Annotated in this window: 50 protein-coding genes (1 of these 50 only partly in view); 18 read left to right on the forward strand and 32 right to left on the reverse strand. The window is 66.5% G+C overall.

Annotated elements, in window-relative coordinates; all coding sequences use genetic code 11:
- The 3 genes from HNQ66_RS18875 to HNQ66_RS18885 all read left to right on the forward strand — a co-directional run.
- Nucleotides 1–927, forward strand: the 3' portion of a protein-coding gene (locus HNQ66_RS18875) for a DNA recombination protein RmuC (RefSeq protein WP_343059561.1). It extends 264 nt beyond the left edge of the window; only the last 927 of its 1,191 coding nucleotides appear in the window; the start codon falls outside the window, past its left edge; it ends in the stop codon at nucleotides 925–927.
- A gap of 42 nt (nucleotides 928–969) precedes the next feature.
- Nucleotides 970–1,869 (forward strand): ribokinase, encoded by a 900-nt coding sequence (locus HNQ66_RS18880; protein WP_184145728.1) that lies wholly within the window; start codon nucleotides 970–972, stop codon nucleotides 1,867–1,869.
- A 296-nt stretch (nucleotides 1,870–2,165) separates the two neighbouring features.
- Complete coding sequence (locus HNQ66_RS18885) at nucleotides 2,166–4,508, forward strand: methyl-accepting chemotaxis protein (protein ID WP_184145729.1); 2,343 nt, start codon at nucleotides 2,166–2,168, stop codon at nucleotides 4,506–4,508.
- A 135-nt stretch (nucleotides 4,509–4,643) separates the two neighbouring features.
- Here the strand turns inward: HNQ66_RS18885 and HNQ66_RS18890 are convergent, their stop codons facing one another.
- Together HNQ66_RS18890 and HNQ66_RS18895 are read right to left on the reverse strand one after the other, a co-directional pair.
- Nucleotides 4,644–5,003 carry a hypothetical protein gene (locus tag HNQ66_RS18890; RefSeq protein ID WP_184145730.1) on the reverse strand — a complete coding sequence of 120 codons (360 nt, stop codon included), beginning with the start codon at nucleotides 5,001–5,003 and terminating at the stop codon, nucleotides 4,644–4,646.
- Nucleotides 5,003–5,944, reverse strand: coding sequence for a nucleoside hydrolase (locus tag HNQ66_RS18895; RefSeq protein WP_184145731.1), 942 nt, complete (start codon nucleotides 5,942–5,944; stop codon nucleotides 5,003–5,005). Before HNQ66_RS18895 ends, HNQ66_RS18890 begins: the two co-directional genes overlap by 1 nt.
- Nucleotides 5,945–6,124: 180 nt before the next feature.
- Between HNQ66_RS18895 and HNQ66_RS18900 the strand changes: the two genes are divergently transcribed.
- Nucleotides 6,125–6,556 carry an Hsp20 family protein gene (locus tag HNQ66_RS18900; RefSeq protein ID WP_184145732.1) on the forward strand — a complete coding sequence of 144 codons (432 nt, stop codon included), beginning with the start codon at nucleotides 6,125–6,127 and terminating at the stop codon, nucleotides 6,554–6,556.
- Between the two features lie 131 nt (nucleotides 6,557–6,687).
- A complete protein-coding gene (locus tag HNQ66_RS18905; RefSeq protein WP_184145733.1) occupies nucleotides 6,688–6,945 on the forward strand; it encodes a BQ00720 family protein in 258 nt (85 codons plus the stop codon).
- Between the two features lie 18 nt (nucleotides 6,946–6,963).
- Here the strand turns inward: HNQ66_RS18905 and trmB are convergent, their stop codons facing one another.
- From trmB to trpS, 15 genes are all read right to left on the reverse strand, one after another.
- A complete protein-coding gene (gene trmB, locus HNQ66_RS18910) occupies nucleotides 6,964–7,665 on the reverse strand; it encodes a tRNA (guanosine(46)-N7)-methyltransferase TrmB (RefSeq protein ID WP_184145734.1) in 702 nt (233 codons plus the stop codon).
- Nucleotides 7,666–7,672: 7 nt separating this feature from the next.
- Nucleotides 7,673–8,911, reverse strand: coding sequence for a methionine adenosyltransferase (gene metK, locus HNQ66_RS18915; protein WP_184145735.1), 1,239 nt, complete (start codon nucleotides 8,909–8,911; stop codon nucleotides 7,673–7,675).
- A gap of 201 nt (nucleotides 8,912–9,112) precedes the next feature.
- Complete coding sequence (locus HNQ66_RS18920; RefSeq protein WP_184145736.1) at nucleotides 9,113–9,532, reverse strand: helix-turn-helix domain-containing protein; 420 nt, start codon at nucleotides 9,530–9,532, stop codon at nucleotides 9,113–9,115.
- A gap of 145 nt (nucleotides 9,533–9,677) precedes the next feature.
- Nucleotides 9,678–11,261 (reverse strand): apolipoprotein N-acyltransferase, encoded by a 1,584-nt coding sequence (lnt, locus tag HNQ66_RS18925; RefSeq protein WP_184145737.1) that lies wholly within the window; start codon nucleotides 11,259–11,261, stop codon nucleotides 9,678–9,680.
- Between the two features lie 491 nt (nucleotides 11,262–11,752).
- A complete protein-coding gene (locus HNQ66_RS18930; RefSeq protein ID WP_184145738.1) occupies nucleotides 11,753–12,901 on the reverse strand; it encodes a hemolysin family protein in 1,149 nt (382 codons plus the stop codon).
- A gap of 9 nt (nucleotides 12,902–12,910) precedes the next feature.
- On the reverse strand, nucleotides 12,911–13,420 hold the full coding sequence (gene ybeY / locus HNQ66_RS18935) for an rRNA maturation RNase YbeY (protein ID WP_184145739.1): 510 nt from the start codon (nucleotides 13,418–13,420) through the stop codon (nucleotides 12,911–12,913).
- 15 nt (nucleotides 13,421–13,435) lie between these two features.
- Nucleotides 13,436–14,488: a PhoH family protein gene (locus tag HNQ66_RS18940; RefSeq protein WP_184145740.1), complete on the reverse strand. Its 1,053-nt coding sequence runs from the start codon at nucleotides 14,486–14,488 to the stop codon at nucleotides 13,436–13,438.
- A gap of 27 nt (nucleotides 14,489–14,515) precedes the next feature.
- Entirely contained in the window at nucleotides 14,516–15,898 is a 1,383-nt protein-coding gene (gene miaB / locus HNQ66_RS18945; RefSeq protein ID WP_184145741.1) for a tRNA (N6-isopentenyl adenosine(37)-C2)-methylthiotransferase MiaB, read from the reverse strand.
- A gap of 27 nt (nucleotides 15,899–15,925) precedes the next feature.
- Nucleotides 15,926–16,714 (reverse strand): lyso-ornithine lipid O-acyltransferase, encoded by a 789-nt coding sequence (olsA, locus tag HNQ66_RS18950; RefSeq protein WP_184145742.1) that lies wholly within the window; start codon nucleotides 16,712–16,714, stop codon nucleotides 15,926–15,928.
- Between the two features lie 199 nt (nucleotides 16,715–16,913).
- Entirely contained in the window at nucleotides 16,914–17,339 is a 426-nt protein-coding gene (locus HNQ66_RS18955; protein WP_184145743.1) for a Fur family transcriptional regulator, read from the reverse strand.
- A gap of 36 nt (nucleotides 17,340–17,375) precedes the next feature.
- Nucleotides 17,376–17,870, reverse strand: a complete 495-nt coding sequence (locus HNQ66_RS18960; RefSeq protein ID WP_184145744.1) for a GNAT family N-acetyltransferase — start codon at nucleotides 17,868–17,870, stop codon at nucleotides 17,376–17,378.
- A complete protein-coding gene (tsaB, locus tag HNQ66_RS18965) occupies nucleotides 17,871–18,518 on the reverse strand; it encodes a tRNA (adenosine(37)-N6)-threonylcarbamoyltransferase complex dimerization subunit type 1 TsaB (protein ID WP_184145745.1) in 648 nt (215 codons plus the stop codon).
- A gap of 30 nt (nucleotides 18,519–18,548) precedes the next feature.
- Nucleotides 18,549–19,115 (reverse strand): NifU family protein, encoded by a 567-nt coding sequence (locus HNQ66_RS18970; protein ID WP_184145746.1) that lies wholly within the window; start codon nucleotides 19,113–19,115, stop codon nucleotides 18,549–18,551.
- Nucleotides 19,116–19,215: 100 nt separating this feature from the next.
- Nucleotides 19,216–19,707, reverse strand: a complete 492-nt coding sequence (locus tag HNQ66_RS18975) for a universal stress protein (protein ID WP_184145747.1) — start codon at nucleotides 19,705–19,707, stop codon at nucleotides 19,216–19,218.
- A 35-nt stretch (nucleotides 19,708–19,742) separates the two neighbouring features.
- Nucleotides 19,743–20,810 carry a tryptophan--tRNA ligase gene (trpS, locus tag HNQ66_RS18980; protein ID WP_184145748.1) on the reverse strand — a complete coding sequence of 356 codons (1,068 nt, stop codon included), beginning with the start codon at nucleotides 20,808–20,810 and terminating at the stop codon, nucleotides 19,743–19,745.
- A 278-nt stretch (nucleotides 20,811–21,088) separates the two neighbouring features.
- Here trpS and HNQ66_RS18985 point away from each other — a divergent pair, with 278 nt between their 5' ends.
- Nucleotides 21,089–21,559 (forward strand): peptidoglycan L,D-endopeptidase MepK, encoded by a 471-nt coding sequence (locus HNQ66_RS18985; RefSeq protein WP_184145749.1) that lies wholly within the window; start codon nucleotides 21,089–21,091, stop codon nucleotides 21,557–21,559.
- 9 nt (nucleotides 21,560–21,568) lie between these two features.
- On the opposite strand, the gene murJ is transcribed toward HNQ66_RS18985, so the two are convergent.
- The 3 genes from murJ to mutS all read right to left on the reverse strand — a co-directional run bounded on the left by murJ (nucleotide 21,569) and on the right by mutS (nucleotide 28,839).
- Nucleotides 21,569–23,167, reverse strand: a complete 1,599-nt coding sequence (murJ, locus tag HNQ66_RS18990) for a murein biosynthesis integral membrane protein MurJ (protein WP_184145750.1) — start codon at nucleotides 23,165–23,167, stop codon at nucleotides 21,569–21,571.
- Nucleotides 23,164–26,007, reverse strand: a complete 2,844-nt coding sequence (locus HNQ66_RS18995) for a [protein-PII] uridylyltransferase (RefSeq protein ID WP_246434357.1) — start codon at nucleotides 26,005–26,007, stop codon at nucleotides 23,164–23,166. The genes murJ and HNQ66_RS18995 overlap by 4 nt, the downstream gene beginning before the upstream one ends.
- Before the next feature lie 93 nt (nucleotides 26,008–26,100).
- Entirely contained in the window at nucleotides 26,101–28,839 is a 2,739-nt protein-coding gene (gene mutS / locus HNQ66_RS19000) for a DNA mismatch repair protein MutS (protein ID WP_343059556.1), read from the reverse strand.
- Between the two features lie 138 nt (nucleotides 28,840–28,977).
- On the opposite strand from mutS, the gene HNQ66_RS19005 reads away from it, so the two are divergent.
- On the forward strand, nucleotides 28,978–31,263 hold the full coding sequence (locus tag HNQ66_RS19005; RefSeq protein WP_184145752.1) for an NADP-dependent malic enzyme: 2,286 nt from the start codon (nucleotides 28,978–28,980) through the stop codon (nucleotides 31,261–31,263).
- 68 nt (nucleotides 31,264–31,331) lie between these two features.
- Here the strand turns inward: HNQ66_RS19005 and olsB are convergent, their stop codons facing one another.
- From olsB to HNQ66_RS19030, 5 genes are all read right to left on the reverse strand, one after another.
- A complete protein-coding gene (gene olsB, locus HNQ66_RS19010; protein ID WP_184145753.1) occupies nucleotides 31,332–32,210 on the reverse strand; it encodes a l-ornithine N(alpha)-acyltransferase in 879 nt (292 codons plus the stop codon).
- Nucleotides 32,211–32,304: 94 nt separating this feature from the next.
- A complete protein-coding gene (locus HNQ66_RS19015) occupies nucleotides 32,305–34,566 on the reverse strand; it encodes a hybrid sensor histidine kinase/response regulator (protein WP_184145754.1) in 2,262 nt (753 codons plus the stop codon).
- 56 nt (nucleotides 34,567–34,622) lie between these two features.
- Nucleotides 34,623–35,114 (reverse strand): signal peptidase II, encoded by a 492-nt coding sequence (gene lspA / locus HNQ66_RS19020; RefSeq protein WP_184145755.1) that lies wholly within the window; start codon nucleotides 35,112–35,114, stop codon nucleotides 34,623–34,625.
- Nucleotides 35,111–35,965 carry a TrmH family RNA methyltransferase gene (locus HNQ66_RS19025; RefSeq protein WP_184145756.1) on the reverse strand — a complete coding sequence of 285 codons (855 nt, stop codon included), beginning with the start codon at nucleotides 35,963–35,965 and terminating at the stop codon, nucleotides 35,111–35,113. The genes lspA and HNQ66_RS19025 overlap by 4 nt, the downstream gene beginning before the upstream one ends.
- The gene (locus HNQ66_RS19030) at nucleotides 35,962–37,038 is read right to left on the reverse strand and encodes a class I SAM-dependent methyltransferase (protein WP_343059557.1); all 1,077 of its coding nucleotides are present in this window, start codon (nucleotides 37,036–37,038) and stop codon (nucleotides 35,962–35,964) included. Before HNQ66_RS19030 ends, HNQ66_RS19025 begins: the two co-directional genes overlap by 4 nt.
- 131 nt (nucleotides 37,039–37,169) lie before the next feature.
- Between HNQ66_RS19030 and HNQ66_RS19035 the strand changes: the two genes are divergently transcribed.
- The gene (locus HNQ66_RS19035) at nucleotides 37,170–37,619 is read left to right on the forward strand and encodes an SRPBCC family protein (RefSeq protein ID WP_184145757.1); all 450 of its coding nucleotides are present in this window, start codon (nucleotides 37,170–37,172) and stop codon (nucleotides 37,617–37,619) included.
- Between the two features lies 1 nt (nucleotide 37,620).
- On the opposite strand, the gene HNQ66_RS19040 is transcribed toward HNQ66_RS19035, so the two are convergent.
- From HNQ66_RS19040 to sppA, 3 genes are read right to left on the reverse strand one after another with little or no spacing between them, the layout of a single operon-like run.
- Nucleotides 37,621–37,965 carry a LapA family protein gene (locus tag HNQ66_RS19040; RefSeq protein WP_184145758.1) on the reverse strand — a complete coding sequence of 115 codons (345 nt, stop codon included), beginning with the start codon at nucleotides 37,963–37,965 and terminating at the stop codon, nucleotides 37,621–37,623.
- A 26-nt stretch (nucleotides 37,966–37,991) separates the two neighbouring features.
- Nucleotides 37,992–38,291, reverse strand: a complete 300-nt coding sequence (locus HNQ66_RS19045; RefSeq protein WP_117367685.1) for an integration host factor subunit beta — start codon at nucleotides 38,289–38,291, stop codon at nucleotides 37,992–37,994.
- Nucleotides 38,292–38,317: 26 nt separating this feature from the next.
- Nucleotides 38,318–39,268, reverse strand: a complete 951-nt coding sequence (gene sppA / locus HNQ66_RS19050; protein WP_184145759.1) for a signal peptide peptidase SppA — start codon at nucleotides 39,266–39,268, stop codon at nucleotides 38,318–38,320.
- Nucleotides 39,269–39,482: 214 nt separating this feature from the next.
- On the opposite strand from sppA, the gene lptC reads away from it, so the two are divergent.
- The 6 genes from lptC (at nucleotide 39,483) to ptsN (ending at nucleotide 44,571) form a co-directional block, all read left to right on the forward strand.
- A complete protein-coding gene (gene lptC, locus HNQ66_RS19055; RefSeq protein ID WP_184145760.1) occupies nucleotides 39,483–40,151 on the forward strand; it encodes an LPS export ABC transporter periplasmic protein LptC in 669 nt (222 codons plus the stop codon).
- A gap of 7 nt (nucleotides 40,152–40,158) precedes the next feature.
- On the forward strand, nucleotides 40,159–40,716 hold the full coding sequence (locus HNQ66_RS19060; protein ID WP_184145761.1) for an LptA/OstA family protein: 558 nt from the start codon (nucleotides 40,159–40,161) through the stop codon (nucleotides 40,714–40,716).
- 38 nt (nucleotides 40,717–40,754) lie between these two features.
- Nucleotides 40,755–41,540 (forward strand): LPS export ABC transporter ATP-binding protein, encoded by a 786-nt coding sequence (lptB, locus tag HNQ66_RS19065; protein WP_210308830.1) that lies wholly within the window; start codon nucleotides 40,755–40,757, stop codon nucleotides 41,538–41,540.
- Between the two features lie 134 nt (nucleotides 41,541–41,674).
- The gene (gene rpoN / locus HNQ66_RS19070) at nucleotides 41,675–43,207 is read left to right on the forward strand and encodes an RNA polymerase factor sigma-54 (RefSeq protein ID WP_184145762.1); all 1,533 of its coding nucleotides are present in this window, start codon (nucleotides 41,675–41,677) and stop codon (nucleotides 43,205–43,207) included.
- Between the two features lie 251 nt (nucleotides 43,208–43,458).
- Nucleotides 43,459–44,034: a ribosome hibernation-promoting factor, HPF/YfiA family gene (gene hpf / locus HNQ66_RS19075; RefSeq protein WP_184145763.1), complete on the forward strand. Its 576-nt coding sequence runs from the start codon at nucleotides 43,459–43,461 to the stop codon at nucleotides 44,032–44,034.
- A 72-nt stretch (nucleotides 44,035–44,106) separates the two neighbouring features.
- Nucleotides 44,107–44,571 (forward strand): PTS IIA-like nitrogen regulatory protein PtsN, encoded by a 465-nt coding sequence (gene ptsN, locus HNQ66_RS19080; protein WP_184145764.1) that lies wholly within the window; start codon nucleotides 44,107–44,109, stop codon nucleotides 44,569–44,571.
- Nucleotides 44,572–44,645: 74 nt separating this feature from the next.
- Here ptsN and grpE read toward each other — a convergent pair whose 3' ends face one another.
- Nucleotides 44,646–45,266: a nucleotide exchange factor GrpE gene (grpE, locus tag HNQ66_RS19085; protein ID WP_184145765.1), complete on the reverse strand. Its 621-nt coding sequence runs from the start codon at nucleotides 45,264–45,266 to the stop codon at nucleotides 44,646–44,648.
- A gap of 90 nt (nucleotides 45,267–45,356) precedes the next feature.
- Nucleotides 45,357–46,433 (reverse strand): heat-inducible transcriptional repressor HrcA, encoded by a 1,077-nt coding sequence (gene hrcA / locus HNQ66_RS19090; RefSeq protein WP_246434352.1) that lies wholly within the window; start codon nucleotides 46,431–46,433, stop codon nucleotides 45,357–45,359.
- Nucleotides 46,434–46,591: 158 nt separating this feature from the next.
- On the opposite strand from hrcA, the gene rph reads away from it, so the two are divergent.
- Genes rph through hemW form a run of 4 tightly spaced genes read left to right on the forward strand, consistent with a single transcriptional unit; the run spans nucleotide 46,592 to nucleotide 49,592 of the window.
- Complete coding sequence (gene rph / locus HNQ66_RS19095) at nucleotides 46,592–47,308, forward strand: ribonuclease PH (protein ID WP_184145767.1); 717 nt, start codon at nucleotides 46,592–46,594, stop codon at nucleotides 47,306–47,308.
- A gap of 14 nt (nucleotides 47,309–47,322) precedes the next feature.
- Nucleotides 47,323–47,739, forward strand: a complete 417-nt coding sequence (locus HNQ66_RS19100) for a VOC family protein (RefSeq protein ID WP_184145768.1) — start codon at nucleotides 47,323–47,325, stop codon at nucleotides 47,737–47,739.
- An 8-nt stretch (nucleotides 47,740–47,747) separates the two neighbouring features.
- Nucleotides 47,748–48,392, forward strand: coding sequence for an RdgB/HAM1 family non-canonical purine NTP pyrophosphatase (gene rdgB / locus HNQ66_RS19105; RefSeq protein ID WP_184145769.1), 645 nt, complete (start codon nucleotides 47,748–47,750; stop codon nucleotides 48,390–48,392).
- A 6-nt stretch (nucleotides 48,393–48,398) separates the two neighbouring features.
- Nucleotides 48,399–49,592 (forward strand): radical SAM family heme chaperone HemW, encoded by a 1,194-nt coding sequence (gene hemW / locus HNQ66_RS19110; RefSeq protein ID WP_246434353.1) that lies wholly within the window; start codon nucleotides 48,399–48,401, stop codon nucleotides 49,590–49,592.
- A 217-nt stretch (nucleotides 49,593–49,809) separates the two neighbouring features.
- Here the strand turns inward: hemW and dnaA are convergent, their stop codons facing one another.
- Together dnaA and rpsT are read right to left on the reverse strand one after the other, a co-directional pair.
- A complete protein-coding gene (gene dnaA / locus HNQ66_RS19115; RefSeq protein ID WP_184145770.1) occupies nucleotides 49,810–51,255 on the reverse strand; it encodes a chromosomal replication initiator protein DnaA in 1,446 nt (481 codons plus the stop codon).
- A gap of 974 nt (nucleotides 51,256–52,229) precedes the next feature.
- On the reverse strand, nucleotides 52,230–52,496 hold the full coding sequence (gene rpsT, locus HNQ66_RS19120; RefSeq protein WP_184145771.1) for a 30S ribosomal protein S20: 267 nt from the start codon (nucleotides 52,494–52,496) through the stop codon (nucleotides 52,230–52,232).
- Nucleotides 52,497–52,810 lie beyond the last annotated feature (314 nt).

Genomic DNA, 52,810 nt, shown 5'->3' on the forward strand with positions numbered 1-52,810 from the left:
ATCAACGCCCGGCTCGACGGGCTGACGCAGCGGCTCGGCCAGTCGATGTCCGAGCAGACCCGCGCGACGCACGAGAACCTGCGCCGCCTGCAGGAGCGCCTCGCCGTGATCGACACGGCGCAGACCAACATCCAGTCGCTGGCAAAGGACGTGGTCGGCCTTCAGGCGATCCTCTCCAACAAGCAGACGCGCGGCGCCTTCGGCCAGTCGCGCATGGAGACGATCATCGCCGACGCGCTGCCGGCGGGCGCCTACCAGTTCCAGGCGCAGCTTTCCAACGGCGTCAGGCCCGACTGCACGATCCGCATGCCGAACGGCCAGCCGCCGCTCGTCGTCGACGCGAAGTTTCCGCTGGAGGCGTGGAACGCCCTTTCGGACGGCCGCCCGCCCGAGGCGGCGAAGGCCGCCGCCCAGCAGTTCCGCCGCGACATGGAGGTGCATATCCGCGATATCGCGGAAAAATACCTCATCGCCGGCGAGACGCAGGACACCGCCTTCCTCTTCGTGCCGTCGGAATCGATCTTCGCCAGCATCCACGAGAATTTCGAGGGCGTCGTGCAGCGGGCGCACCGCGCGCGCATCGTCATCGTCTCGCCCTCGCTGCTGATGCTCTCCGTGCAGGTGCTCCAGGCGCTCCTCAAGGACCAGCGCATGCGCGAGCAGGCTCATGTCATCCAGGGCGAGGTCGGGCGGCTGATGGACGACCTGACGCGGCTCGACGACCGGGTGCGCAAGCTCGCCGGCCACTTTTCCGCCGCGCAGAAGGACGTCGAGCAGATCCTCACCTCGACGGAGAAGCTGGCGCGGCGCGGCGCACGCATCGGCGACATGGAATTCGAGGCCGCCGCGCCCCTTTCGCAGCCGGCGGAGAAGGCCGTCGAGAGCCGGACGGGCCAGTTGCGGCTGAGGGTGGTTGACGAAGACTGACCGCCCGGGCATCGTCCGGCGGAAACGACAAGGGACGCTCTCATGATCACCGTCTTCGGCTCCATCAACATGGACCTCATCGCCACGCCCGAACGCCTGCCGAAGCCGGGCGAGACGGTGCTGGGCACCAGCTTCACCACCGCCGCCGGCGGCAAGGGGGCCAACCAGGCGCTCGCCGCCCGCCGCGCCGGAGCCATGGTACGCATGGCGGGGGCCGTCGGCGACGACCAGATGGGAAGCCAGGCGCTCGCCCTCCTCGCCGACGCCGCCGTCGACCTCAACGCCGTGCGCTCGGCCGCCGAGGCGACCGGCACCGCCCATATCCTCGTCGCCGCCGACGGCGAGAATGTCATCGTCGTGGTGCCCGGCGCCAACGGCACGGTCACGGACGAGGACGCCAGGCGCACGGTCGCGGCCATGTCGCGCGGCGACTACCTGATGCTGCAGTTCGAAATCCCCGATGCCGCCATCGAGGCCGCGCTTGCGAGCGCGAAGGCCAAGGGCGTCATCTCGATCATGAACATCGCCCCCTTCAAGGCCGAGGCCGAACGGATCGGTGCGATGGCGGACATCCTCGTGGCCAACGAGACGGAATTCGACCTCTTCGTCGGCAAGGGCGAGCTCTCGGCGGAAGCGCGCGAGGCGACCATGCGGGCGCTGCATTCCGAAAGCGGGCAGACGATCATCGTGACGCTCGGCGCGGACGGCGTCGTCGCCATCCACAAGAACGAAGTGCACCGTGCCGCGGGCCTTGCCATCGAGCCGGTCGACACGGTCGGGGCAGGCGATACGTTCTGCGGCTATCTCGCCGCCTCGCTCGATGCGGGCCTCACCTTCGGCAAGGCGCTGCGCCGGGCGGCCGTCGCCGGCTCGCTCGCCTGCCTCAAGCCGGGCGCGCAGCCCTCCATCCCCTTCGCCCGCGCCGTCGACGCCAGGATCTAGGATGCGCCAGGGGCCGTCCCTCGCGGCCCCTCGGCGTCGCATCCGGCAAACGGCCCGTCGCAGACAGCGCAAGGCCTGAAAATTCAGCCGCTTGGGTAACTTCCAATTCCCTAATTTGGCTATTTATTAATATTCTATCGGTTACTGAAGTCCTCAGACTTCCGCATTCCCTTCCGGGGCGCGGCCCGTCTCTGGCGCTGGTCGCGCGCCCCGCCCTCCATGATGGAGACCACCCCGCAAAAGAATGTGCCTCCTCGCGGCCGTCCGCCGCGAGTGTCTTTCATCGTGAGGATTTCATGTTCAAGTTCCAGGCCAAGTCGCTCGCGACGAAGCTCATCGCGGTCACCGGCGGCACGATCGCCCTGGTGATGCTCGCTTCCAACACCGTGCTGATCAGCCAGACCCAGGATCGCGTCGCCGAGCTCGTCTATGCGCAGGCCGATTCCGAGGCCAAGGCGATCGCATCCGACGTCGCGACGGATATCGGCCAGCTTGCGAGCGCGGCGCGCTCCATGGCGGGCGTCATCGAACAAGGCCAGGCCGGCGGCCATTTCGACCGCAAGGAAGTGGTCGACATCATCAAGGCCAATGCCGAGAAGAACAGCTTCGCGCTCGGAAGCTGGTTCGCCGAGGAGCCGAACGCCTTCGACGGCAAGTCCCGCGAGCTTTCCGAGAACACCGAGACCGGCACCTTCAAGGACGGCTCGTTCAACCCCTACTGGACGAAGCGCAAGGACGGCTCGATCGCGCTGTCGACCTTCGAGTCCGACTACAAGGCCGAATGGTATGCGCTGGCCGCCCAGAGCGGCAAGGGCGCGATGAGCCAGCCCTACCAGGAAAGCTCGACCGGCGAAGGCTTCACCATGGCCTCGATCGCCTATCCCGTCGTGGTTGGCGGCAAGCGCATCGGCGTCACCGGCGTCGACGTCTCGCTGAAGACGCTCTACGAGAAGCTCAGCCAGCTGCGGCCGTTCGGCGAGGGCCGCGTCCTCCTCCTGTCGCAGACCGGCAAGTGGATCGTCGCGCCGACCGCCGAACTCCTGATGAAGGAATATGACGGCGCCGGCCTCGACATCGTCAAGCAGGCGATCTCCAGCGGCAAGCCGGAGCGCATCGAGAACCTGAGCTTCGACGAGCTCGCCACCTTCGACCGCGTCGTCTATCCGTTCGCGCTGCCCGACATCAACACGACCTGGGTCGTGCTGGTCGACGTGCCGCATGCGGCGATCAACGCGCCGGTGCGCGACCAGACCTATATCATGATCGCCGGCGGCCTGATCGTCCTTGCCACGGTGCTGGCGGGCCTCTACTTCGCCGTCCGCTTCCTCGTCCAGAAGCCGCTCGCCGGCCTCGTCAGCGGCGTCGACACGCTCAGCAACGGCATCTATACTCAGCCCATCGCCGGCCAGGACCGCTCGGACGAGACAGGCGCGGTCGCCAAGGCGCTGGAAGGCTTCCGCCACCAGCTCGCCGACACCAAGCGTCTGGAGGCCGAGGCCAACAGCCAGCGCCAGATGACCGAGGCCGAGCGCAGCCGCTCGGAAGCCGAACGGGCCGAATCGGGCGCCCTCCAGCGCGACATCGTCGCCCGCCTTGCCGACGGCCTTGCCCAGCTTTCCTCCGGCAACCTGACCTTCCGTCTTTCCGGCGATTTCCCGGGCGAATACGGCAAGCTGAAGACCGACTTCAACTCGGCCATCGCCAGCCTCGAGGAGACGATCCAGACGGTCAACGCCTCGGTCGGCAATATCGGCGGCGGCACCGGGGAGATCTCCAAGGGCGCGGCCGACCTGTCGCACCGCACCGAGCAGCAGGCGGCAAGCCTCGAAGAGACCGCGGCGGCACTCGACCAGCTCACCTCGCAGGTCAATTCCAGCGCGGAGAACGCCCGCGTCGCCGCGAAATCCGTGGAGACGGCGAACGACGACGCCAGCAAGTCCGGCGAAGTGGTCCAGAAGGCGATCGACGCCATGCGCGGCATCGAGCAGTCCTCGCGGGAGATTTCCAACATCATCGGCGTCATCGACGACATCGCCTTCCAGACGAACCTCCTCGCCCTCAATGCCGGCGTGGAAGCGGCGCGTGCCGGTGAAGCAGGCAAGGGCTTTGCGGTCGTGGCGCAGGAAGTGCGCGAGCTCGCCCAGCGCTCGGCCAACGCCGCCAAGGAGATCAAGACGCTGATCAACACCTCCGAGGGGCAGGTGCGCGAAGGCGTCGACCTCGTCGGCAAGGCCGGCGGCGCGCTGGAGAACATCGCCGAGCAGGTCAACCAGATCAACGGCCTCATCCGCCAGATCTCCTCCTCGGCCTCCGAACAGGCCGTCGGCCTCAAGGAGATCAACGCCGCCGTCAACCAGATGGACCAGGTGACCCAGCAGAACGCCGCGATGGTGGAGGAAACCACCGCCGCCTCCATGGCGCTCAACGACGAGGCCCAGACGCTGAAATCGCTCGTCGCCCGCTTCCGCGCCGGCGTCGCCGCCATGGCCACCGCCCAGCCGGTGCAGCAGCAGGCTTCCGTCCGCCGCGACGTCCAGCCCCAGCGCACCGCCTACCAGCCCCCGCGCACGCCCGCCCGCGCCACACCCCAGGTCGCCGGCAACACGGCGCTTGCGCAGGACGACTGGGAAGAGTTCTGAGCCACGGCTCAGGTAAAAAAGGAAAGGCCGGCGGAAACGCCGGCCTTTTTTGTTGGCGGGCTGTCACTTCGCCAGCGCATAGGATGCGCCGTGTTGATGGGTGCTCGGGTCAAGCCAGAGGTCGACCCGCCGCCGCTACTTCCGTTCCGACGGCTGCGCCTGCAGGCGGCCGCGGGAGCGGGTGCGGGTGGCGTTTGCGAGGCGCTGGGCGGCTTCCTTCAGTTCCGCTTCGGAAAAGAGGGGCTGGTACTCGGGGCGCAGCATCAGGGCTTCCATGGAGAGCTCGGGCTTGCCGGCGTCGAGCAGGCGTTCGAGGCCGGTGGTGCCGGGCTTGAAGACGAGTTCTTTTGCCGCCGCCACGCCACCGTTGAGCAGGACGAAGCGGCGCAGCAGGACCGGGCGGAAGCCGAGGGCGGAGAAACGGTCGTAAAGGCCCATCATCTCCGCATGGAAGGCCGCTTCGGCGCCCTTTCCGGCGATGCGGGGCCCGCGCATCAAAGGCGCCCGACCCGCTCGGTCAGCAGCGCGAAGAAGCCGTCGGCGTCGACGTCCTTCATCACCAGCGCATTGTGGTTGCGGCCGGTGACCTGCCACCAGTCCACCACCGTCATGCCGACCGTAAGGGGCGAGGCCGTCTCGACCTCGACATTGCAGTTACGCCCGGCGAAGAGCTCGGGCTTCAGGAGATAGGCGATGACCGTCGGGTCATGCAGCGGGCCGCCGTCGGAGCCGTATTTTTCCACGTCGAAGCGCTCGAAGAAATCGAGCATTTCGACGAGGGCCTTGGCCGGACGGCTGCCGATGGCGCGCAGTTTCTCGACGCGGCTCTTCAGCGTCAGTACCTTGTGGGTGACGTCGAGCGGCATCATGACGATGGGAATGCCAGCCTTGAAGACGGCGGCGGCCGCCTCCGGGTCGACATAGACGTTGAATTCGGCGGCCGGCGTGATGTTGCCGCCCTCGAAGAAGCCGCCGCCCATCATGACGAGCTCGCGCACGCGCCCGGCGATCTCCGGGGCCTTTTTCAGGGCGAGCGCGATGTTGGTGAGCGGGCCGAGCGTGCAGAGCGTCACCGTGCCGGCCGGCTCGCGCTTCAGCGTCTCGACGATGAAATCGACGGCGTGCTGGGCCTGAAGCGGCATCTGCGGTTCGTGCAGCTCCGGGCCGTCGAGGCCGGTCTTGCCGTGCACATGCTCGGCGGTGATCAGCGGGCGGGCGATCGGCCTGTCGGCGCCGGCGAAGACCTTCACCTCCGGCCGGGAGCAGAATTCCAGGATGATGCGGGCATTGGTGGAGGTGCGTTCCAGCGGCACGTTGCCGGCGACCGTGGTGATGCCGAGGATATCGAGTTCGGGACTGCCGAGCGCCAGCATGATCGCGGCGGCGTCGTCCTGGCCGGGATCCGTGTCGATGATGATTTTCCGTGGCTCAGACATGCCGTCCCGTTCCTTCCTTGTCTCGTTCTTGGCCCGCGCGACGCAGGCGAAGCGGCGACTATATTTGCGAAATCGCGCTTCGCAAGCGTCTTGCGCGGCAGGCGCTCAATCCCCATATTGCGCCCGTCGGGATGCCGAACCGGGTCCCGCCAAAGTCGCTTGAAGCCAAGGACTGGACCGATGTCACGCATACCCACCTTCACGAGCCCGCTGCTGCTGGGTTTCGACGCCATGGAAAAGACCCTTGAGCGCATCGCCAAGGGCAATGACGGCTATCCCCCGTACAATATCGAGCGGCTGCGGCCGGACGGCGAGACGGGCGAGCCCGATCGCCTGCGCATCACGCTCGCCGTCGCCGGGTTCTCCGAGGAGGACCTTGACGTGACGACGGAGGAAAACCAGCTCGTCATCCGCGGGCGCCAGAGCGAAAGCGGCGAGCGCGACTATCTTTACCGCGGCATCGCCGCGCGCCAGTTCCAGCGCACCTTCGTGCTTGCCGACGGCATGCGCGTCTCGGGCGCCGAACTGAAGAACGGCCTCCTGTCGGTCGACCTCGTCCGGCCGGAGCCGGTGCGCATGGTAAAGAAAATTAACATTTCCGTACCAGACTAGAGCATGAGCCGTTCCTGCGGGAACACCCGCCGGACCGTTTCGCGCATAACCTGATTGCCGAGCGACCGATGGGCCATGGTGGCCGTTGGCGCCGGCGGCCGGCAGGTGCCGGCATTGCCATGGAGGCAAAAATGGGCCTGAAAACCGTAATCCCCGCCGTTTCGAAGGCGGATCTCGCGCATCTCGGCGCCGGCGAAGTCGGCTATATCCGCAAGATGAAGGCCGACGAAGTCTCGCGCGTCTTCCCGGAAGCCCCGGAGATCGATCCGAGCCTCGACCTGTGGGCGCTGTTCGGCGCGGACGGCACGCCGATCCTGCTGACCGACAACCGTTCGAGCACCTTCTACAAGGCGGCCGAGGACGACCTGCGCACCGTCAGCCTGCACTGATCCGATGTAAGCCTTCCGTCAGAGACGGCGGAAGGTGAGGTAAGCCGACTTGCGGCCCTCGCGCCTGGCTTTCGCCTCGTAGCGCGTGCCCGGCCAGCCGGCAAACGGCGTCAGCCAGTCGGCCGCGTTCTCGGCGGTCCACGCGAAGGCGGGATGCGCCCCGCAATGCACCAGCGTCCAGTTGACATAGGTGTCGATGTCGGATGCAAAGCAGAAGAGCCCGCCCGGCTTCAGCACCCGGGCAAAGCGGTCGAGATTGACCTTCGAGACGAACCGCCGCTTCCAGTGCTTCTTCTTCGGCCACGGGTCCGGGTAGAGAAGGTCGATCTGGTCGATCGAAGCCGCCGGCAGCCAATCCAGCAATTCCGTCGCATCGTCATCGTAGAGTCGGATGTTCCGCGCGCCCGTCTCCTCGACGCGGCCGATCAGCTTTGCCATGGAATTGACGAAGGGCTCGACGCCGATGAAGGCGGTGTCCGGCGTTTCCTGCGCGCGATGGATCAGGTGCTCGCCGCCGCCGAAGCCGATCTCGAGTCGGGTGCGGGCCGGCTTGAAATCGTAGAGCGCGGCGATGTCCGCCGGCGCCGGGGTCGACAGGTCGACCTTCAGCGCCGGCAGCAGGGTTTCCAGATGCTGCGCCTGCCGCTCGCGGAGGGGCTTTCCCTTGCGCCGGCCGAAGAAGGCTTCGCTCGCGCGGCTGGGGCGCTCTGCATCACTCATGTCGGTCTCAGTTCTTGATCGCGTCCTTGAGGGCCTTGACGAGGTCGAGGCGCTCCCAGGAGAAGGAACCGTCGCGGCCGGCCTTGCGGCCGAAATGGCCGTAGGCGGCCGTCTTGGCGTAGATCGGCTTGTTGAGGTCGAGGTGGCGGCGGATGCCGGACGGCGACAGGTCCATGACCTTGCGGATCGCCGCTTCCACCGCGTCCTCGCTCACCTTGCCCGTGCCGTGCAGGTCGACATAGACCGAGAGCGGCTGGGCGACGCCGATGGCGTAGGAAAGCTGGATCGTGCAGCGGTCGGCAAGGCCGGCGGCCACGACGTTCTTGGCGAGGTAGCGCGCGGCATAGGCGGCCGAGCGGTCGACCTTGGTCGTGTCCTTGCCGGAGAAGGCGCCGCCGCCGTGCGGGGCCGCGCCGCCATAGGTATCGACGATGATCTTGCGGCCGGTGAGGCCGGCATCGCCGTCCGGGCCGCCGATGACGAACTTGCCCGTCGGGTTGATGTACCAGGAGCAATCGTCGGCGATCTTGAGGTCGCCGAGGGCCTCGCGGATATAGGGCTCGACGACGTCGCGGACCTTTTTCGAATCCCAGCTCGCATCGAGGTGCTGGGTGGAGAGCACGATGGAGGCGACGTCGGCCGGCTTGCCGTCGACATAGCGCACGGTCACCTGGCTCTTGGCATCGGGGCCGAGCTTGCCGGCATCGCCCACGCCCTTCTTGCGGGCATCGGCGAGGAGCTGGAGGATGCGGTGCGAATAGTAGATCGGCGCCGGCATCAGCTCGGCGGTCTCGCGGCAGGCATAGCCGAACATGATGCCCTGGTCGCCGGCGCCCTCGTCGCCCTGCCTGTCGGCGGCATTGTCGACGCCCTGGGCGATATCGGCGGACTGGGAGTGCAGCAGCACGTCGATCTTGGCCGTCTTCCAGTGGAAGCCGTCCTGCTCGTAGCCGATGTCGCGGATCGCCTTGCGGGCGGCGGCCTTGAACTTGGCGGGATTGATGACGTCGTTACCGTCCTTGTCCTTCTTCATCAGGCTCGGCGGCAGGCGCACTTCACCGGCGATCACAACGCGGTTGGTCGTTGCCAGCGTCTCGCAGGCGATGCGGACCGACCACGGATCGACCTTCGCCTTCACGGCTTCGCGGTAGACCAGATCGACGATCTCGTCGGAGATGCGGTCGCAAACCTTGTCCGGATGGCCTTCGGCGACGGACTCGCTGGTGAAGAGATAACTGCTGCGCATGCGGGAATTCCCCTCAAAGAAAATGGACTTCGACGTTGTTATTCAGTTCCCTTGGCGATGACAAGCGCAGAAGGACATAAGAATATCTTTATGTCCCCGAACGTTGGCGATTTGCCGCGGCTGTCGCCGGGGCGCTACAGGCGGCCGACATGAAAAACGGCCCCGCAGGGCCGTTCTTTCATCCATTCACGGAGGATGCGGTCACTCCAGCTCGGCCTCGGCGGCAAGCGCCTTGACGAGATCGACGAGCTTGCGGCGGACCTTGGGGTCGCCGATCTTGACGAAGGCGCGGTTGAGCTGAAGGCCTTCGGAAGACGACAGGAAGTCGACCACGTAGTTGGAGCTGGAGGCTTCGGCAAAGCCGGTCTGGTTGTCCGCCGCCTCGCCCGGCGCGTCCTCGAAGAAGAACGAGACCGGCACGTTGAGAATGCTCGAAATGTTCTGCAGGCGGCTGGCGCCGACGCGGTTCGTGCCCTTCTCGTATTTCTGAATCTGCTGGAAGGTGATGCCGAGGCTCTCGCCCAGCTTCTCCTGGCTCATTCCGAGCATGGTCCTGCGAAGCCGGATCCGGCTGCCGACATGAATATCGATCGGATTCGGCTTCTTCTTGTTTTCCATCATCACTTTCGTCCTAACGCGGAAATGGCCTACCCGCCGCCATCCTTAACGGTACCCTAACGTCACGTTGTATGCGCAAGCCCTGAAGAACTCCACAATACAGGACAACGGTCGGCGGAGGGCACTATGCTATTTTAGGGGTTTTTGGTCAATTCACCCTATTTCTAAAACCCAGGCGAGAAATGACCGCCATGGCGAAGAGAACGGCGAGAACAATCGGAAACGCATGGCCCTGCCATTTCAGCCGCTCGGCGGAGGTCAATCTTCCCGGGAGGGTTGCATCGACGAAATCGGGGACGTCGTAGGCAAGGCCGGACACGACCCTGCCCCTGGCGTCCACCACGGCCGAGATTCCGTTGTTGGCGCCGCGAATCAGCGGCAGGCCGCGCTCGACGGCGGTGAGACGCGCCTGAAGGAAATGCTGGTAGGGGCCGGGCGAATTGCCGAACCAGGCGTCGTTGGTGACATTGAGCAGGCTTGATGCCCCGTCGACGGTGGCGGCGATCTCGGACGGGAAGATCGCCTCGTAGCAGATCAGCGGGTAGAAGGCCTTTCCGGCCGCCGTCAGGATCTGGTGGTCGCTGGCAGCGGAAAAGCCGCCGGGCATGGCGACCGGCGAGACGCCGAGGCTCTCGAAGAGGTCGGCGAAGGGCATGTATTCGCCGAAGGGCACGAGATGCACCTTGTCGGCCGCCCCGATGATCTGGCCCTTGCCGTCGATGGCGTAGATCGAATTGTAGTAGCGCGGCGCCTTGCCGGAACCGGCGCTCTCCGTGCGCACCGCCCCGGCGAGAAGCACCTGGTCGTCGTCGAGCACGGTGGCGATGCGGGCGAGCGCATCCGGATTGTCCGTCAGGATGAAGGGGATGGAGGTTTCCGGCCAGACGATGATGTCGGGCCGTTTGCCGCTTCCCTCGGGCTTGGCGGCGCTCAGCGCCAGGTGCCGCTCGAAGATCTCCGCGCGGGCGGAATCGTCGAGCTTCATCGCCTGGTCGATCACCGGCTGGACGAGGCGGACGACCTTGCCGCCGCTTTCGGGCTCCGGGACCACATGGAGCGCGTACCAGCCGTAGCCGACATGGGCGGCAAAGAGGAGCGCCGCGAGCGTGAGGCCCGGGATGCGGCCGCGCCGCGTGCCGAGAAGGGCGGGCGCGGCGAAGACGAAGACCGCAAGCGCATTGAGGCCGGCAATGCCGACGATGCCGGCGGACTGCATGAGGAGCGGCACAGGCGCTGCGCCATAGCCGACGGCATTCCACGGAAAGCCGGTGAAGAGCGTGGCGCGCAGCCACTCGCCGATACCGAAGGCGAAGGCGAGCGCGGCGATGCGCCCCATGCCGTCGGACCAGAAGAGCCGGGCGAGTGCGGCGGCAAGCCCGTAATAGAGCGCGAGGAAGGCCGGCAGGCCGAGGACGGCGAAGGGCAGCGCCCAGGCGAAATCGTCCGCCTCGACGAGAAGCGCATTGCCGAGCCACCAGAGCCCGCCGACGAAATAGCCGAAGCCGAAGAACCAGCCGATGCGGAAGGCGGGCGCAAGACGCCGCAGGAAACCCGCCTCGGGCACGCCCGTGGCACCGTCCAGCAGCCAGACGAGCAGGGTGAAGGACACGAAAAGTGCCGCGAAGAAACCGAAGGGCGGCAGCGCCAGGACGCCGGCGAGACCCGCAAGAAATGCCGCAAGCGCCCGTCTCGTCCCAGACAGGAGCATGACCTTGCCCGCAAGCCGCTCCATCCCGTCCCCTTCGCTCCCCGAATCAGCCGCGCCAGTCTTCCAAAAAAGCAGCCCGTTGTCCCCCTCTTACGGTGCGGCGATTGCGTGAGGCGGGAAGGCCTTGCGATTTCTGCCGAGAGTGACGGAGGGAAGGGCCCTCCCCTGTCATGCACGCCTTTGCTGCCGCACTGCACTCCTTGCGCCCACCCACTCCCTCTCCGCCGTCATCCTCGGGCTTGTGTGGATGAGATGTGGTTTACTTGCTTGCATCGGCCGGGATGCGCATCCCGGCCGATGCAAGCAAGTAAACCACATCTCATCCACACAAGCCCGAGGATCCATGCGGCACCCGCTGCGGACGAGGCGTGGATCCTCGGGTCAAGCCCGAGGATGACGAAAAGAGAAGTCGAGTTGGTGGAATAGGCGGGGAGCGGGGTGGGTCGACGCGGACGTGACAATGTCCCTTTTTATAGGAAGCGGCCTTCGGCGGCAGATGCCGCTTAAAACCGACCCTATTCCGCCCCCGCCCCGTCGTTCTGCTTTTCGGGGTGCTTGGCGCGGTCGGCGGGGATGGGCTCCCCTTCCGGGCGGCGTTCGCGGCGGCGGACGGCGGCGGCGCGTTTGCGGGTGACGCGCACACGCTTGACGCGGCGCGGGTCGGCGTCGAGGACGTGGAACTCGAAGCCGGGCACGGCCTGCACCACCTCGCCGCGCACCGGGATACGGCCGAGCGAGGCGAAGATGAGGCCGCCGAGCGTGTCGGCGTCTTCCAATTGCTCGCGGATGTCGAAATCCGGGCCGATGGCCTCGGCAAGCTCCTCCAGCTCGACGCGGGCATCGGCGATGAACACGTCGTCGCTGACGCGCTGGATCATCGCCTCTTCGTCGTCGTGCTCGTCCTCGATGTCGCCGACGACCATCTCGACGATGTCCTCCAGCGAGGCGAGGCCGTCCGTGCCGCCGTATTCGTCGATGACGAGGGCCATCTGCGTGCGGTCGGCCTGCATGCGCGCCATGAGGTCGGCGGCGAGCATGGAGGGCGGCACGAAGAGCACCTGGCGGATGATGCCGGCCTCGGCGACGGTCTTGGAAAGATCGACGCGGGCAAGGTCGAAATCCGCCTTGGGCGCGCGGGCGGGTTTCTCACCGGAAGGTGCGGCGCTCGCCTTGCTGCCGTTGCGGCGCTTGTTGCGGGCCTGCTTGGTGACATAGGCGAGGAGGTCGCGGATATGCACCATGCCGCGCGGATCGTCGAGGCTTTCGCAATAGACCGGCATGCGCGAGCGGCCGGAATCCTCGAAGATCACCATCAGCTCGGCGATCGTGATGTCCTGGTCGACGGCCTCGATGTCGGCGCGCGGCACCATGACGTCTTCGACGCGTACCTCGCGGAAGCGGAGAATGTTGTGCAGCATCGCCCGCTCTTCGGGCAGGAAGGCCGGCTCGCCGCCCGCCTCTTCCGTCATCAGGGCCTCGGCGAGGTCCTTGCGCAGGCTGGAGGCGCCCGTCATGCGCCAAAGCTTGGCGGCGCGGGACCATAAGGACGACCGGCCCCCGCCTTCCTGCCTCGGCGCGCTGCTACTACTGCCCGCCTCGTCCTGGCTGGAGGCGTCCGCCTCGTTTCGTTCCGGCGTGGCCGGCTGGTTCTTGAAGTCGCTCATCGGTCCAAACTATTCTTCGGGGCTGTCCCCGTAGGGGTCAGATAGGCCAAGCTCGGCCAGAATGCGAGTCTCCAGCCCCTCCATTTTCTCCGCTTCGTCCTCTTCCATGTGATCATAGCCGAAGAGATGGAGAAATCCATGCACCATCAGGTGCGTGAGGTGATCGTCGAAGGACTTGCCGAGCTCGCCCGCCTCGCGGGTCAGGGTCTCCTCGGCGAAGATGATGTCGCCGAGCATCGGGCCCGGCATCTTTCCGGGCGCCAGCGGGAAGGCCGGGAAGGAGAGCACGTTGGTCGGCTTGTCCTGATTGCGCCATTCGGCATTGATGCCGCGGATTTCCGCATCGTTGGTGAAGACCAGCGAGACTTCCGGCGCACCCGTCTCCGGGAAGGGCTGCTTCTCGTGACGCTGGAGGAACGCCGCCGCCGCCCCGAGCACGCGTCCGCTCATCTCGTGCAGGCGGTCTTCGGAGGGCCATGCGCCCTCTTCGACGGAGATCTGGATATCGAGTTCGCTCATGGTGCCCGGATCGCCTCAGCGGTCGATCTGCTCGCTTTCGTCCTGAACGGCGGTCTGGGCCTCGTAGGCCCGCACGATGCGCGCGACCATCGGGTGGCGCACGACGTCCGCATCCTTGAAGCGCACGACCGAGACACCCTCGACGCCCTTGAGGATCTGCAGGGCCTCGACGAGGCCGGATTTCACGCCTCGCGGCAGGTCGACCTGGCTCGGATCGCCCGTGACGATCATGCGGCCGTTCTCGCCGAGGCGCGTCAGGAACATCTTCATCTGCATCGAGGTGGTGTTCTGCGCCTCGTCGAGGATGACGGCGGCGTTGGCCAGCGTGCGCCCGCGCATGAAGGCGAGCGGCGCGATCTCGATGACGCCGGCGGTGATCGCCCGTTCCACCTTGTCGCCCGGCATCATGTCGTAGAGCGCGTCGTAGAGCGGGCGCAGATAGGGGTCCACCTTCTCCTTCATGTCGCCGGGCAGGAAGCCGAGGCGCTCGCCGGCCTCGACCGCCGGGCGCGAGAGGATGATGCGGTCGACAGCGCCGCGCTCCAGCAGCTGCGCCGCATAGGCGACGGCGAGATAGGTCTTGCCCGTACCGGCGGGGCCGACGCCGAAGACGAGCTCGGAGCGCTCCAGCGCGCGGATATAGGTATCCTGCGTCGGCGTGCGGGCGACGATCGTCTTCTTGCGCGTGGAGATCTGCGACATGCTGAGCTTGGCCTTGCGCTCCATGGTGGGCAGCGAGAGCTGGTCGTCCGCGGCGATCGCCATGCGGATCGCGCCCTCCACGTCGGAAAGCTCGATGGAACCGCCCTTCTGGAGCCGGTCGTAGAGATAGTCGAGCGCCCGGCGGGCCTGATTGGTAGCAAGGACGTCACCGGAAATGGAGACGGAATTGCCCCGCGCCCGCGCATCGATGTTGAGGCGCTGCTCCAGCAGCTTCAGGTTCTGGTCGAACTGGCCGAAGAGCTCGCTTGCGTATCGATTGTTCTCGAAGGTCAGCACGAAATGATTGGCGTCGGTCTCGGTCTTCGACTGGCGCGGCGATGACGTCGTCAATTCGTGTCCGTTCAAGCGGTCAGGCTCCTTGCGATCCGTCCGTCAGCCTATCGCTTGCGCGAAGAGGCTGTTGGCGCCGGCATCCGTGATTCGTACCCGGATAATGTCACCGATTTTGGAACCTTTTGCATCAATATTCACAGGCTGCAGCCAGGGCGAGCGGCCGACGAGCTGGCCGAGCAGGCGGCCGGGCTTTTCCAGAAGCAGGTCGATTTCCTTGCCGATGCAGCCGCGCGCGAATTCGTGCTGCTGGCGGAAGAGCAAAGCCTGCAATCTTTCAAGGCGTTCGGCCTTCACCTCTTCGGCGACATGGCCGTCCATCGCCGCGCCCGGCGTGCCGGGGCGGATGGAATACTTGAAGGAAAATGCCTGTGCATAACCGACCGCTTCCACGAGGCGCATCGTCGCCTCGAAGTCGGCGTCGCTCTCGCCGGGGAAGCCGACGATGAAATCGCCGGAAATGGCCAGCTCCGGCTGGACGGCGCGGATGCGCTCGATGAGGGCAATGTATTCGGCGGCCGTATGGCGCCGGTTCATGGCTTTCAGGATGCGGTCGGAGCCGGCCTGCACCGGCAGGTGCAGGTAGGGCATCAGCTTCGGCAGGTCGCGGTGCGCCCCGATCAGCCGGTCGTCCATGTCGCGTGGATGGCTGGTCGTGTAGCGCAGGCGCGCGAGGCCTTCGATCTCCGCGAGCCGGTGGAGGAGGTCGCCGAGGCCCCATTCCGTGCCGTCCGGGCCGAGGCCATGCCAGGCGTTGACGTTCTGGCCGAGTAGCGTGATCTCGCGCACGCCCCCTTCGACGAGGCGCTCGGCCTCGGCGAGGATCTGCGCGACGGGGCGGGAGACCTCGGAGCCGCGCGTATAGGGCACCACGCAGAAGGTGCAGAACTTGTCGCAGCCCTCCTGCACGGTCAGGAAGGCGGTGACGCCGCGCGCACGCGTCCTTGCCCTTTCCGGCGCGGGAAGATGCTCGAACTTGTCCTCGATGGCGTAGTCCGTCTCGACGACCCGCTCGCCGTCCTTGGCGCGACGAAGGGCTTCGGGAAGGCGGTGATAGGTCTGCGGGCCGATCACAAGATCGACGGCGGGCGCACGGCGCAGGATCTCCTTGCCTTCCGCCTGCGCGACGCAGCCGGTGACGCCGATGGTCATCTCGCGGCCGTCCTTCGCCCGCGCCTTCTTCATCTCGCGCAGGCGCCCGAGCTCGGAATAGACCTTCTCGGCCGCCTTCTCGCGGATGTGACAGGTGTTGAGAAGGACGAGGTCGGCCTCTTCCAGCACGTCCGTCGCCTGATAGCCGTCCTTCGACAGCGCATCCGTCATGCGCTCGCTGTCGTAGACGTTCATCTGGCAGCCGTAGGTCTTGACGAAGACCTTGCGGGTGTTGGGCGTGGAAAGCGGTTGCTGGCTCATGGCGCTTTCCATAGTGGAAAAGCCCTCGGAATTGAAGCTCTATCTGCCGCGCAGCCGCGTGCCGAGCATGGCACGGATGCGCGCCTCGACGGTGCGGCTGACGTCCTTGCGATTGCTCTGGCGCGTATAATCGACACGCTCGCCGAAATCGACATCGACGTCGACCGCCCCCTCGCGGGCGACGCCGAGGAGGTGCGGCAGGAGCTCGATATCGCCCGGCCAGGCGGCAAGCGGCCGGTGGTAGCGGCCCATCGCCATGCCGTGAAGGCCCGTATAGGCGATGGAGACGGGCTGGATATGCACGACGCCTTCCGGCGCATGCGGAATGGCGGAGGCGGCGGCGCCGAAGAGCGAGGTCTTGATCTCCAGCAGGCGGTTTCCGTCCGAGGTCGTTCCTTCCGGAAAGAGCACGACGATCTCGCCGTCCGTCAGGCGGCGGGCGATCTCGTCCACCTGGTCGCCGGTCTTGCGGCGCTGCTCGCGCTCGACGAAGATCGTCGCCTGCAGCCGGGCGAGGATGCCGAAGACCGGCCAGCCCCGCACCTCGGCTTTCGCGATATAGACAACGTCGGCAATCGAGCCGAGCACCATGATGTCCTTCCAGGAGGCATGGTTGGCGGCGATGAGCAGCGGGCGGCGCGGCTCCGGCGTGCCGTGCACGCGCACCTTCAGCCCCAGCACACGGCAGGCGACGCGGTGCCACAGGCGCGGCAGGCGGCGGCGGATCTTGAGGTCGAAGCGCAGGCCGACAAGCTGGACCGGCAGGAGGACGAGGGTCACCGCGAAGAGGATAGTGAAGCCGAGGAGGATGCGCAGCCAGGCGATCACGCGGGCACCGGGGGGGAGGCTATGGCCGGCGTTGTGTAGCACCCCCCTCTGCCCTGCCGGGCATCTCCCCCACAAGGGGGGAGATCGGCAAGAGGCAAAGCGGTGCCACAATCAATCTCCCCCCCTGTGGGGGAGATGCCCGGCAGGGCAGAGGGGGGTAGCCCCAATGCCGGACGCCGATAAACGGTCGCGTCCCGCCTCACTCGCCCTCCTTGAGCGGCACGCCATAAAGCTCCAGGCGGTGGTCGACGAGGCGGAAGCCGTGCTCGCGGGCGATGCGCTCCTGCAGGGCCTCGATTTCCGGCGAGTGGAATTCGATGACCTGGCCGGTCTTCAGGTCGATCAGGTGGTCGTGGTGCTCGTCCGGCACGGTCTCGTAGCGCGAGCGGCCGTCGCGGAAATCGTGGCGCTCGATGATGCCGGCATCCTCGAAGAGTTTCACCGTGCGGTAGACGGTGGAGATGGAGATGCGCGCATCGACGGCGGAGGAGCGGCGGTAGAGTTCTTCCACGTCCGGATGGTCGGCGGAGGATTCCAGCACGCGGGCGATCACCCGGCGCTGCTCCGTCATGCGCATGCCGCGCTCGACACAAAGCTCTTCCAGCGATTTCTCGACATCCGCCATACGACCGGCCCTCGTTCGTTCAGCCCCCGAAGGGGACTAGCGAAGATCGCGCCGCATGACAAGCGCCGTGGACCGGCTGCCGTCCGCCGCGGCGTAATAGGCCTTGCGCTCGCCGACCTTGGCAAAGCCGAGCTTGGCATAGAGCCCGCGCGCGGCCGCATTGCCCTCGTCGACCTCGAGGAAGATATCCTCCGCGCCGCGCATCTTCGCCTCCTGCAGCGCCGCCAGCATCAGCCGCCAGCCGAGGCCGGCGCGCGAAAAGCGCTCGTCGACGCCGATGGTCAGGATCTCCGCCTCGCCGGCCGCCGCCCGCGCCAGCACGAAGCCGCCCGCCGCGCGGCCGGGAATACCCTGCCGCAGCGCGAGAAAGCCGTAGACCGGCGGCTGGGACAGGAGGGAATGGAACTCGCCGTCGTTCCACGGCCGGGAAAACCGCGCGTGATGCAGCGTCGCGGCGATGCCGGCGTCGTCGGTCTGAAGCGGGAAGATATCGAAGACGGGCTTGCGGGCGAAATAGTCGGTCAGCGGCATTCACGCTCTCCGGATCGCGAAACCCGCCTGCGGCTTGGCATCCGGGCCGCGCAGGTAGAGCGGCCGGGGCAGATGGCCCTGCGGATCGAGGCGCGCGCCGAGGCGGGCGACCGTCGCGATGGAAACGCCGTCCGTCTCTTGCGGCGCTTCCGCGCGCAAAAGCGCGGCGGCCGAGCCGGCAAGGGCGCCGTCGTCGGCGGCGGCGATGCCGCGCGCCTCTTCGAGACTGGCAAGCGCGGGCGGTGACAGGGGCTGCCCGTCGGCGGCGAAAGCCTGCCAGTAGACCTCGTCGCGCTTGGCATCCATCGCGACCAGAAGGGGCGTGCCCGCCTGCCGGTCGGCGGCAAGCGCTGCGAGCGAGGAGACGCCGACGGCGGGAACGCCGAGCGCCAGCGCAAGGCCGCGCGCGGCGGCGACGCCGACGCGGATGCCGGTGAAGGAGCCCGGGCCGACGGTGACGGCGACGCGTTCGACGGACGGCAGGTCGAGGCCGGCCGCGGCAAGCGCCCCATCGACGAATTCCATCAGCCGCTCGGCATGGCCGCGGCCGATATCGGCGCCGGCAGAGCCGAGGACGGTATCCGTGTCGGAATCGTAGAGCGCCGCGTAGCAGCCCGTGCCGGCGGTATCGATCGCAAGGACGATCATGCCGGGCACCCGTCCGCCGCGGGGCGGACCTTACATGATGGCTTCAACTTCCTGCACTTCCGGTACGAAATGGCGAAGGAGGTTCTGCACGCCGTGCTTGAGCGTCGCGGTGGAGGACGGGCAGCCCGAGCAGGCGCCCTTCATGTTGAGGTAGACGACGCCGTCGCGGAAGCCCTTGAAGGTGATGTCGCCGCCGTCCTGCGCCACGGCCGGGCGCACGCGCGTGTCCAGCAGTTCCTTGATCGTGGCGACGATGGTCTCGTCGCCCTCGTCGAAGAACTCGCCGTCCGGCTCGTCGCCGCCGAGCGCACCGCTGGCGATGATCGGCTGGCCGGACATGAAGTGTTCCATGATGTTGCCGAGGATGGCCGGCTTCATGTGCTGCCAGTCGGCGCCGTCCTTGGTGACGGTGATGAAATCGTAGCCGAGGAACACGCCCTTGACGCCGGGAATGGAGAAGAGCCGGGCGGCGAGCGGCGAGGCGGCACGCGCCTCCGTCTCGTCGCGGAATTCGGCCGTGCCGTTCTCCAGCACGACCTTGCCCGGCAGGAACTTCAGGGTCGACGGGTTCGGTGTCGCTTCGGTCTGGATGAACATCTTTCTCTCCGTGCGGCCGGGCGCTCGCCGATCGGCCGGAATATTTAGAACAATTCAAAAGAAGATAAGCCTTTGCCGGCTTCTCTTCAATAGCGCGCCGTCAACTGAGCGCGTCGAGTTCCTCGTCGCTGAGCGAATCGGGAATGACCGTCACGGGAATGGGGAAGGCCTGCGCGCGGCTGGCCAGCGAGGAGACGAGCGGGCCCGGTCCCTCCTTGGCGGAACCGGCGGCCAGCACGAGGATCGCCACGTCCTGGTCGTCCTCGATCAGCCCGTTGATCTCCTCGCTCGCGACGCCTTCGCGGATCACCATTTCCGGCTCGATGCCGATGGCCTCGCGCAGCGCCTGCGAGGCCTTGGCGAGCACCGCCTCGGCCTCCTCGCGCGCCTCGGCCCGCATGATCTCCTCCACGCCCAGCCATTGCTGGAAATCGCGGTTGGCGATCACGTAGAGCAGGACGACGCCGCCGTTGGAATTCTTCGCGCGCATTCCCGCATAGTGGGCGGCACGCTGGCATTCCGGCGTGTCGTCGATCACCGCCAGGAACTTGCGGCGGTGGCCCTCAAGGCGGGAAAGTCGTCGAGAAACCATGCGGCCCCCTCGTGCAAGGTCTGAACGCGGCGACCTTACTGCACAAAACCGATGATGTCGCGAACTTCCTTCATGGTTTTTTCCGCCCGCGCCCGCGCCCTTTCGCCGCCGTCCCTAAGGATCGCGTCGATGTGGCTGGTGTCGTCCATCAGGCGGCGCATCTCGTCGGTGATCGGCGAGAGGACGCTGACGGCAAGCTCGATCAGCGCCGGCTTGAAGACCGAGAACTGCTGGCCGCCGAACTCGGAAAGGACATCGGCCTTCGTCCTGTCCGACAGGGCCGCATAGATGCCGACGAGGTTTTCCGCCTCGGGGCGGCCCTTGAGGCCTTCGGCTTCGCTCGGCAGGGCGTCCGGGTCGGTCTTGGCCTTGCGGATCTTCTTGGAGATCGTGTCGGCGTCGTCGAGGAGGTTGATGCGCGAAAGGTCGGACGCGTCCGACTTCGACATCTTCTTCGTGCCGTCGCGAAGGCTCATGACGCGCGGCGCCGGGCCGCCGATCAGCGGCTCGACCATCGGGAAATAGGCATGCACCGGCTCTTCGCCGACGACGATATCGACGCCTGTGCCGGCCTTGCGGATATGGTCGCCGAAGTCGATGTTGAACTTCTGCGCGATGTCGCGCGTCAGCTCCAGGTGCTGCTTCTGGTCGTCGCCGACCGGAACGTGGGTCGCGCGGTAGACGAGGATGTCGGCGGCCATCAGGCTCGGATAGGCGAGAAGCCCGAGCGAGACCTGCTCGGCATTCTTGCCGCCGGCCTTGTCCTTGAACTGGGTCATGCGCTCCATCCAGCCGATGCGCGCCACGCAGTTGAAGATCCAGGCAAGCTCGGAATGCTGTGGCACGGCGGACTGGTTGAAGACGATGTGCTTCTTCGGGTCGATGCCGGAGGCGATGAAGGCGGCCGCGATGGAGCGGATCTGGTTCCGCATGTCCTCGTGCACGAGCTGGGCGGTCAGCGCGTGCAGGTCGACGACGCAGTAGATGCAGTCGTTGTCGTCCTGCAGCGCCACGAACTTGCGGATCGCGCCGAGATAGTTGCCGAGGTGGAGATTGCCGGTCGGCTGGACGCCGGAGAAGACGAGAGGCTTGAATGCGCTCATGACGGTGTTTCCTTCAGGCGGGTGGAGGGCCTGGTCCCTGTTGCACGCGCAGTTCCCGGAAATCGGCAAGGCGGCTTTCCGGCCGGAACTGCGTAGAAAAATACGTGGCGCTTATGCACGCCGCCGGGGTCCCGATCAAGAGGGCGCCCGCGCGGCGCACTGCACAAGGCGATCCTTATAAATGACACTTTCCGGTCGTTCCTTCCCGGCGGGGATTGAGGGGAGGCCGATCCCGTCGGCCGTTTTGTGACGAAGGGGCACGGAACGGAGATGACCCCGTGCGCAAGAACGGTTCCATCCTGCTTGCCTGCGTCGTCGCGCTGACATCGCTGCTCGCGACGGAGACGAGCGCAGGCCGCAAACACGCCTCCCGGACAGACAAGGGGGCGGTGGCGAACGTCTACACCATCCAGACGCCGCGCGTGCGGCACCGATGCTTCCCGGGCAGGCTGCGGGCGGTTCTCGCCCATATCGGCCGGCAGGTCGGCCGGCGGCTGCTCGTCACGTCCGGCCATCGCTCGAACGGGCGGCGCGGATCCTATCACCGCAAATGCCTTGCGGCCGATATCCGCGTGCCCGGCGTCCCGGTGAAGCGGGTCGTCGCGGCGGCGCGCTCGGCGCCGGCCATCGGCGGCATCGGCACCTATTGCAACGGCATCGTGCATGTCGACGTGGGGCCGCGGCGCACCTGGCACTATTGCCGGGGGCTCGCGCACCTCACCCGGCGCGCGCGGCTCGCCGCGCGCTGAGGGCCATGCCTATTCGGCGGAGCTTTCCGCGGGCGCGGCCTCGGGCTTCGCCTTGCGCTTCAGGTTGCGCCGGATCATGCCGAGGTCGGCGCCGCCGATGAGGAAGGCGACGGAGAAATAGACGACCATGGCGAAGGCGACCAGGAGGCCGAGGGCGAAGACCTGCTCGTAGATCGGCGAGCCGTGCGCGAGGCGGCCGGCGAGGTAGCCGGAGGCATATTCGAGCGAGACCGCCATGACGAACGTCGCGATCAGCAGGCGCACGATGCGCCACAGGAGCGCCTTTTCCAGCGGCCAGTGGCCGCGGCGGGCGAGCGTGACGAAGAGCATCAGCGCCGTCAGCCAGCCGGAGACGGCCTCGGCGGTGGCGATGCCGCGCTCGTGGAAGATCGGAAAGAGCGTGACGGCGAGGATGCAGTTGACGACGACCGAGACGAGCGTGATGCGCATCGGCGTCTTGGTATCCTCGCGGGCGAAGAAGCCGGGGTTGAGCGCCTTGATCATCACGAAGCCGGGAAGGCCGAGGCCGTAGATGGCGAGCGTGCCGGCGACGACGGAGGTGGTCTGAGGGCTGAAGGCGCCGCGCTCGTAGAGGACGCGGACGATCTCGTCCGAGATGACCCAGAGGGCGCCGGCGGCCGGCAGCGTCAGGAACAGCACGAATTCCAGCGAGCGGTTCTGCAGGTTGCCCGCCTCGCGCTCGTGGCCGGATTTCAGCGCGCGGGCAAGCTCGGGCAAGAGCACCACGCCGACGGCGATGCCGACGACGCCGAGCGGCAACTGGTAGACGCGGTCGGCATATTGCAGGGCGGCGATGGCGCCGTCCTTGGTGGAGGCGATCATCTGGCCGATGAGCTGGTTGATCTGGGTGATGCCGCCGGTGACGGCCGCCGGCAGGGCGAGCCAGAGCAGCCGGCGGACATTGTCCGTCATGCGCGGGCGGCGGAAGCCGATGCGCATGCCGGCATAGCGCACGCCCGCATAGAGGACGGCCATCTGCAGGAGGCCGGCCGCGAGCACCCCCCAGGAGAGATACCAGGCCGTCTCAAGCGGCGAGGCGCCCTGCCAGAGACCGTAGCCGAGCGCGCCGATCAGCACGAAGTTGAGGAAGACCGGCGCGACGGCGGCGGCGAAATAGTGGTGCAGAGAATTGAGCATGCCCGAGAGCATCGCCGTCAGCGACATGCACATGAGATAGGGGAACATGACGATGGCGAGCTTGACCGTCACGTCGAACTTTTCCGCATCCCCCACAAATCCCGGCGCGATGATCCAGGAGACGATGAGCGGCATGGCGAATTCCATCGCCACCGTCAGCATGAAGAGCACGGTGAAGAGGACACCGAAGACCTCCTCGGAGAAGCGCTTGGCCCCGTCGAGCCCGCCGGCCTCGATCTCCTTGGCGAAGAGCGGCACGAAGGCGGCGTTGAACGCGCCCTCGGCGAAGAGGCGGCGGAAGAGGTTCGGGAAGCGGAAGGCGGCGTAGAAGGCGTCGGCCATCGGCCCGGTGCCGAGCGCTGCGGCCATCAGCGTCTCGCGCGCGAAGCCGAGCACGCGGCTGCCGAGCGTGGCGCCGCCCACCGTCACGAATTTCTTGACGAGACTCATTGTTCTGCCCTGATCCTTTTCGGCGTGGCGGGAGCGGGCGCGATCATGCCGGGCGGCATGCGGTCGCGCGCCTCGTCCCCCTCGTCCGCCATGACGGCCTTCAGCCGCGCGACGATGTTGGCCTGCCGGTTCTCGGCGGTGACCTTCTGGCCGACGAGGTCGGTGACGTAGAACGTGTCGATGACCTTCTCGCCGAAGGTGGTGATATGGGCCGAGGCGATGTCGAGCGAGAGGTCCGAAAGCACGGCGGTCACTTCCGACAAAAGGCCAGGCCGGTCAAGGCACTCGATCTCGATGACGGTGAACTTGTTCGACAGCGTGTTAGAAATGGTCACGGCCGGCGAGACGGTGAAGGCGCGGCTGCGCTTGCGGCCCTTCGTGCGGTTGGCGATCACCTCCGGCAGGCGCTTGCGGCCGGCGAGCACGTCCTCGATCATGCGGCCGATGGTGCCGGCGCGGCGCATCTCGTCCGCATCGTTGGGGAACTCGCGGTTGACGAGAATCGTGTCGAGCGCGCGCCCGTCGGAGGTCGTGAAGATCTGCGCGTCGACGATGTTGGCGCCCGCCGCCGCGCAGGCCCCGGCGATCACCGTCAGGAGGCGCGGATGGTCGGGCGAGAGCACCGTGATTTCGGTGATGGCGTGGAAGGAATGGGTGCGCACCATGGTCGCCAGCGTCTGGCGCGCCCGGTCCGCCTCGCGGATGAAGGCGGCATGGCGCACCTGGTCCTCCAGCGAGACCGTGAGGAGGTAGGGATCGTAGTGCAGCTTGGTATAGGTCTTGCGGTCCTTCTGGCTCCAGTCGGCGGGCAGCGCCTCGGAGAGCGTGTCGCGCGCGGCCTGCGCGCGCTCCCTGCGCGACAGCTCGGAAAAGCCGCCGGAAATCAGAAGCTCCGTCTCGTAGTAGAGCGTGCGCAGGAGCTGGCCCTTCCAGCCGTTCCATACGCCGGGACCCACGGCGCGGATGTCGCAGACCGTCAGCACCAGCAGCATCTTCAGCCGCTCCATCGACTGCACCTTCTCGGCAAAGTCGACGATGGTCTTGCGGTCGTTGAGGTCGCGGGTCTGGGCGACCATGGACATGGTCAGGTGCTCCTCGATCAGCCAGACGACCAGCTCCGTCTGCTTCGGCGTGAGCCCGAAGCGCGGGCAGAGCTTTCGCGCGACCCTGGCGCCTGCCACGGAATGATCCTCCGGCCGGCCCTTGGCGATATCGTGCAGCAGCACCGCGACATAGAGCGGGATGCGGTCCTCGATGCCCGGCATCAACTGGTAGCTCAGGGGATGGGCCTCCTTCTCGCGGCCCTGGTCGATATCGGAGAGGATGCCGACGGAACGGATCAGGTGCTCGTCGACCGTATAGTGATGATACATGTTGAACTGCATCATCGCGACGATCTTGCCGAAATCGGGAATGAAGCGGCCGAGCACGCCCGACTCGTTCATGCGCCGCAGGATGAGCGCCGGGTCGCGCGGCGAGGTGAGGACGGAGAGGAAGAGCCGGTTTGCCTCCTCGTTCTCGCGCAGCGCCCCGTTGATGAGCTTGAGCGAGCGCGTCACCTGCTTCAGCGCGTCGGGGTGGAATTCCAGATTGTTGATGTCGGCGATGTGGAAGAGGCGGATGAGGTTCACCGGATCGCGCTTGAAGACGTCCGGGTCGGCGATGGTGATGCGGCCGCGGTCTTCGAGGAAATCCAGCGTACCGGCGATCTTGCGGGTGCGGCGGGTGAAGCGGCTGATGACGGCGGTGAGGCCGGGGGCCTCCTTGGCCTGCTGGTCTTCCAGCGTGGCGCAGAAGATGCGCGTCAGGTCCCCGACATCCTTCGCCACGAGGAAATAGTGCTTCATGAAGCGCTCGACGGCGGAGAGGCCCGGATGCGGCTGGTAGCCGAGGCATTCGGCGATCTCGCGCTGGATGTCGAAGGAGAGGCGTTCCTCCGCCTTGCCCGTCAGGAAATGCATGTGGCAGCGCACGGCCCAGAGGAAATCGTCCGCCTTGCGGAAGAGCTTGTATTCCTGCCGCGACAGGACGCCGAGCTTCACCAGCTCGGCCGGGTCGCGGATATGGTAGAAATACTTGGCGATCCAGAACAGCGTGTGCAGGTCGCGAAGCCCGCCCTTGCCTTCCTTGACGTTCGGCTCGACGAGATAGCGCGTGTCGCCCGCCTTGCGGTGGCGCTCGTCGCGCTCGGCGAGCTTGGCGGCGATGAACTGCGGGCCGGTGCCGCGCATGATCTCCCGGTCGAAGCGCAGCCCGAGCTCCTCGAACAGCGCGGCCGAGCCGCTGATATAGCGCGCCTCGAGGATCGCCGTGCGGATCGTCATGTCGCCCTTGGAAAGCTGGATGCATTCTTCCAGGTTGCGCGTGGCGTGGCCGACCTTGAAGCCGATATCCCACAGGATATAGAGCATGAACTCGATGGCCGGCTCGCTCCAGGCGGCCGGCTTTTCCGGCAGCAGGAAGAGAAGGTCGATGTCCGAGCCCGGCGCCAGCGTGCCGCGGCCGTAGCCGCCGACGGCCGTGACCGTGATACGCGCGGCCGGCGGGGCCTGGCCGGCGCTGAAGACGTGGTTGAGCGTGAAATCGTGCAGGACCGAAATGAGCTGGTCCTGCAGCCAGGAGATGCGCGCGGCGCATTGCAGGCCGCTGCCGTCCTCGAAAAGCAGCTCGCGGGCGCGCTCGCGGCCGGCGGCATTGACCTTCTTGAACTCGGCCAGGAGCTCGCGGCGCATCCGGTCGCGGTAATCGGCATTGGTGCTGGCGATGAATTCGCAGCGGGCGCGCAGCGCCGAAACGTCGAGAAGGCCGGATTCGGCCGGCGCCAGGAGCTTCTTTTCCATCGGATGCCGGCCCGCGTCCCGCTTGTCGTCCACCGCCCGTTCGGTTCGCATGCCTATAGACCCTTTCAGCACGCGAGGACAGGACCCTAGCGGCTAGCGGTTGCCAAGTTCTTTCTTCAGCGCATAGAGCGCGTCGAGCGCCTCGCGCGGCGTCATGTCGTCCGGGTTGAGGCCCTTCACCAGCTCTTCCACCTTCGAGGGGCCGGCGCCGCGCTGCGCCTCCTCCCGCCGCACCGCCACCTGGAAGAGCGGCAGGTCGTCGATGAGCTGGCTCGCGGGGTTCTTGCGGTCGGCGTCCTCCAGCTTGGCGAGCACGTCCCGCGCACGCGCCACCACGGAGGGCGGAAGGCCGGCAAGGCGCGCCACCTGGATGCCGTAGGAGCGGTCCGCCGCCCCGGGGCCGACCTCGTGCAGGAAGATCACGTCGCCGTCCCACTCCTTGACGCGCATTGTGGCGTTGGAAAGGCGGGAAAGCTTCTCCGAAAGCACGGTCAATTCGTGGAAATGGGTGGCGAAGAGGCCGCGGCAGCGGTTGGCTTCGTGCAGGTGCTCGACGGCGGCCCAGGCGATGGAAAGGCCGTCGAACGTGGCGGTGCCGCGGCCGATCTCGTCGAGGATGACGAGCGAGCGGTCGGTCGCCTGGTTGAGGATCGCCGCCGTCTCGACCATCTCGACCATGAAGGTGGAGCGGCCGCGGGCGAGATCGTCCGACGCGCCGACGCGCGAGAAGAGCCGGTCGACGACGCCGATATGGGCGCTTTCGGCCGGAACGTAGGCGCCCATCTGCGCGAGGATGGCGATGAGGGCGTTCTGGCGCAGGAACGTCGACTTACCGCCCATGTTGGGGCCGGTGAGCAGCCAGATCGCCCCGTGGCCCTTGCCGTCCGCCGGAGAGAGGTCGCAGGAATTGGCGACGAAGGCGGCGGCCTGCTGGCGGCGCAGCGCCTGCTCGACGACCGGGTGGCGCCCGCCGACGATGGCGAACATCGTCGAATTGTCGACCACGGGCCGGCAATAGGCCTGCTCCTCGGCAAGCGCGGCGAGCCCGACGGAGACGTCGACGACGGCAAGCGCGCGGGCCGCCGCCTTGATCGCCTCTGCCTCCGAGACCACCGCCTCGACGAGCCCGTCGAAGGCGGCAAGCTCGATGGCGAGCGCCCGGTCGGCGGCATTGGCGATCTTGGTCTCCAGCTCGGAAAGCACCGTCGTGGTGAAGCGCATGGCGCCAGCCATGGTCTGGCGGTGGATGAAGCGCGCCTTCGCCTCGTCGCCGTCCGTCAGCGCCGAGGCGTTGCCGGCGGAGACCTCGATGAAGTAGCCGAGCACGTTGTTGTGCTTGATCTTCAACGACTTGACGCCCGTCTCCTCGGCATATTGCAACTGGAGGCCGGCAATGACGCGGCGCGACTGGTCGCGCAGCGCCCGCATCTCGTCCAGTTCGCCATCGGCCGCCTCGCGGATGAAGCCGCCGTCGCGCTTGAGGAGCGGCAGCTCGTCGGCGAGCATGAAGGACAGGCGATGTGAAAGATCGACCGGCAGGGCGGCAATCGCCGTGCGGGCGGCGGCAAGCTCGCCGTCGAGGTCTTCCGCTGCCATCAGCCGGGCGATCTCCGCGGAGGCGGAAAGGCCCTGCAGGATGGCGCCGAGGTCGCGCGGGCCGCCGCGGCCGAGCGCGATACGGGAAAGGGCGCGCGGCATGTCGGGTATCTGCTTCAGCGTCCGGCGCAGGTCCTCGCAGAAGGACGGGCGGTCGGCGAGCGTCGCGATGGAATCGAGCCGGGCGTTGATCGCATCGGGGTCGGTGAGCGGCGACATCAGCCGCTCGGCGAGAAGCCGCGCGCCGCCGCTCGTGACCGTGCGGTCGATGGCCTTGAGGAGCGTGCCGCTGCGCTCGCCGGAGAGCGTGCGCACCAGTTCGAGATTGGCGCGCGTCGCCGGGTCGATGAAGAGCGTTGCGGCCGAGCTTTCCCGCTCCGGCCGGCCGAGCGGCGGGCGCTCGGCGATCTGCGTCTTCTCGACATAGGCGACGGCAGCGGAGGCGGCGGCAAGCTCGGCGCGCGAGAAGGTGCCGAAGCCGTCGAGCGTCGAGACGGCGAAATAGCGGGCGATACGGCCTTCCGCCGTCGCGCTGTCGAAGAGCACGGCCGGCTGCGGGACGGCGACGCGCCCGACGACATCGAGGACGGGGCGGAATTCCGGATCGTGGAACAGCGTGTCCGGCACGATCAGTTCGCGCGGATCGATGCGCAGGATATCGGCGAGAAGCTGGCCCTGCGCCGTCTCCGACAGGCGGAAGATGCCGGTGGAGATGTCGATCCAGGCGAGCGCCATCGACGGCTCGCCCCCGCCGCGGATGCGCGCGACGGCCATCAGGTAGTTGGCGTCGGACGGCGAGAGCAGCTTTTCCTCGGTCAGCGTGCCGGGGGTGACGAGGCGCACGACGTCGCGGCGCACGACGGATTTCGAGCCGCGCTTCCTGGCCTCCGCCGGGTCTTCCACCTGCTCGCAGACGGCGACGCGGAAGCCGACGGCGATCAGCTTCTGCAGGTAATCGTCCGCAGCATGGACCGGCACGCCGCACATCGGAATATCGAGACCCATGTGCTGGCCGCGCTTCGTCAGCGTGATGCCGAGCGCGCGCGAGGCGTCCACGGCGTCCTGGAAGAACAGCTCGTAGAAATCGCCCATGCGGTAGAACAGCATGCTGTCGGGATTGGCCGCCTTGATCTCGATATACTGCTCCATCATCGGCGTTGCCGATGCGCGGCTTTCATCGCTGGCGAGGTCCGCCGTCGACAGGATATCGGTCTGGCGCGCACTATGATCGTTCACGGAGATACTGTTTCTTCCAAAACGGAGGGTCTGTTCTTCCCAAAAAAGAGGTGCCACCCTAGCCGCGCGACGATATAGAAAACAACAGGCGTTGAGACGCTACGGGCCTATCGCCCACAGGAGTGTGAAGGGGGGAGCATGCCGGGAACCGACAAATCCGATCGCCAGAGGGCAACCGTCACGGATACGGAGGCGCTGGACTTCCACGCCAACGGCCGTCCCGGCAAACTCGAAATCACACCGACCAAGCCGATGGCGACGCAGCGGGACCTCTCGCTCGCCTATTCGCCGGGCGTCGCCGTGCCGGTGAAGGCCATCGCCGAGGACCCGGCGACCGCCTACGACTACACGACGCGCGGCAACATGGTCGCCGTCATCTCGAACGGCACCGCCATCCTCGGCCTCGGCAATCTCGGGGCGCTCGCTTCCAAGCCCGTGATGGAAGGCAAGTCCGTCCTCTTCAAGCGCTTCGCCGACGTCGATTCCATCGACCTCGAGGTCGATACCGAGAATGTCGACGAGTTCATCAACTGCGTGCGCTACCTCGGCCCCTCCTTCGGCGGCATCAACCTCGAAGACATCAAGGCGCCCGACTGCTTCATCATCGAGCAGCGCCTGCGCGAACTGATGGACATCCCCGTCTTCCACGACGACCAGCACGGCACCGCCATCATCGCCGCCGCCGGCCTCATCAACGCGCTGGCGCTGACGGGCCGCGACTTCAAGACGACGAAGCTCGTGTGCAACGGCGCGGGCGCGGCCGCCATCGCCTGCATCGAGCTCATCAAGGCGATGGGCTTTGCGCCGGACAACGTCATCCTCTGCGACACCAAGGGCGTCATCTACCAGGGCCGCGAAGAGGGCATGAACCAGTGGAAGTCGGCCCATGCGGTCAAGACCGACCGCCGGACGCTCGCCGACGCGCTCGCCGGCGCGGACGTCGTCTTCGGCCTTTCGGCCAAGGGCGCCTTCTCCGAGGAGATGATCCGCTCCATGGCGCCGCGGCCGATCATCTTCGCCATGGCCAATCCCGATCCGGAAATCACGCCGGAAGAGGTCGCCCGCATCCGCGACGACGCCATCGTCGCGACCGGCCGGTCGGATTATCCGAACCAGGTCAACAATGTGCTGGGCTTTCCCTACATCTTCCGCGGCGCGCTCGACGTGCGCGCCTCGACGATCAACGACGCGATGAAGATCGCCGCCGCCGAAGCGCTCGCCAAGCTCGCCAAGGAGGACGTGCCGGATGACGTGGCCGCCGCCTACCAGGGCGTGCGCCCGCGCTTCGGGGCGCAGTACATCATCCCCGTGCCGTTCGATCCGCGCCTCATCTCGGCAATCCCCGTCGCCGTCGCCAAGGCCGCGATGGAAACCGGCGTCGCGCGCAAGAACATCCCGGACCTCGACGCCTATGCGCGCGACCTCAAGGCCCGGCGCGACCCCATCGCCTCGACGCTCCAGCAGATCTATGCCCGGGTGCGCCGCCAGCCCAAGCGCGTCGTCTTCGCCGAGGGCGAAGAAGAGCAGATGATGCGCGCCGCCGTCTCCTACGCCAACCAGCAGCTCGGCACGGCGATCCTCGTCGGCCGCGACGATCGGATGCGCGAGGTCGCCGAGCGCGCCGGCATCGATCTCGACCGGCCAGGCATCGAGCTGCTGAACGCGCGCATCTCCACGCGCAACGACGCCTATATCGACTATCTCTATGCCCGCCTGCAGCGCAAGGGCTTCCTCTACCGCGACGCCCAGCGCCTGATCCACAACGACCGCAACCACTTCGCGGCGTGCATGGTGGCGCTCGGCGATGCGGACGCGATGGTGACGGGCCTCACGCGCAACTACTCCACCGCGCTGGAGGACGTGCGCCGCTGCATCGACGCCAAGCCCGGCCACCGGGTGATCGGCGCCTCGCTCGCGCTCTGCCGCGGCCGCGCCGTGCTCGTCGCCGATACCGCCGTGCACGACATGCCGACCTCGGAGGAACTGGCCGATATCGCGGAAGAGGCTGCCGGCCTTGCCCGCCGCCTCGGCTACGAGCCGCGCGTCGCCATGCTCGCCTATTCGACCTTCGGCCATCCTTCGGGCGAGCGTTCGGAGCGGGTGCGGGAGGCGGTGAAGATCCTCGACCGGCGCCGCGTCGATTTCGAATATGACGGCGAGATGGCGGCGGACGTTGCGCTCAACCCGCGCATCATGGAGCAGTATCCGTTCTGCCGCCTTTCGGCGCCCGGCAACGTGCTCGTCATGCCGGCGTTCCACTCGGCGTCGATCTCGACAAAGATGCTGCAGGAGCTCGGCGGCTCGACCGTCATCGGCCCGCTGCTCGTCGGCCTCGACAAGTCGGTGCAGATCGTCTCGATGGGCGCAAAAGACAGCGACATCGTCAACATGGCGACGCTCGCCGCCTATAATTCCGGCGTCTGAGGCGGACAAAAAAGCCGCCCGTCCCGGAGGTCTCGGGCGGGCGGCAAATCGGACTTCGGCGACCTCGCCTAGCTGGCGAAGCGCCCGGCGTCGGCACCGTAGTAATTCAGGTAACGGCCGGAGATCTTGCCGATCGGCAGGACGATCAGCACGTCTGTCGTGTTGAAGGCATGGTCGACGACGGCGCCCTCGCCGATCATCGCGCCGAGGCGCAGATACCCCTTGACCAGCGGCGGCATGGCGGTGAGCGCCTTGCGCGCATCGACCCCTTCGGCCGGCATCAGGTCCATGGTGCGCAGGAGCTCCGGCCGTGCCGCAACGCTCCACTCGTCCTTCGCCTTCACGTTATGGTGCAGGAAGGAAAGCGCTAGCGCGTGTTCCTCCGGCACCGTGCCATGGAAGGAGGCGCAGCCGAACATGACGTCGATGCCGTATCGCAGCGAATAGGCCCAGGCGCCCTGCCAGAGCAGTTCCACCGTGCGCTTGGTGCGGTAGGCCGGCAGCACGCAGGAGCGGCCGAGCTCCATGAAACGCTTGTCCGGATGGCGGGCGATCAGCGCGTCCACGTCGAATTCCGACTGGGAATAGAAACCGCCGGAGGTGGCGGCGACCTCCTGCCGCAACAGGCGATAGGTGCCGACGATCTGCTCTTCGGCATCGCCCTCGATGGAGGTATCCAGCACGAGGAGGTGGTCGCAGACCATGTCCCAGGCATCGACATCGCGCTTGCGGCGCACGGCATCCGGCGAAAGCTGCGCCTGCATCTCCTCGGCGAAGACGCGGTATCGCACGGCCTGCGCGGCGTCGATCTCTGCCGGCGAGCGGGCAAGGCGGGTTTCCAGGTTGCCGATGCGGCCGAGCACGTCGGTCGCCGCCTGGCCCGCCACGGAGCCCGGTTCCTGGGCGATATCCGCCGGAGCGGTGGTCTGGGCGAGGTCGAGGGTCATGGCAATCTACCCGTTGAGAGAAACTGTGCGGTTCTAACCACGATTCTGCAACAGGATAATGACGTAAAGCAGGCTTGGATAGCGAAAACGCGCGTCAGGTTCCGGCGCGCCGGGCAAGCCGGGCGACCTCGGCGGCAAGCCGCGCCGGATCGGCGGGCTTTGCCAGCACCGCGGCGGCCCCGGCGCCCGCAAGCGCCTCGGCAAGGCCGGCGCGGCCGTCCGCCGTCAGCACGATGACCGGAAGGCGGGTGCCCTCCGCGATCCGCGCGATCATCTCCGTCCCCTCCCCGCCCGGCATGCCGAGATCGGTGACGACGAGGTCGACGGCAGGCTCGTCGGAGAGCGCGGCAAGAAGGCCGGCATAATCCGGCACATGCCGCACCACATGGCCGGCGCGCTCCAGCATGGCGCGTACCAGCATGGCGTTCACCGGATCGTCCTCGGCAAGCAGGATGCGCACGCCCGCCGGAACGGAAGAGACGGGTTCGGCCACGGGCGCGGGCGGCGGCGGGTCTTTCAGGATCGGCCGGTTGTCGTTGATCGCGTCGCGCACCTCGATGCCCTTCATGCGGCCGCGCAGCACCTCGACCAGCGAGCGCTCGCGCAGCGGCCGGATGAGCCAGGAATCGTAGCCCTCGCCGTTGCCGAGGGCCCGGCCGCCGCGCTCCTCGGGGTTGACGAGGTAGATGCGCCGCGCCGCGCTCTTGCGGAAGAAGGCGAGGTCGGCAAGTTCCCGGCGGAAGGCGCCGGCAAGGCGGTTGTCGACGATCATGTCGGTAAGCTCGGTGCCGCTGACGGCAAGGCGGCGGGCGATATCCGCGGCATCGGCGACGGAGGAGGCCGCATGGCAGGCCCCGCCCAGCGCCTCGATCGTGCGCACGAGCGCGGCGGAGGCCGGGCCTTCCGGCGCAAGGAGGAAGACGCGGCTGCCCTTGAGCACGGTCCTGCGCGAAGCCACCTCGCCCGCGCCCTTGCGGGCATCGACCGGCATGCGGATGGTGAAGGTGCTGCCCTTGCCGGGCGTGCTTTCGAGCGTCAGCGCGCCGCCGGCCTCGGTGAGGATGCGGGCGGAGATGGCGAGGCCGAGGCCGGTGCCGCCGCTGCGCTGGGCCGCGCTTCCCGTCTGCTCGAATTCCTCGAAGATGCGGGCCTGCTCCTCGGCATTCATGCCGGGGCCGGTGTCGGTGACGCGGATGACGACGGCGCCGCGCTCCAGCCTGGTCTCCAGGAAGACGCCCCCCGCATGGGTGAACTTCACCGCATTGCCGACGACGTTGTAGAGCACTTGGCGCAGGCGCGGCGCGTCATAGGTCAGGAGCCCCGGCACCTCGGGCGAGACGAAGGAGCCGATCTCGATGCCCTTCTCGTGGGCGCGGCTGGAGAGCATCTCCACCACGCTTTCCAGCATCGGCCGCACCGGCTCCTCGGAGGGACGGAGCTGGAAGCGGCCGGCCTCGATGGTGGAGAAGTCGAGGAGGTCGTCGACGAGCTGGACGAGGGCATGGCCGGACTGGCGGATGCCGGCGAGATAGTTCTTCTGCTCGGCCGAAAGCCGCGTCTGGCCGATGAGATGCGACATGCCGAGAATGCCGGAGAGCGGCGTGCGGATCTCATGGCTGACGGTGGCGAGGAGGCGCGATTTCGCCGCGCTCGCCTCTTCCGCGCGCTGGCGGGCGCGCTCGCGCTCGCCTTCGGCGCGGCGCTCCTCCGTCACGTCGCGGGCGATGGAATGGATGACGAGGTCGCCGGAGGCGGGATCGCGCACGGTGACGTCATGCCAGGAATAGACGCGCCGGCCCGCCGGGCCGTTCACCTCGACATCGTAGCGGTGTGCGGCGGCCTGCGAGCGGAAGGTAAGGCCCAGCGCCTCGCAGGTCCGGCCCTCGACGAGGGCTGCGCCCGTCAATTCGCCGAGCACCGCATTGGCGCGGATGATGCGGCCGTCGAGGGCGCGCATGACGACGATATCGCCGAGCACGTCATGGATGGCCGAAAGGATCTGCGAGGTCTCGCTGCGCTCCCAGGAACGATCGTCCGACGTCTCGCCGACGGGTGCCTTTCCGGCCCGCCAGAGGAGAAGGCCGCCGGCGATGCCCGCAAGGCCGAGGCCGGCGGCAGCGGCATAGAAGCCGGCAACCGCACCGGCCGCGACCACCAGAGCGGAGAAGAAGAGCGCGACGACCGCCAGCAGGCCGAAAAGCCCCGCATGGCCGTAGGCCGGCACGGCGCCGGTCGCGCCGGCCGCTTCGCGGCGCGCGCCGTCCTCCGGCCCTTTTGGCAAGGAACGGCCGGGCCGCGGCGATGCTTCGGCGAATTCGGCTTCGAGCCTGTCCTGTAGCTTGGCGGGTTCGCTCATGACGATCCGCTTATCACGCGGACCGTTCAAATCGGCTTCAGCAAGTCGTTCGAATTTTAACGACCGCGGCGGCGCAGCAGCACGAGCTCGTCGAAGACGACCAGCACCGCGCCGATGGTGATGAAACTGTCGGCGAGGTTGAAGACGGCGAAGGACCAGGTGGCCGTGTGGAAGAGCACGTAGTCGATCACGTAGCCGAACAGCGCCCGGTCGATGAGGTTGCCGAACGCGCCGGCGATGATGAAGGCATAGCCGGCGTGGGCGAGCCCCCGCGCCTTCGGCGTCTGGTGCCAGAGCCAGATGACGAAGCCGACGACGAAGAGGCGCAGCGTGACGATGAACCAGCCCTCCATGCCCGAAAGCATGGAGAAGGCGACGCCGTAATTGTAGGTGCGGTAAAGCGCCAGCATGGGCATGACCGGCACCGGCTCCTGAAAGGGAAGCCAGGCCTCGACGGCGAATTTCACCGCCTGGTCGAGGAGGAGCGCCAGGAGGATAACGACGATCACCGGCACCGGCCGGGACATGAGGGGGACACGTTCGTTCATGCGCGGTCTTCCAGCGTCAGCAGGTGGCGGCGCGCCTCGAAGAGCATGATGCCGGTGGCGATGGCAAGGTTCAGCGAATCGGCACGGCCGGCCTGCGGGATACGGGCGAGCGCATCGGCCTCGCGGGCAAGCGCCTCCGGCAGGCCGGACTGCTCGTTGCCCATCAGCAGCACGACGGGCTTCTTTTTATAATCGATGGTGCGGTAATCGACCGCGCCGGCAAGGTGGGTGGCGACGACCGAGACGCCCGCCCCCTTCTTCCAGGCGAGGAAATCGGCGGGGCTCGCCTTCACCAGCGGCAGGGCGAAGACCGAGCCCATGGTGGCGCGCACGGTCTCCATCGAATAGGGATCGGTCGTTTCGCCGACGAGGATGACGCCGCTCGCGCCCGCCGCATCGGCCGTGCGGATGATCGTGCCGAGATTGCCGGGATCGCGCACGCGGTCGAGCGCCACATAGGTCTCGTTTGCCGCGGGCTTCAGGTCCCGGATATCCGTCCAGCGCTGGGTGAAGATGCCGACGACCATCTGCGGATTGTCGCGCCTCGTGATCGAGGAGAGCACCTTCTCGCTCACCTCCAGCACCAGCCCGCCGCGCGCCACCGTCTTCGTCGCGCATTGCACGACCTGAGGCTTGTCCTTGACGTTCTTGGCATAGACCAGCGTCCTGATCTCGAAGCCGAGCTCCAGCGCGTCGATGACGAGCTTCAGGCCCTCGGCCATGAAGCTCTTCGTCTCGTCGCGGTGCTTCTTGTCCGACAGCGCCTTGATGTCCTTGACGATCGGGTTGGAAAGGCTCGTGACCTCCTTTACCTGACCGACGCGGCGGCTCCCATGATGTTCGTGGCTCATGTGCTGATCCATCGGCTGAAGAGGGAGGTGGAGAGCGCGCGGCCGGCATCCCGGCCCTCGCCGCTCTCGCGGATGACGAGCTCGCCCGATTCCACCGTGCCGCCCGCCCCGCGCATCGTCTCGCGCGTCAGCTCGTGGATGGAATAGAAGCTCGCGCGGATCGAATAGGCCGTCAGCACGAGGCCGATCGCCTTCGGCGACAGAATCTCCCGGCAGATGTCGAGCATCAGCGGCAGGTGGTCGAAGAGATGCCAGACCTCGCCGTTCGGGCCTCTACCGAATTTCGGCGGGTCGGTGAGGATGATGTCGTACTTGCTGCCGCGGCGCTCCTCGCGCTGGATGAACTTCATCGCATCCTCGCAGATCCAGCGGATCGGCAGCTTCTCCATGCGGCCGAGCGCCTGGTTCTCGCGCGCCCAGCCGATGGCCTTCTTCGAGGCGTCGACATGGGTGACTTCCGCGCCGGCGGAAGCGGCGACCAGCGAGGCGACGCCGGTATAGCCGAAGAGGTTCAGCACCTTGACGGGGCGGCCCGCCGTCTCGACCTTCTCCTTCATCCAGCGCCAGTGGGCGAGCTGTTCGGGGAAGACGCCGACATGACGGAAGGCGGTGAAGCGGCCGTGGAAATCGACGCCGAGGAGCTGCATCGGCCAGGTCTCGCCGAGCGCCGCCTTCGGGAACTTCCAGCGCCCCATGCCGTCCTCGTCCGTATCGCCGGTGAAGACGGCATCGGCCTTGTCCCAGACGCTCGCCGGGAGGCTGCGCTGCCAGAGCGCCTGCGCTTCCGGACGCACGATGCGGTAGGGGCCGTACTGCTCCAGCTTCTCGCCGGCGCCGCTGTCGATGAGGCGGTACTGGTCGGAGCCCGCCGTTTCGAGGATCACCGGCACGCGCTCGGCGGGCTTTTCGCCCTCGCGGCGCATCAGCGGGCGGGCGGGCGCCTCCGGCGCCGGGCGCTGTTCCTTCTTCGCAAGCGGGGGCCTTGCGGGCTGGGCCTTGGCTGCCGGCCTTTCGGCGCGCGCCCTTGCGGGCGCGGCGGGGCCGTTCTTCGGCCGGCGATTTCTGTCCTTCACGATCGATCGTCCGTCGTCGGTTGAAACTTGCCGGCAGCGCCGGAAACAAGCGGTCCCCATACCATCCCTCCCCCACTTGGCAAAGCGCTTTCCGATTGCGATAAATCGAAGCCGACAAGGGAGGATCGATCATGGACATGTCCGGCGAAGAACGCATTGCCGCGCCGCGCGAGGCCGTCTGGGCGGCGCTCAACGACCCGGAGGTGCTGAAGGCCTGCATTCCGGGCTGTCAGTCGCTGACCATGAAATCGCCGACCGAGCTGGAGGCGACGGTGAAGATCAAGATCGGCCCCGTCTCGGCCACCTTCAACGGCGAGGTGACGCTTTCCAACCTCAATCCGCCGGAAAGCTACACGATCTCCGGCGAGGGCAAGGGCGGCATCGCCGGCTTTGCCAAGGGCGGGGCGGACGTGCGCCTTGCCGAGGACGGCGACGGCACGATCCTGTCCTACGACGTGAAGGCGCAGATCGGCGGCAAGCTCGCCCAGCTCGGCTCGCGGCTCATCGATTCGACCTCGAAGAAGCTCGCCGCGCAGTTCTTCTCCGATCTCGGAGAGAAGCTGAACGGCGGCGCGGCCTAGATCATTTTCCGGGAGAGGGCAGCACGGCCTGCGAGGCGATGGCCTCGGCGCGGGTGCGGTGCTTTTCGGCTTCGGTGTGCCACTTGACCGCCTCGCTCGCCTCGATGCGGGCGCGCTTGCGGTGCTTGCCCTGGGTGAACCAAGTCGCGAGCGAGCCGACGACGAGGCCGAAGATCACGGCCAGGAAGAGATAGACGAAGAAGGGCGCGGTGACCGAGAGGACGCTGTCCTCCGGTCGGAACGGATTGAGCGCCAGCGTCACGGATTGCCGGTTCGCCACCGACAGCACGATCAGCACGATGCCGATCGGGATGAGGACGAGGACGTTGACGATTTTCTTGATCATGGGGTCACCCTGTCGGCGCGAAAGCCTCAATCATCCTGGTCGGCCTGGCCGGGATTGAGGCGTTCGCGCAGTTCCTTGCCGGTCTTGAAGAAGGGAACCCACTTCTCCTCGACGAAGACGGCGTCGCCCGTGCGCGGGTTGCGGCCCGAGCGCGAGGGACGGTTCTTGACGGAGAAGGCACCGAAGCCGCGCAGCTCGACGCGGTTGCCGGCCGCCAGCGCATCGGTGATCTCGTCGAGGACCGCGTTGACGATGTTCTCGACGTCGCGGTGGTAGAGATGGGGATTACGGGCGGCGACGATCTGAACCAATTCCGACTTGATCACGGTATCCCCCTAAAAGTTCTTGTTTTTCAATCGCGATCAACCTGCCAAACCGAGACCAGACCGTCAAGAAACAACTTTTCGCCGGTCAGCTTTTCGATTGTCGGCTGAAGGTCGACGGGAAGGCCCAGCACGGAGCGGGCGAATTCGCGCATGCTGCTGCCGAGGAACGGAAAGCCGGAGCGGCCGGCGGCCTCGTAGTCGACGACGGGAAGGTCCGCCTTCACCTTGCGCCCGTCGAGATAGGCGCGGATCGCCTCCGGCCCGCCGAGCGTATCGACCAGCTTGTTGGCGAGGGCCTGGCGGCCGGTGAAGATGCTGCCGTCGGCAAGGCGCAGCACCTCGGCGCGCGGCAGCTTGCGGCGCTCGGCGACGAGGTCGACGAACCAGTCGTAGCTGTCCATCACCATGGAGCGGATCATGGCCTTGGCGTCCTCGCTCGCCGGGTGGAAGGGCGAGGGCTCGGCCTTCAGCGGCGCGGACTTGATCTCCTCCAGCGAGACGCCGATCTTGTCCATCAGCTCCTTCATCTGCGGGTACTGGAAGAGGACGCCGATGGAGCCGGTGATCGAGCTTTCGCCGGCGATGATCGTGTCGCCGGCCGTCGCGATCATGTAGCCGGCGGAGGCGGCGAGCGTGCGCACGTCCGAAATGACGGGCTTCTTCTCCGCCACCTTGCGCAGCGCCTTGAAGATGACCTCGCCGCCATAGGTGGTGCCGCCGGGCGAGGCGATCGTCACGACGAGGGCTTTCGCCCGGTCGTTGCGGGCGATGCGGTCGAGGCGTTCCAGAAGCTCGGCATCGTCCTGGATGATGCCGGTGATCTTCACCCGCGCGATATGGTCGCCCGCCTCGCCGCCCGGCCAGCGCCAGGCGACGGCGGCGAAAACGGCGGCAAGCGCGACGAGGATGGCCGCGACGCGCCAGAAGGTGAGCTTGCGGCGCAACTGCCGGCGGTCGGCGATGGCGGATTGGTCCATTCCCTGTCGTCCCTTGTCCTTGTTGGCGCCCCTTATGGAGGGGGTGACTTGCCGAAGACCCTATCGATATGGCATTCCCCGTGGGAATGGCAATTCATCGCTGAACTTTCTTGGCCTCCATTGTTTGTTCAGGAATAATCGCCATATGGAGCCCGTTACAGACGCAACCCGTGATTTGCAGGGCGTCGGGCAGCTGGAAATTCAAGCAGGCAGGATGCTGGAAAGCGTGACAGACGCGCCCACGGGCGCACCGGGCATGGGTGTTTCCGCCGAGGCCTACCGCCTCGCACGGCGCCATTCCGCGCGCGTGCGCTTCTTCAAGGTGGCGCTTCCGGCCGCTGCGCTCGTCATCGGGGCGATCTTCGCGGTCGTATCCTTCGTGCGCACCTACCTTCCCTCCGACCTCCATGTGGAGAGCGCCTCCATCGAGGACGGCAAGATCGTCATGCAGAGCCCGGCGATCGCCGGGCGCAACAAGGACGGCATCAGCTATTCGATGAAGGCCGAGCGGGCGCTGCAGGACATCAAGCAGCCCGACGTCATCACGCTCGAGAACATCACGGCGCAGATGCCCGTCAACGAGAGCACCGTTGCCGAGGTGATCGCCAAGACCGGCATCTACGACCGCGGCGGCAACCTGCTCGACATGGTTGCGCCCTTCACCATCAACCTCAATACCGGCCTGAAGGCCGCCTTCCAGTCCGCCCATCTCGACATCAACGGCGGGACGCTCACCTCCGACCAGCCCGTTTCCATCCATTCGCGCGCCGCATCCATTGTTGCGCAGTCGCTGCGAATGACGGATAAAGGCCATGTCATCGTCTTCGAGGGCAAGGTCGTCGTCGACGTCGATCCTGCCGCCATCCGCAACAAAGAACAGTAAGAGCGCCATGTTCGCCACCCTTTCCGCCCCCGTCCGGGCCGCCAGTCTCCTGGTTCTTGCCGCAGGCTTCGCGCTTTCTGCCGGCGTTGCCGGTGCCCAGACCGAGAGCAAGATGACGGGCATGCAGCTCTCCAACGACCAGCCGATCCAGATCCAGAGCGACAAGCTGGAAATCCACGACCAGGAGCGCCAGGCGGTCTTCACCGGCAACGTCAAGGTGGTGCAGGGCACGACGACGCTGCAGGCCGGCAAGATGGTCGTCTACTACACCTCGGGCGGCGGCTCGGTGGCCAGCGGCGATGCGGATATCGAGAAGATCGACGTCTTCAACAAGGTCTACCTCAAGTCCCAGACGCAGGAGGCGACCGCCGACACCGGCACCTTCAACATGGTCAACCAGACGCTGCAGCTCAAGGGCGACAAGGTCGTGCTTTCGGAAGGCGAGAACGTCTTCGTCGGCTGCCAGCTCAACGTGGCCATGAACACGGGCGAGGCCAGGCTCGACGCCTGCGGCGGCCGCGTCATGATCCAGCTGGATCCCAAGTCCCGCAAGAAAACGAACTGAGTAGCGCTTTCCTCGTGACCTTTCCCCTGCTCAACCGCCTGACGCGCCGCCACCGGAACGCCGCGCACGAGCCGCAGCGCAGCACCGATATCGCGCGCTATGAAGGAACCCTCATCGCCCGCGGGCTGACGAAGGCCTACCGCGACCGCCGCGTCGTCAACGGCGTCTCGCTGGTCGTGCGCCGCGGCGAGGCCGTCGGCCTGCTCGGCCCGAACGGCGCCGGCAAGACGACCTGTTTCTACATGATCACCGGGCTCGTGCCGGTCGATGAGGGCTCGATCGAGATCAACGGCCATGACGTGACGACCATGCCGATGTACCGCCGCGCGCGGCTCGGCGTCGGCTACCTGCCGCAGGAAGCCTCGATCTTCCGCGGCCTGACGGTGGAGGAGAACATCCGCGCCGTCCTCGAGGTGCACGACAAGGACAAGGCGCGCCGCGAAGAAAAACTCGACAGCCTGCTTGCCGAATTCTCGATCTCGCATCTGCGCAAATCGCCGGCCGTGGCGCTTTCGGGCGGCGAGCGCCGGCGCCTCGAGATCGCCCGCGCGCTTGCCACCGACCCGACCTTCATGCTGCTCGACGAGCCCTTCGCCGGCGTCGACCCGATCTCCGTCGCCGACATCCAGGCGCTGGTGCGGCACCTGACCTCGCGCGGCATCGGCGTGCTCATCACCGACCACAACGTGCGCGAGACGCTCGGCCTCATCGACCGCGCCTATATCATCCATGCCGGCGAGGTGCTGACCCACGGGCGGGCCAACGACATCGTCAACAATGCGGACGTGCGCCGCCTCTATCTCGGCGACAATTTCAGCCTCTGAGGCGCCGGCCGGCCGCGATCTTCACCATGGCTGCGGCTTGCGCTTGACCAAATCCATCAAAAAAGCAATTTTCGGGCCAGTTGGATTTTCTCGCCCCCATGGCCGGGGCGCCTCTTCGGGAGCCGGTCGTCCGCATGGCCCTTGCCGCCAGCCTTTTCCTGCGCCAGAGCCAGTCGCTGGTCATGACGCCGCAGCTCATGCAGTCGATCCAGCTCCTGCAGATGACGCATCTGGAGCTGACGCGCTTCATCGAGCAGGAGGTCGAGAAGAACCCTCTCCTGGAGATCGCCGCGAACGATGACGGTCCGCGCGAGGACGGGCGCGCGGCAGCGGACGAGCCGGGCGAGGCCGGCGCCGGCGATGACGCGCCCCAGCCGGACCTCTACGATTCGGCCGTCGGCGGTGCGACGTCCGACACGTTCGACGGCGGCCTCGACAACGTCTTTCCCGACGATGCCGGCCCGCGCGCGGCCGATGCGCCGGAACTTCTCGGCCAGTGGAAATCCATGCCCGGCGGCAGCGAGGACGGCGAGGGCTACGACCTCGACGCCTTCGTCGCCGGCCGCAAGACGCTGCGCGACGTGCTCGGCGAGCAGATCCCCTTCGTGCTGGCCGATCCGGTGGACCGGCTGATCGCCCAGCATCTCGTCGACCAGCTCGACGAGGCCGGCTATCTCCAGGGCAGCACGGCGGAGACGGCGCTGAAGCTCGGCAAGCCCGCCGGCGACATCGAGCGCGTGCTGTCCCGCCTGCAGGAACTGGATCCGCCCGGCGTCTTCGCCCGTTCTCTCGGCGAATGCCTCGCCATCCAGCTCAGGGCCCTCGACCGGCTCGATCCGGCCATGGCCGCGCTGCTCGACAATCTGGAACTGCTCGCCCGGCGCGATTTCGCCACGCTCAAGAAGCTGTGCGGCGTCGGCGAGGACGACCTTCTCGACATGCTGGCGGAAATCCGCAAGCTCGACCCCAAGCCCGGCGCGCGCTACGAGGCGAGCGGCACGGAGGCCGTGGTGCCGGATATCGTCGTGCGCGCCGCGCCGGACGGAAGCTGGCTGGTCGAGCTCAACCCCGACACCCTGCCGCGCGTCCTCGTCAACCGCGACTACTATGCCAGCGTCTCCGCCCGCACGAGCCGCGACAGCGCGGACTACGGCTTCCTCAACGAGTGCCTGCAGACCGCCAACTGGCTGACCCGCAGCCTCGACCAGCGCGCCCGCACCATCATGAAGGTGGCAAGCGAGATCGTGCGCCAGCAGGACGCCTTTCTCCTCCACGGCGTCGACCACCTGCGACCCCTCAACCTGAAAACGGTCGCCGAGGCGATCGGGATGCATGAATCGACCGTCAGCCGCGTCACCTCGAACAAATACATGCTGACGCCGCGCGGGCTCTTCGAGCTGAAATATTTCTTCACCGTCTCCATCGGCTCCGCGGAGGGAGGAGACGCCCATTCGGCCGAGGCCGTGCGCCACCGCATCCGTGCCCTGATCGCCGAGGAGCGCCCCGAGGCGGTGCTTTCCGACGACGATATCGTCGAAGCCCTGCGCAGGGGCGGCGTGGAGCTTGCCCGCCGCACGGTCGCCAAGTACCGCGAGGCGATGAACATTCCCTCCTCGGTGCAGCGGCGGCGGGAAAAACGGGCGCTCGCGAAAGCCGCCGGCGCCTGAAACAAAGGCGGGGAAAGCGGCGTTTCCCCCTGCCAGACGTTAACAATGCCTGAATCGGACGATTGACTTCACGGGCTGGACCGGCTAATGCGCGCCCCAATTCCGAAGGGAAGACAGGCCGGAATTCCAGGGATATCCCCGCTTTTCTCTATCGTGCAGCGCACAAGAGGGCGGCTCATGTGAAACGCTTGGAACGCGGATGAGGTTGGCATAGACTGTTGCACGCAAATCACGAAAGAGAGGTAACCTCCATGAGTGTGCGTGTATCCGGTAAACATATGGAAATCGGCGACAGTTTCCGCCAGCGCATTGAAGAGCAGGTGGAAGAGGCCGTAACCAAATATTTCGACGGAGGATATTCGAGCCAGGTCACCGTGGAAAAAGCGGGATCGCGGTACAGCGCGGACTGCAAGATCCATCTCGATACGGGCATGGCCTTGCAGGCGAACGGCGAAGCAAACGATCCGCTGGCATCCTTCCAGGCTGCCGCGGAGCGGATCGAGAAGCGCCTGCGCCGGTACAAGCGCAAACTCAAGGCACACCACAACGGCAACGGCTATGACGGCTTTGCGGAAGTGGCCTACACGGTGATGGATTCGGTCCCCGACGAAGACGAAGAGCTTCCCGAGGACTACGCACCGACCATCGTTGCGGAAAGCACGAAGAAACTTCGGACCATGTCTGTTGCAAGCGCCGTCATGGCGCTCGACATGACGGACGAGCCGGTTCTTCTCTTCCGCAGCAGCGGCTCGGAGCAGCTCAATATCGTCTACCGACGCAACGACGGAAATATTGGCTGGATAGACGCAGCCAGTATCAAAGGCTGAGTGACGGGAGCGTGGTGCCGGGACGGGCACCACGCCTCTTCAAACCCTTCACCCGGCGACGAGGACAAAAGCATGGCATTGGCAGGTTTGCTGCAGCAGAGTGCGATTATTCCGGCGATGAAGGCCAATTCCAAGAAGCAGCTGCTTCAGGAACTGGCAGCGAAAGCGGCAAAGATCACGGGGCTTCCCGAACGAGAGATCTTCGACGTCATCCTTCAGCGTGAACGGCTCGGCTCGACCGGCGTGGGCAATGGCATCGCCATCCCGCACGGCAAGCTGAAGGCGCTCACGCAGATCACCGGCCTTTTCGCAAGACTCGAGACCCCCGTGGACTTCGAGGCACTGGACGACCAGCCGGTCGACCTCGTCTTCCTACTCCTGGCCCCGGAAGGGGCCGGCGCAGATCATCTGAAGGCCCTTTCGCGCATTGCGCGCGTGCTGCGCGACCCCGCAATGGTCGCAAAGCTGCGCGCTTCCGACAGCGAAAGCGCCATCTACGCCTGCCTCAGCGAAGAGCACGCATCCAACGCCGCCTGAGGCACTTCAAGCCCACATGAAAAAGCCGGCGGCCCCATGGACCGCCGGCTTTTCCTTGCTCTGTTGCCTGGGGGTCAGGCCTGTGCGGCGTTCGGTTCGCCGGCGGGAGCCTTGGGGCCGCCCTTGGCGACGCCGACCATGGCCGGGCGCAGGACGCGGTCGCCGATGACGTAGCCGGCCTGCACGACCTGGACGACCGTGCCGCTGGGAACGTCCGGGTTGGGGACTTCGAATATGGCCTGGTGGAAGTGCGGGTCGAACTTCTCGCCGATCGGGTCGAGCTTGCGCACGCCGTGGCGCTCGAGGGAGGCGAGCATCGAGCGCTCGGTCATCTCCACGCCCTCGGCGAGCGCCTTGAGGCCCGCTTCGCCGGCTTCCAGCGCTTCGGCCGGGATGGCCTCCAGCGCGCGGTTCAGGTTGTCGGACACGGCCAGCATGTCGCGCGCGAAGGAGGCGACGGAGTAGGACTTCGCGTCCTTCACGTCGCGCTCGGTGCGCCGGCGCAGGTTGTCCATTTCCGCGGCGAGCCGCAGGTACTTGTCCCTGAGGTCGGCATTTTCCGCGCGCAGCGCCTCGATCGGGTCCGGCTCGGCCGGGGCCTCGACGCCGGCTGCGTCCTCGGGGGCGGATGCTTCCGCGGCGAAGTCCTTTTCCGCCGCTTCGTCAGGTCCGTGTTTCTTGGTCTCGTCGGTCATGACGTACTCCGAATTGCATTTTCTGGTGTTTGGGCCCGATATCGAGCTTTGGTCCTGAAAAATCAAGGGCCGGCAACCGGATTGCCGGCTTCAGCGCGAAAGCCGGGTCATCAACTGCGCCGTATAGTCCACCATGGGCACGATACGCGAATAGTTGAGCCGCGTCGGCCCGATGACGCCGACCGCGCCGACGATCTTCTCGTCGCTGTCCCTGTAGGGCGCGACGATGAGCGAGGAGCCGGAGAGCGAGAAGAGCTTGTTCTCCGAGCCGATGAAGATGCGCACGCCGGGGCCCGTCTCGGCAAGGTTCAGGAGCTCGATCAGGCTGTCCTTGCGCTCGAGGTCGTCGAAGAGCATGCGCAGGCGGTCGATATCCTCCGCGCCGGCAAGCCCTTCGAGGAGGTTCGCCCGGCCGCGCACGATGAGGCGCGTCGGCTTGCCCTCGTCGAAGCCGCCGGACCAGACCGCAAGGCCGCGCTCGACGAGGTCCTGCGAGAGCCTGTCCAGTTCGTGGCTGATCTCGCCGCGCAGGCGCTCGAGCTGGGAGCGCGCCTCCACGAGCGTATTGCCCGAAAGATGGGCGTTGAGGAAATTGGCGGCCTCGGTGAGCTGCGAGCCCGTGACGCCCGCCGGCAGATCGATGATGCGGTTTTCCACCTGGTCGTGGTCGCCGACCAGCACGACGAGCGCCTTGGTCGGCTCCAGGCGGATGAACTCGACATGCTTGAGGACGGCGTCGTTCTTCGACGTGATGACGAGGCCGGCGCCGCGCGACATGCCGGAAAGGGCCTGGCTCGCCTCGTTCATCATGGTCTCGACGGCCGCGTGCTTCTGGCCGTGCGGGCGCATGTGGCGCTCGATGGAGGCGCGGTCCTCCGCCGAGATGTTGCCGACCTGCATAAAGGCATCGACGAAGAAGCGCAGGCCGAGCTGCGTCGGCAGCCGGCCGGCGCTGACATGGGGCGAATAGATGAGGCCGAGTTCCTCCAGGTCGCTCATCACGTTGCGCACGGAGGCGGGCGAGAGCGACATGGGCAGGATGCGCGACAGGTTGCGCGAGCCGAGCGGCTCGCCGCTTTCCAGATAGCTTTCCACGATGCGGCGGAAAATCTCGCCCGACCGCTCGTCGAGCGCCGCAAGACTGTCAGGACCCGGAGATCTCTTCAAAACCATCCTCGAACCGCAACGCTGTTATCCTCAAGGATATATAGTGGCTTCACGGGGGCCGCGCAAAACGGATTTTCCATCCCCCGCCCCCGGGACCATTCCCTCGCCGGGCGAAACGGTCTAAAGCACTCCCCACCTATTTGAACGAGGAGTTCGCGATGCGGCCGTCCGGCAGAAAAACCGATCAGATGCGCAAGGTTTCCTTCGAGCGCAACATTTCCAAGCATGCCGAGGGATCCTGTCTCGTCAAGTTCGGCGACACGCATGTGCTCGTGACCGCCAGCCTTGAGGACAAGACGCCGCCGTGGCTGCGCAACAGCGGCAAGGGCTGGGTGACGGCCGAATACGGCATGCTGCCGCGCGCCACCGGCGACCGCATGAAACGCGAGGCCGCGAGCGGCAAGCAGGGCGGCCGCACGCAGGAAATCCAGCGCCTCATCGGCCGGTCGCTGCGCGCCGTCGTCGATCTCGAAGCGCTCGGCGAGCGCCAGATCACCGTCGACTGCGACGTCATCCAGGCCGACGGCGGCACGCGCACGGCCTCCATCACCGGCGCCTGGATCGCGCTCCACGACTGCCTGAAGTGGATGGAAGCCCGCTCCATGATCAAGGTGGAGAAAGTGCTGAAGGACCATGTCGCCGCCATTTCCTGCGGCATCTTCGCCGCCCAGTCGGTGATCGACCTCGACTATCTGGAAGATTCCGCCGCCGAGACCGACGCCAACTTCGTCATGACCGGCTCGGGCGGCATCGTCGAAATCCAGGGCACCGCGGAGGGCAAGCCGTTCACGGAGGAAGAATTTACCGGCCTCCTGGCGCTCGCCCGCGCCGGCATCGCCGACCTCGTCGCCCTGCAGAAGCAGGCCGTCGCCTGAGACAAGGCCATCCCATGACCGCCGCGATCGAAGGCATTCTGGAAACCGCGCTCTATGCGGAGGACCTCGACGCGGCGGAAGCCTTCTACGGCGGCATTCTCGGGCTCGAAAGGATCACGCGGCAGAAGGACCGCCACGTCTTCTTCCGCTGCGGGGCGGGCGTTCTCCTGATCTTCAACCCCCGGGAAACGGTCCATCCCCCGCCGCCCGAGGCCTTTCCCGTGCCGGTGCACGGGGCCAGCGGACCGGGTCATGCCTGTTTCCGCGTTGCCGGTCCCGCGCTTGATTTCTGGGTGAAAAAGCTCGAAGAAGCCGGCATCGCCATCGAGGCGGACTTCCGCTGGCCGAACGGCGCCCGCTCCATCTACTTCCGCGATCCCGCCGGCAACAGCCTCGAATGCGCCGAGCCGGGCCTGTGGAACATCGCTTGAGGATACCCATGCGCAAGCTCGATACCAAGACGATCGTCGTCGCCAGCCACAATGCCGGGAAGATCCGCGAGATCGAGGACCTGATCGGCCCCTTCGGCTTTTCCGCGAAATCCGCCGCCGCGCTGAACTTCGAGGAGCCGGACGAGACCGGCACGACCTTCGAGGAGAACGCGACGATCAAGGCGCTCGCCTCGGCGAAGGCCTCGGGCCTGCCCGCCCTTTCGGACGATTCCGGCATCGTCATCGATGCGCTGGGCGGCGCGCCCGGCGTCTATACCGCCAACTGGGCGGAGACGGCGGACGGCACGCGCGATTTCGCCATGGCCATGGAGAAGGTGGAAAAGGCGCTTGCCGAAAGGGGCGCGACGGAGACCAGGGACCGTACCGCCCGCTTCGTCTCCGTGCTCTGCCTTGCCTGGCCGGACGGCCATACCGAGCTCTTCCGCGGCGAGGTCGAAGGCCATGTCGTCTGGCCGCCGCGCGGGGACAGGGGTTTCGGCTACGACCCGGTGTTCCAGCCGGAAGGCTACGAGACGACCTTCGGCGAGATGAGCGCAGAGGAAAAGCACGGCTGGAAGCCCGGCGATGCGAGTGCGCTCTCGCACCGCGCCCGCGCCTTCAAGCTCTTCGTCGAAACCTGCCTGAAGGCCTGACGCACGATGACGGCGGTGCCCTACGACATGAGGCAGAACCCGGGAACGGATGTGTTCGATCCCGGCTTCGGCATCTATGTGCACTGGCCCTTCTGTGCCGCCAAATGCCCCTATTGCGACTTCAACAGCCATGTGCGCCACCAGCCGGTGGACCAGCCGCGCTTCGTGCAGGCCTTCCTGAAGGAGATGGCGGCGATGCGCCGCCTCACCGGCTCGCGCTCCGTCACCAGCATCTTCATGGGCGGCGGCACGCCCTCGCTGATGGCGCCGGAGACGGTGGATGCGATCCTTAACGGCATCGCCCGCCACTGGCATGTGCCGGACGGCATCGAGATCACCATGGAGGCGAATCCCTCCAGCGTCGAGGCGGAGCGCTTCCGCGGCTACCGCGCGGCCGGCGTCAACCGCGTCTCGCTCGGCGTGCAGGCGCTGAACGACCGGGATCTCAAATTCCTCGGCCGCCTGCATGACGTCGCCGACGCGCTGAAGGCGATCCGGCTTGCCCGCGACATCTTCCCGCGCATGTCCTTCGACCTCATCTATGCCCGGCCGAACCAGACGGTGGAGGAATGGGACCGCGAGCTGAGGGAAGCCGTCTCCTACGCCGTCGACCATCTCTCGCTCTACCAGCTCACCATCGAGGAGGGCACGCCCTTCTACGGCCTCCACAAGGCCGGCAAGCTGGTGGTGCCGGACGGCGAGCAGTCCGCCGTGCTCTACGAGGCGACGCAGGAGATCACCGAGCGCGAGGGCATGCCCGCCTACGAGGTCTCCAACCATGCCCGGCCCGGCGCAGAAAGCCGGCACAACCTCACCTACTGGCGCTATGGCGACTATGTCGGCATCGGCCCCGGCGCGCACGGGCGCCTGACGACCGGCGGCGCGAAGATCGCCACCGCCACGGAACGGCGGCCGGAGGGCTGGCTGGAGCTCGTCGAGGCCGGCGGACACGGCATGGTCGACCAGGAGCTCCTGGAGCGCGAGGCGCAGGCCGACGAACTGCTGCTGATGGGCCTTCGCCTCAAGGAGGGCATCGACCTTGCCCGCTGGCAGACCCTTTCCGGCCGCGACCCGGACCCGGAGCGCGAACGCTTCCTCATCGAGCACGGCTTCATCGAGCGCCTCGGCAATTCACGCCTGCGCTGCACCCCGGCCGGCATGCTGATCCTCGATGCGGTGGTGGCGGATCTGGCTTGCTGAGGCCTGGCGCCGCAGTTTTGAAGACGAACATCACCCCCATGCACCGCCGTCATCCTCGGGCTTGACCCGAGGATCCACGTCCCATGGCAAGACGTCACTTGCGGCATGGATGCTCGGGTCAAGCCCGAGCATGACGGAGGAGAGGGTAGCGGCGTCGGAGAGGTTGCAGCAATCCATTCGCCCCAGACTGAAAAAGGGGCCTTCCGGCCCCTTTCCTCTATTCGTTGATCAAACGCTTCAGAAGCTCGATCTCGTGGCTGAGCTTGGTGTCACCCGAAATCAGTTCCTCGATCTTGCGCACGGCGTGCAGCACGGTCGTGTGGTCACGTCCGCCGAAGCGGCGGCCGATCTCGGGGAAGGAGCGTGGCGTCAGGGTCTTCGACAGGTACATGGCGATCTGGCGCGGCTTGACGATGACGCGGGTGCGGCGGTTGGAGACGAGCTCCTGGCGCGAGACGTTGTAGTGCTTGGCAACGACGCGCTGGATGTCCTCGATGCGCACGCGGCGCGGCTCGCCGGCGGCGACCAGATGGCCGAGCAGTTCGTCGACGCGCTCGATCGTCAGGTTCGGCTCGAAGGAGCGGCGGAAGAGGAGCTGGTTGAAGGCGCCCTCCAGCTCGCGGCCGCTGGCCGTGATGTTGCGCGCGACGTGGCTGAGGATCTCGACCGGGATATCGAGCGAGCCGTCTTCCTGCTGGGCGGCCGCAAGGCGGCGCTTGAGGATTTCGAGGCGCATCTCGTAGTCGGGCGCTTCCATCTCGATGGCGACGCCCCCCTGGAGGCGCGAGCGCACGCGCGGGTCGAGCGATTCCAGCTCCCAGGGCGCACGGTCGGCGGCAACGACCACCTGCCGGGCGGAATCGAGCAGCATGTTCAGGAGATGGCAGAACTCGTTCTGGATCGAGTTGCCCTGCAGGAACTGCATGTCGTCGATGATCAGGAGGTCGATGTTGCGCAGCGTCTCCTTGAGGGAAAGCGCATCGTTGTCGCGGATGGCGGTGGCGAAGCGCCACATGAAGTATTCGGCCGTCAGGTAGACGACGCGCGGGTTGCGGGCGCTCGAAAGGGCGCCGAGCGCGATCGCCTGCAGGAGATGCGTCTTGCCGAGGCCGACGCTGGAATGGACGAAGAGCGGGTTGAAGCGCACGGCACCGGCGCCGGCTTCCGCGATGGTGCGGGCGGCGGCGAGCGCCACGCGGTTCGACGTGCCCTCGACGAAGGCGTCGAACGTGTAGCGCGGGTCGAGCGGCGAGCCGAAGAGCGGGCCGGACTGGACGCGCGGCTGGGCGGCGGGCGTCACCGAGGCGGCGGCGCTTGCGACGGGCTGCGGGCCGCCTGCCGCACGGCGCGGCTGGGCCTGCGGGGCCGGTTCGGCGGAGACCGCCTCGTCGGCGGAGCCGATGCGGGTGCCGCGGGTAGCGGTGCGCACCAGGATCTCGACCTTGAGGATTTCCGCGTCTTCCTGCTGGAAGAGGCTGGTGATGAGGTCGAGGTAACGGTTGTTGATCCAGGACTTCAGAAAGGTCGTCGGCACCGAAAGGCGCACGACGCTCTTGGAGACGGAATGAAGCTTCAGCCGGCCGAACCAGCTCGCGAAGACGTCCGGGCCGACCTGCGCCTTCAGGCGCGCACTGACCCGTTCGAAAAGCGCGTCCTGCTTCATCTCCGATGGAACCCCCGCCGCCTGTGCCCCTTCTTGCGGGAGCGCCTTTACTGCATTTTCCCCGTTTGCGAATGCACCAGCCGCTCTGGCCGTATTCATCTGCATCTTGCCGCCTTTCATGCTTCCTTCGCCACGTCGGCATTCCTGCCGGCGCCTTTCATGTTTGCCATCCCCCGGCCGTGCCGAGCCATCGCCCGGTCCGGGATCTGGGTGCCCCGATCCCACCGGCCCCCTACCTCCGGTGCGATCCTTTTCCCAAACACAATTCGGTCCCGCCGATCCGGCATCATACCCGATCACGCGTTTCCGTCTGTGGCCGCGCCACTCGCTCTCCTCGTCGAGCGCGGGCGGGCATGCTCCTCTCATCGGGCCATTCCCATGGCCGCAACCGGCGCAACCGATAGTCGCAAAAACACTTACCAGAATGCCGGGAGGCATCTGGGGCAAGCGTTGCCGGTTTGATGATTTTACGAAGCGGAGCCGCCTCGTCACAGGGAACGAACAACCACCGCTGCCTATACGAGACAGTCTTGTCGGCAGTCGTTTTCAGGCTGTGTCCGTGCCCCCTGTGGAAAGCATTTAGGCAGGATCAGCCACCAAGATCAATCACGAATTTTACGCAAAATTAAGGGGCGGGCGTTGACTCGGAAGACCGTTTTTGACTCGGAATCGCCCCCTCGGGGGAGAATCCGTTAGGAATCAATGGCTTTGTTTTCGGGTTGTTTTCGGGACCGTCGGAAAACGAAAAAAATAAAAATTCGCTTGACTCAAAATGCTGTCAAACTCCCGCAACGAAAGGCCGGCAGAGGCACTGCAACCTCCCGCAAGTAACTGAATTTAAAGTATTTTTCCCGTCATTCTTTTGACACGATCAAGCCTTGCACGTTAACCATAGCAAGGTGCGAAAAGCAAAGAAAAAGCCCGGCGCAGGCGCCGGGCTTTTACTAATATTGCATAGCTCTCGAAAGGGCTGATCAGGCCGTCATCGCCTTCACGCGGCCGGCAAGGCGCGAAACCTTGCGGGAAGCCGTGTTGGAATGCAGCACGCCCCTGGTGGCAGCGCGCATCAGTTCCGGCTGGGCAGCCTTGAGGGCCGCAGCGGCGACAGCCTGGTCGCCGGAGGCGATGGCCTCTTCGACCTTGCGGATGAAGTTGCGGACGCGCGAGCGGCGCGACTTGTTGACTGCGGTGCGCGCGGCGATCTTGCGGGTCGCCTTCTTTGCCGAGGTTGTATTGGCCATGTATGTCTCTCTTCAGAAATCTGACACAAACCCCGCCCTCGCCGTGCCGGGTCACTGCGACCTGTCATCAAAGCAATTCGGGAGCAATATCGGAAAACCTCAGAATTCGGCTTTCCAAACTGTGGGCGGCGTATAGCCGGAAACCGCGATGGCGTCAACGCGGATTCTGCAAGAAACGCCGTGCTAGAGCGTGGCGCGGTCCTTCGTATCGGCTTGTCACGCTTGTCTTATGACTTTCTGCGCCGGACGGGCGAATATGAACCGCTGCGAGAGGGTTGCCTCCCTCTCTCAGCGGCGAGGGTCGGATCGTTGAA

This window comes from Shinella fusca, assembly GCF_014203155.1.
Classification (GTDB): domain Bacteria; phylum Pseudomonadota; class Alphaproteobacteria; order Rhizobiales; family Rhizobiaceae; genus Shinella; species Shinella fusca.

Bases quoted from the DNA above. Each gene is read 5' to 3' on its own strand.
- sppA (WP_184145759.1), bottom strand. From the start codon at position 39,268: ATGGACCAATCCGCCATCGCCGACCGCCGGCAGTTGCGCCGCAAGCTC.
- rpsT (WP_184145771.1), bottom strand. From the start codon at position 52,496: ATGGCCAATACAACCTCGGCAAAGAAGGCGACCCGCAAGATCGCCGCG.
- HNQ66_RS18975 (WP_184145747.1), bottom strand. From the start codon at position 19,707: ATGGTTTCTCGACGACTTTCCCGCCTTGAGGGCCACCGCCGCAAGTTC.
- rpoN (WP_184145762.1), top strand. From the start codon at position 41,675: ATGGCCCTTGCCGCCAGCCTTTTCCTGCGCCAGAGCCAGTCGCTGGTC.
- lptC (WP_184145760.1), top strand. From the start codon at position 39,483: ATGCTGGAAAGCGTGACAGACGCGCCCACGGGCGCACCGGGCATGGGT.
- HNQ66_RS18905 (WP_184145733.1), top strand. From the start codon at position 6,688: ATGGGCCTGAAAACCGTAATCCCCGCCGTTTCGAAGGCGGATCTCGCG.
- HNQ66_RS19060 (WP_184145761.1), top strand. From the start codon at position 40,159: ATGTTCGCCACCCTTTCCGCCCCCGTCCGGGCCGCCAGTCTCCTGGTT.
- HNQ66_RS19040 (WP_184145758.1), bottom strand. From the start codon at position 37,965: ATGATCAAGAAAATCGTCAACGTCCTCGTCCTCATCCCGATCGGCATC.
- HNQ66_RS18895 (WP_184145731.1), bottom strand. From the start codon at position 5,944: ATGTCTGAGCCACGGAAAATCATCATCGACACGGATCCCGGCCAGGAC.
- HNQ66_RS19035 (WP_184145757.1), top strand. From the start codon at position 37,170: ATGGACATGTCCGGCGAAGAACGCATTGCCGCGCCGCGCGAGGCCGTC.
- olsB (WP_184145753.1), bottom strand. From the start codon at position 32,210: ATGACCCTCGACCTCGCCCAGACCACCGCTCCGGCGGATATCGCCCAG.
- HNQ66_RS18955 (WP_184145743.1), bottom strand. From the start codon at position 17,339: ATGGCGGATGTCGAGAAATCGCTGGAAGAGCTTTGTGTCGAGCGCGGC.
- HNQ66_RS18890 (WP_184145730.1), bottom strand. From the start codon at position 5,003: ATGCGCGGGCCCCGCATCGCCGGAAAGGGCGCCGAAGCGGCCTTCCAT.
- dnaA (WP_184145770.1), bottom strand. From the start codon at position 51,255: ATGAAGCAGGACGCGCTTTTCGAACGGGTCAGTGCGCGCCTGAAGGCG.
- trmB (WP_184145734.1), bottom strand. From the start codon at position 7,665: ATGAGTGATGCAGAGCGCCCCAGCCGCGCGAGCGAAGCCTTCTTCGGC.
- grpE (WP_184145765.1), bottom strand. From the start codon at position 45,266: ATGACCGACGAGACCAAGAAACACGGACCTGACGAAGCGGCGGAAAAG.
- HNQ66_RS18885 (WP_184145729.1), top strand. From the start codon at position 2,166: ATGTTCAAGTTCCAGGCCAAGTCGCTCGCGACGAAGCTCATCGCGGTC.
- HNQ66_RS18900 (WP_184145732.1), top strand. From the start codon at position 6,125: ATGTCACGCATACCCACCTTCACGAGCCCGCTGCTGCTGGGTTTCGAC.
- HNQ66_RS18960 (WP_184145744.1), bottom strand. From the start codon at position 17,870: ATGCCGCTGACCGACTATTTCGCCCGCAAGCCCGTCTTCGATATCTTC.
- ptsN (WP_184145764.1), top strand. From the start codon at position 44,107: ATGGCATTGGCAGGTTTGCTGCAGCAGAGTGCGATTATTCCGGCGATG.
- HNQ66_RS18880 (WP_184145728.1), top strand. From the start codon at position 970: ATGATCACCGTCTTCGGCTCCATCAACATGGACCTCATCGCCACGCCC.
- HNQ66_RS19005 (WP_184145752.1), top strand. From the start codon at position 28,978: ATGCCGGGAACCGACAAATCCGATCGCCAGAGGGCAACCGTCACGGAT.
- murJ (WP_184145750.1), bottom strand. From the start codon at position 23,167: ATGAGTCTCGTCAAGAAATTCGTGACGGTGGGCGGCGCCACGCTCGGC.
- ybeY (WP_184145739.1), bottom strand. From the start codon at position 13,420: ATGAGCGAACTCGATATCCAGATCTCCGTCGAAGAGGGCGCATGGCCC.
- HNQ66_RS19025 (WP_184145756.1), bottom strand. From the start codon at position 35,965: ATGAGCCACGAACATCATGGGAGCCGCCGCGTCGGTCAGGTAAAGGAG.
- hpf (WP_184145763.1), top strand. From the start codon at position 43,459: ATGAGTGTGCGTGTATCCGGTAAACATATGGAAATCGGCGACAGTTTC.
- hemW (WP_246434353.1), top strand. From the start codon at position 48,399: ATGACGGCGGTGCCCTACGACATGAGGCAGAACCCGGGAACGGATGTG.
- HNQ66_RS18930 (WP_184145738.1), bottom strand. From the start codon at position 12,901: ATGAGCGACTTCAAGAACCAGCCGGCCACGCCGGAACGAAACGAGGCG.
- metK (WP_184145735.1), bottom strand. From the start codon at position 8,911: ATGCGCAGCAGTTATCTCTTCACCAGCGAGTCCGTCGCCGAAGGCCAT.
- rph (WP_184145767.1), top strand. From the start codon at position 46,592: ATGCGGCCGTCCGGCAGAAAAACCGATCAGATGCGCAAGGTTTCCTTC.
- HNQ66_RS19015 (WP_184145754.1), bottom strand. From the start codon at position 34,566: ATGAGCGAACCCGCCAAGCTACAGGACAGGCTCGAAGCCGAATTCGCC.
- miaB (WP_184145741.1), bottom strand. From the start codon at position 15,898: ATGGAAAGCGCCATGAGCCAGCAACCGCTTTCCACGCCCAACACCCGC.
- HNQ66_RS19100 (WP_184145768.1), top strand. From the start codon at position 47,323: ATGACCGCCGCGATCGAAGGCATTCTGGAAACCGCGCTCTATGCGGAG.
- HNQ66_RS18995 (WP_246434357.1), bottom strand. From the start codon at position 26,007: ATGGAAAAGAAGCTCCTGGCGCCGGCCGAATCCGGCCTTCTCGACGTT.
- rdgB (WP_184145769.1), top strand. From the start codon at position 47,748: ATGCGCAAGCTCGATACCAAGACGATCGTCGTCGCCAGCCACAATGCC.
- HNQ66_RS18920 (WP_184145736.1), bottom strand. From the start codon at position 9,532: ATGATGGAAAACAAGAAGAAGCCGAATCCGATCGATATTCATGTCGGC.
- HNQ66_RS18970 (WP_184145746.1), bottom strand. From the start codon at position 19,115: ATGTTCATCCAGACCGAAGCGACACCGAACCCGTCGACCCTGAAGTTC.
- trpS (WP_184145748.1), bottom strand. From the start codon at position 20,810: ATGAGCGCATTCAAGCCTCTCGTCTTCTCCGGCGTCCAGCCGACCGGC.
- tsaB (WP_184145745.1), bottom strand. From the start codon at position 18,518: ATGATCGTCCTTGCGATCGATACCGCCGGCACGGGCTGCTACGCGGCG.
- lspA (WP_184145755.1), bottom strand. From the start codon at position 35,114: ATGAACGAACGTGTCCCCCTCATGTCCCGGCCGGTGCCGGTGATCGTC.
- lnt (WP_184145737.1), bottom strand. From the start codon at position 11,261: ATGGAGCGGCTTGCGGGCAAGGTCATGCTCCTGTCTGGGACGAGACGG.